At 51.8% G+C, this 57,671-nt stretch carries 49 protein-coding genes and 1 tRNA gene; 27 read left to right on the plus strand and 23 right to left on the minus strand.

The window, feature by feature from the left end:
- Window positions 1-46 precede the first annotated feature (46 nt).
- Window positions 47-1,273, minus strand: coding sequence for an Nramp family divalent metal transporter (locus AEST_RS15455; protein WP_008610163.1), 1,227 nt, complete (start codon window positions 1,271-1,273; stop codon window positions 47-49).
- A gap of 226 nt (window positions 1,274-1,499) precedes the next feature.
- Here AEST_RS15455 and AEST_RS15460 point away from each other — a divergent pair, with 226 nt between their 5' ends.
- From AEST_RS15460 to AEST_RS15500, 8 genes are all read left to right on the plus strand, one after another.
- On the plus strand, window positions 1,500-4,424 hold the full coding sequence (locus tag AEST_RS15460) for an alpha/beta hydrolase family protein (RefSeq protein ID WP_008610164.1): 2,925 nt from the start codon (window positions 1,500-1,502) through the stop codon (window positions 4,422-4,424).
- 379 nt (window positions 4,425-4,803) lie between these two features.
- A complete protein-coding gene (locus tag AEST_RS15465) occupies window positions 4,804-5,628 on the plus strand; it encodes a DODA-type extradiol aromatic ring-opening family dioxygenase (protein ID WP_008610165.1) in 825 nt (274 codons plus the stop codon).
- 357 nt (window positions 5,629-5,985) lie between these two features.
- Window positions 5,986-6,246 carry a helix-turn-helix domain-containing protein gene (locus tag AEST_RS15470; RefSeq protein ID WP_008610166.1) on the plus strand — a complete coding sequence of 87 codons (261 nt, stop codon included), beginning with the start codon at window positions 5,986-5,988 and terminating at the stop codon, window positions 6,244-6,246.
- A gap of 204 nt (window positions 6,247-6,450) precedes the next feature.
- Window positions 6,451-6,714: a tyrosine-type recombinase/integrase gene (locus AEST_RS15480; RefSeq protein WP_008610168.1), complete on the plus strand. Its 264-nt coding sequence runs from the start codon at window positions 6,451-6,453 to the stop codon at window positions 6,712-6,714.
- Window positions 6,715-6,810: 96 nt separating this feature from the next.
- Window positions 6,811-10,344, plus strand: coding sequence for a type I restriction-modification system endonuclease (hsdR, locus tag AEST_RS15485; RefSeq protein ID WP_008610170.1), 3,534 nt, complete (start codon window positions 6,811-6,813; stop codon window positions 10,342-10,344).
- A gap of 91 nt (window positions 10,345-10,435) precedes the next feature.
- A complete protein-coding gene (locus AEST_RS15490; protein WP_008610172.1) occupies window positions 10,436-11,593 on the plus strand; it encodes a Fic family protein in 1,158 nt (385 codons plus the stop codon).
- Between the two features lies 1 nt (window position 11,594).
- On the plus strand, window positions 11,595-13,160 hold the full coding sequence (locus tag AEST_RS15495; protein WP_008610173.1) for a class I SAM-dependent DNA methyltransferase: 1,566 nt from the start codon (window positions 11,595-11,597) through the stop codon (window positions 13,158-13,160).
- The gene (locus tag AEST_RS15500; RefSeq protein ID WP_008610174.1) at window positions 13,160-14,551 is read left to right on the plus strand and encodes a restriction endonuclease subunit S; all 1,392 of its coding nucleotides are present in this window, start codon (window positions 13,160-13,162) and stop codon (window positions 14,549-14,551) included. Before AEST_RS15495 ends, AEST_RS15500 begins: the two co-directional genes overlap by 1 nt.
- A 368-nt stretch (window positions 14,552-14,919) precedes the next feature.
- Here AEST_RS15500 and AEST_RS15505 read toward each other — a convergent pair.
- From AEST_RS15505 to AEST_RS15515, 3 genes are all read right to left on the minus strand, one after another.
- Window positions 14,920-14,996 (minus strand) — tRNA-Val (locus tag AEST_RS15505).
- Window positions 14,997-15,087: 91 nt separating this feature from the next.
- Window positions 15,088-16,101 (minus strand): DUF3080 family protein, encoded by a 1,014-nt coding sequence (locus AEST_RS15510; protein ID WP_008610176.1) that lies wholly within the window; start codon window positions 16,099-16,101, stop codon window positions 15,088-15,090.
- Window positions 16,073-17,446 (minus strand): MATE family efflux transporter, encoded by a 1,374-nt coding sequence (locus AEST_RS15515; RefSeq protein ID WP_008610177.1) that lies wholly within the window; start codon window positions 17,444-17,446, stop codon window positions 16,073-16,075. The genes AEST_RS15510 and AEST_RS15515 overlap by 29 nt, the downstream gene beginning before the upstream one ends.
- Before the next feature lie 62 nt (window positions 17,447-17,508).
- Between AEST_RS15515 and AEST_RS15520 the strand changes: the two genes are divergently transcribed.
- Window positions 17,509-18,132 (plus strand): riboflavin synthase, encoded by a 624-nt coding sequence (locus tag AEST_RS15520; protein WP_008610178.1) that lies wholly within the window; start codon window positions 17,509-17,511, stop codon window positions 18,130-18,132.
- Here AEST_RS15520 and AEST_RS15525 read toward each other — a convergent pair.
- Complete coding sequence (locus AEST_RS15525; protein WP_008610179.1) at window positions 18,129-18,329, minus strand: CPXCG motif-containing cysteine-rich protein; 201 nt, start codon at window positions 18,327-18,329, stop codon at window positions 18,129-18,131. The genes AEST_RS15520 and AEST_RS15525 overlap by 4 nt on opposite strands.
- Before the next feature lie 20 nt (window positions 18,330-18,349).
- The gene (locus tag AEST_RS15530; protein WP_008610181.1) at window positions 18,350-19,210 is read right to left on the minus strand and encodes a fructosamine kinase family protein; all 861 of its coding nucleotides are present in this window, start codon (window positions 19,208-19,210) and stop codon (window positions 18,350-18,352) included.
- A 139-nt stretch (window positions 19,211-19,349) separates the two neighbouring features.
- Between AEST_RS15530 and AEST_RS15535 the strand changes: the two genes are divergently transcribed.
- From AEST_RS15535 to rplT, 6 genes are all read left to right on the plus strand, one after another.
- Window positions 19,350-20,843 carry a methyl-accepting chemotaxis protein gene (locus AEST_RS15535; protein ID WP_008610182.1) on the plus strand — a complete coding sequence of 498 codons (1,494 nt, stop codon included), beginning with the start codon at window positions 19,350-19,352 and terminating at the stop codon, window positions 20,841-20,843.
- An 11-nt stretch (window positions 20,844-20,854) separates the two neighbouring features.
- Window positions 20,855-21,385 carry a DUF6436 domain-containing protein gene (locus AEST_RS15540; RefSeq protein WP_008610184.1) on the plus strand — a complete coding sequence of 177 codons (531 nt, stop codon included), beginning with the start codon at window positions 20,855-20,857 and terminating at the stop codon, window positions 21,383-21,385.
- A 149-nt stretch (window positions 21,386-21,534) separates the two neighbouring features.
- Complete coding sequence (thrS, locus tag AEST_RS15545) at window positions 21,535-23,451, plus strand: threonine--tRNA ligase (RefSeq protein ID WP_008610186.1); 1,917 nt, start codon at window positions 21,535-21,537, stop codon at window positions 23,449-23,451.
- 32 nt (window positions 23,452-23,483) lie between these two features.
- Entirely contained in the window at window positions 23,484-24,026 is a 543-nt protein-coding gene (infC, locus tag AEST_RS15550) for a translation initiation factor IF-3 (RefSeq protein ID WP_083216217.1), read from the plus strand.
- Window positions 24,027-24,117: 91 nt separating this feature from the next.
- Complete coding sequence (gene rpmI, locus AEST_RS17105) at window positions 24,118-24,315, plus strand: 50S ribosomal protein L35 (RefSeq protein WP_083216218.1); 198 nt, start codon at window positions 24,118-24,120, stop codon at window positions 24,313-24,315.
- A 17-nt stretch (window positions 24,316-24,332) separates the two neighbouring features.
- Window positions 24,333-24,689 carry a 50S ribosomal protein L20 gene (rplT, locus tag AEST_RS15555; RefSeq protein ID WP_008610188.1) on the plus strand — a complete coding sequence of 119 codons (357 nt, stop codon included), beginning with the start codon at window positions 24,333-24,335 and terminating at the stop codon, window positions 24,687-24,689.
- Between the two features lie 103 nt (window positions 24,690-24,792).
- On the opposite strand, the gene AEST_RS15560 is transcribed toward rplT, so the two are convergent.
- The 3 genes from AEST_RS15560 to upp are packed head-to-tail and all read right to left on the minus strand — an operon-like array spanning window position 24,793 to window position 27,516.
- Complete coding sequence (locus tag AEST_RS15560; RefSeq protein WP_008610189.1) at window positions 24,793-25,917, minus strand: META domain-containing protein; 1,125 nt, start codon at window positions 25,915-25,917, stop codon at window positions 24,793-24,795.
- A gap of 59 nt (window positions 25,918-25,976) precedes the next feature.
- A complete protein-coding gene (locus AEST_RS15565) occupies window positions 25,977-26,864 on the minus strand; it encodes an alpha/beta fold hydrolase (RefSeq protein ID WP_008610190.1) in 888 nt (295 codons plus the stop codon).
- Window positions 26,865-26,889: 25 nt separating this feature from the next.
- Window positions 26,890-27,516, minus strand: a complete 627-nt coding sequence (gene upp, locus AEST_RS15570; RefSeq protein WP_008610191.1) for a uracil phosphoribosyltransferase — start codon at window positions 27,514-27,516, stop codon at window positions 26,890-26,892.
- Between the two features lie 281 nt (window positions 27,517-27,797).
- Between upp and psrA the strand changes: the two genes are divergently transcribed.
- The 4 genes from psrA (at window position 27,798) to AEST_RS15590 (ending at window position 31,695) form a co-directional block, all read left to right on the plus strand.
- Window positions 27,798-28,457, plus strand: coding sequence for a TetR family transcriptional repressor PsrA (gene psrA, locus AEST_RS15575; RefSeq protein ID WP_008610192.1), 660 nt, complete (start codon window positions 27,798-27,800; stop codon window positions 28,455-28,457).
- Between the two features lie 18 nt (window positions 28,458-28,475).
- The gene (locus AEST_RS15580) at window positions 28,476-30,791 is read left to right on the plus strand and encodes an acyl-CoA dehydrogenase (RefSeq protein WP_008610193.1); all 2,316 of its coding nucleotides are present in this window, start codon (window positions 28,476-28,478) and stop codon (window positions 30,789-30,791) included.
- 139 nt (window positions 30,792-30,930) lie between these two features.
- On the plus strand, window positions 30,931-31,422 hold the full coding sequence (locus tag AEST_RS15585) for a GNAT family N-acetyltransferase (protein ID WP_008610194.1): 492 nt from the start codon (window positions 30,931-30,933) through the stop codon (window positions 31,420-31,422).
- A gap of 45 nt (window positions 31,423-31,467) precedes the next feature.
- Window positions 31,468-31,695, plus strand: coding sequence for a hypothetical protein (locus AEST_RS15590; protein ID WP_008610195.1), 228 nt, complete (start codon window positions 31,468-31,470; stop codon window positions 31,693-31,695).
- 71 nt (window positions 31,696-31,766) lie between these two features.
- Here the strand turns inward: AEST_RS15590 and AEST_RS15595 are convergent, their stop codons facing one another.
- Window positions 31,767-32,810, minus strand: a complete 1,044-nt coding sequence (locus tag AEST_RS15595) for a Leu/Phe/Val dehydrogenase (RefSeq protein ID WP_008610196.1) — start codon at window positions 32,808-32,810, stop codon at window positions 31,767-31,769.
- A 230-nt stretch (window positions 32,811-33,040) separates the two neighbouring features.
- Here AEST_RS15595 and AEST_RS15600 point away from each other — a divergent pair, with 230 nt between their 5' ends.
- On the plus strand, window positions 33,041-33,469 hold the full coding sequence (locus AEST_RS15600) for a DUF4826 family protein (RefSeq protein ID WP_008610202.1): 429 nt from the start codon (window positions 33,041-33,043) through the stop codon (window positions 33,467-33,469).
- Window positions 33,470-33,544: 75 nt separating this feature from the next.
- On the opposite strand, the gene AEST_RS15605 is transcribed toward AEST_RS15600, so the two are convergent.
- The 6 genes from AEST_RS15605 to AEST_RS15630 all read right to left on the minus strand — a co-directional run bounded on the left by AEST_RS15605 (window position 33,545) and on the right by AEST_RS15630 (window position 39,210).
- A complete protein-coding gene (locus AEST_RS15605; protein ID WP_008610203.1) occupies window positions 33,545-34,699 on the minus strand; it encodes a ribosomal protein uL16 3-hydroxylase in 1,155 nt (384 codons plus the stop codon).
- Window positions 34,700-34,862: 163 nt separating this feature from the next.
- A complete protein-coding gene (purB, locus tag AEST_RS15610) occupies window positions 34,863-36,233 on the minus strand; it encodes an adenylosuccinate lyase (RefSeq protein WP_008610204.1) in 1,371 nt (456 codons plus the stop codon).
- A gap of 14 nt (window positions 36,234-36,247) precedes the next feature.
- Complete coding sequence (gene hflD / locus AEST_RS15615) at window positions 36,248-36,880, minus strand: high frequency lysogenization protein HflD (RefSeq protein ID WP_008610205.1); 633 nt, start codon at window positions 36,878-36,880, stop codon at window positions 36,248-36,250.
- A 1-nt stretch (window position 36,881) separates the two neighbouring features.
- The gene (gene mnmA, locus AEST_RS15620) at window positions 36,882-37,985 is read right to left on the minus strand and encodes a tRNA 2-thiouridine(34) synthase MnmA (protein WP_008610206.1); all 1,104 of its coding nucleotides are present in this window, start codon (window positions 37,983-37,985) and stop codon (window positions 36,882-36,884) included.
- A 110-nt stretch (window positions 37,986-38,095) separates the two neighbouring features.
- Window positions 38,096-38,551, minus strand: coding sequence for an NUDIX domain-containing protein (locus AEST_RS15625; RefSeq protein ID WP_008610207.1), 456 nt, complete (start codon window positions 38,549-38,551; stop codon window positions 38,096-38,098).
- A 38-nt stretch (window positions 38,552-38,589) separates the two neighbouring features.
- On the minus strand, window positions 38,590-39,210 hold the full coding sequence (locus AEST_RS15630; RefSeq protein ID WP_008610208.1) for an rRNA large subunit pseudouridine synthase E: 621 nt from the start codon (window positions 39,208-39,210) through the stop codon (window positions 38,590-38,592).
- A gap of 221 nt (window positions 39,211-39,431) precedes the next feature.
- Between AEST_RS15630 and AEST_RS15635 the strand changes: the two genes are divergently transcribed.
- Complete coding sequence (locus AEST_RS15635) at window positions 39,432-41,660, plus strand: NADP-dependent isocitrate dehydrogenase (protein ID WP_008610210.1); 2,229 nt, start codon at window positions 39,432-39,434, stop codon at window positions 41,658-41,660.
- A gap of 136 nt (window positions 41,661-41,796) precedes the next feature.
- Here AEST_RS15635 and cspD read toward each other — a convergent pair whose 3' ends face one another.
- The gene (gene cspD, locus AEST_RS15640) at window positions 41,797-42,012 is read right to left on the minus strand and encodes a cold shock domain-containing protein CspD (protein ID WP_008610211.1); all 216 of its coding nucleotides are present in this window, start codon (window positions 42,010-42,012) and stop codon (window positions 41,797-41,799) included.
- 199 nt (window positions 42,013-42,211) lie between these two features.
- Between cspD and clpS the strand changes: the two genes are divergently transcribed.
- Together clpS and clpA are read left to right on the plus strand one after the other, a co-directional pair.
- Complete coding sequence (gene clpS, locus AEST_RS15645) at window positions 42,212-42,532, plus strand: ATP-dependent Clp protease adapter ClpS (protein ID WP_008610212.1); 321 nt, start codon at window positions 42,212-42,214, stop codon at window positions 42,530-42,532.
- Window positions 42,533-42,596: 64 nt separating this feature from the next.
- On the plus strand, window positions 42,597-44,873 hold the full coding sequence (clpA, locus tag AEST_RS15650) for an ATP-dependent Clp protease ATP-binding subunit ClpA (protein WP_008610213.1): 2,277 nt from the start codon (window positions 42,597-42,599) through the stop codon (window positions 44,871-44,873).
- Between the two features lie 117 nt (window positions 44,874-44,990).
- On the opposite strand, the gene infA is transcribed toward clpA, so the two are convergent.
- The 4 genes from infA to trxB form a co-directional block, all read right to left on the minus strand.
- Complete coding sequence (infA, locus tag AEST_RS15655; RefSeq protein ID WP_008610216.1) at window positions 44,991-45,209, minus strand: translation initiation factor IF-1; 219 nt, start codon at window positions 45,207-45,209, stop codon at window positions 44,991-44,993.
- A gap of 95 nt (window positions 45,210-45,304) precedes the next feature.
- Entirely contained in the window at window positions 45,305-46,027 is a 723-nt protein-coding gene (locus AEST_RS15660; protein ID WP_008610217.1) for an aspartate/glutamate leucyltransferase, read from the minus strand.
- Complete coding sequence (gene aat / locus AEST_RS15665; RefSeq protein WP_008610218.1) at window positions 46,020-46,742, minus strand: leucyl/phenylalanyl-tRNA--protein transferase; 723 nt, start codon at window positions 46,740-46,742, stop codon at window positions 46,020-46,022. Before aat ends, AEST_RS15660 begins: the two co-directional genes overlap by 8 nt.
- Window positions 46,743-46,792: 50 nt before the next feature.
- Entirely contained in the window at window positions 46,793-47,749 is a 957-nt protein-coding gene (gene trxB, locus AEST_RS15670) for a thioredoxin-disulfide reductase (protein WP_008610219.1), read from the minus strand.
- Between the two features lie 258 nt (window positions 47,750-48,007).
- On the opposite strand from trxB, the gene AEST_RS15675 reads away from it, so the two are divergent.
- From AEST_RS15675 to AEST_RS15690, 4 genes are read left to right on the plus strand one after another with little or no spacing between them, the layout of a single operon-like run.
- The gene (locus tag AEST_RS15675) at window positions 48,008-49,132 is read left to right on the plus strand and encodes an ISAs1 family transposase (RefSeq protein ID WP_008606797.1); all 1,125 of its coding nucleotides are present in this window, start codon (window positions 48,008-48,010) and stop codon (window positions 49,130-49,132) included.
- A gap of 48 nt (window positions 49,133-49,180) precedes the next feature.
- Entirely contained in the window at window positions 49,181-50,431 is a 1,251-nt protein-coding gene (locus AEST_RS15680; protein WP_008610220.1) for a glycosyltransferase, read from the plus strand.
- A complete protein-coding gene (locus tag AEST_RS15685; protein ID WP_008610221.1) occupies window positions 50,428-51,186 on the plus strand; it encodes a Nif3-like dinuclear metal center hexameric protein in 759 nt (252 codons plus the stop codon). Before AEST_RS15680 ends, AEST_RS15685 begins: the two co-directional genes overlap by 4 nt.
- 35 nt (window positions 51,187-51,221) lie before the next feature.
- Window positions 51,222-52,001: a methyltransferase domain-containing protein gene (locus AEST_RS15690; protein ID WP_008610222.1), complete on the plus strand. Its 780-nt coding sequence runs from the start codon at window positions 51,222-51,224 to the stop codon at window positions 51,999-52,001.
- A gap of 182 nt (window positions 52,002-52,183) precedes the next feature.
- Here AEST_RS15690 and tamB read toward each other — a convergent pair whose 3' ends face one another.
- On the minus strand, window positions 52,184-55,969 hold the full coding sequence (tamB, locus tag AEST_RS15695) for an autotransporter assembly complex protein TamB (protein ID WP_008610223.1): 3,786 nt from the start codon (window positions 55,967-55,969) through the stop codon (window positions 52,184-52,186).
- The gene (gene tamA, locus AEST_RS15700) at window positions 55,966-57,666 is read right to left on the minus strand and encodes an autotransporter assembly complex protein TamA (RefSeq protein WP_008610226.1); all 1,701 of its coding nucleotides are present in this window, start codon (window positions 57,664-57,666) and stop codon (window positions 55,966-55,968) included. The genes tamB and tamA overlap by 4 nt, the downstream gene beginning before the upstream one ends.
- Window positions 57,667-57,671 lie beyond the last annotated feature (5 nt).

The raw sequence follows: 57,671 nt of genomic DNA on the forward strand, positions 1-57,671 counted from the left end.
AGCCGGAGGTCTGAGCTCTTACCGGTACCGGAGACGTGTGGATAAGTTAGCTAATGGCGAGGTAGAGGGTGCGGCCGCTTAACAGCAGGGTGATAGCCAGCACGCTAAAACCGAGCAGATTTTGCCGTTTGGTATTGCGATAATGCCCCAGCGCTTTGGAATTGACTGCGACTAACAGACAAAGCGTAATGATCGGTAATAAAATGCCATTGGCGACCTGGGCAAACCAGATCACGCTTAAGGGTTTCAGCCCCAGGCTGGATATGGTAATACCCATTACCATCACCAGCAGCCAGGTCATGCGAAACTGCTGCGGATTGAGAGCCAATAAGCCTTGCAGCGCATAGGCCGCGGCCAGTGGTGCCGTTAGTGCCGATGATAAGCCTGCGGCCAGTAAGCCCAGCGCCATCAGATAACGGGCACTGGCACCAAACAGCGGCTCCAGCGACAGAGCCAGCTCACCGGCGTTACTAAGCGTCAGTCCTTTACCAAAAAATGCGCTAGCCGCCGTCGAGACTATTGCCAGAGTAATTAGGCCACCCAGCGGAATAGCGGTACGCAGATCGGCGGCAGACTCCGCCAGCGCCTGGGCTTTGTCGGTAGTTTGCCATTTACGGGCCGCACTGGCGGCATGTAAAAACAGCGAGTAGGGCACAACGGTAGTACCAATCAGTGCAATCACCGTTAACGTTGCGCCCTCCGGTAGTTGCGGTACTAAAAGTCCGCGCAGTATGGCCGACCATGCCGGTTGGGTTAGCAGCATGCTGCTGATAAAGGCCAGACTCATTAATAGCACCAGGCCAATTAACCAGCGCTCAATTAACTGATAGCGGCCTTGCCATAGGATCGCCGCAGCGATGGCGCCTAATAGCAAAGCCCAGGGATTCAGCTTGCTGTGCTCTGCCAGCGCAAGTCGCCAGGCGGTATCTCCCCAAATGGCTTCAGCACCCAGGCTGGCACCCGTCAGATTACCGCCCTGATAGGCACTGTTACCCAGCACAATAGCGGCAATAACCAGCAGATAAAGTAAGACCCGCAGCAGCGGATGTTGCAGTTGCTGGCGCAAATTCTCACCCAGCCCCCGACCGGTTACGATGCCTAATCGTGCCGCCATCTCCTGCAAAATCAGCGTTGCTAACACCGAAAACAGCAAGGCCCACAGCAAAGCATAACCAAAGTTAGCACCGGCCAGTGATGCAGTAACTACGGTACCAGGTCCAATAAAAGCAGCAGTAACCAGGGTGGCGGGGCCAAAGCGGGGGATAAAGCGCATAACTCAATCCAAAGATAATTAGTTGCTTATCATAACCTAAGAATGAAAGGCAAAAGCAATAGTTGAGTTTTTAGTGTGAATAACCGATCACCTGAAAACGACATTCACTAAAATACAGATGTTGCTTTTTATCCTGTCAAATCGCCAGTTGGCAGGATTTTGCTGCTGGCGCAATTCTCCCTGTGCTAGGGTAAGCACTGCAAAATAACCAGAATAAGTGCTTGCTATGAAAAGACTTCAATACTCTGTTAGCCGTGTCGCCCTGGCACTGGCAGTCTCGTTTTCCCTTGTTTCCTGTAGTCAGCTTGGAACGACAACTAACACGGCGCAGCTGCAGCCAAGCGCCGTGACTATTGCGGCCAGTAGCGCCGATGTGACTCATCTTAAACCGTTAAGCCTGAGCGACATTATGCAGTTTCGCGAGATCAAAGAGCGTGCGGTTAGCGGTAATCAGCAGTGGCTACTTTATACGGCTGAGCCGGATTTTGGCGACAGTACCGGCTATGTGCGGCATTTACTCAGCGAGCGCGAGTTTAGTATTGAGCGCGCAGATCGTGGCCAGCTCAATCAAACCGGCAGTTTTGCGCTGTTTCGCCAGCAGGCGCCGCTGTTAGCGCGTGAACAAGCTAAAAACGATAAGGCTAAACGTGATGCCCTAGCGCAGAACGCGGTATTAGTTAATACCACGACTGGCGAGCAGCGGGTATTTACCAATATCGAACGCTTTAGCTTTACCGGTGCCGGTAACTATGCCCTGTTACTGGCGCGCAAAGCCGATAGCAAAGACAGCAGCCAATTGCTCCAACTGCTGGATTTACAAAGCGGTAAAGTGAGCGATTTAGGGCAGGTGACAGAGTTTGCTACCGCCAAAGACTCGGACTTAATCGCCCTGGTCATTGAGCAAGCAGGCGTTGAGCAAGCAGGCATTGAGCAAGCCACCACTAAGCAAACCACAACAGACAAAGCGGCAAAAAACACCAAACCAAGCCAGCAGGTGTTAGTTTATTTCCCTGCCGAGCAGCGCAGCCTGACACTTACTGAAGCTAACGCCGACATCAAACAGCAATTGCGTTTTAGCCCGGATGGCCAGCAACTGGTATTTTTTAGCGCTGCTAAAGCCGAAAAAGGCCAGGAAGTTGCTCAGCAGCTGTGGCATTGGTCGGCTAAAGATTCAACAAACAGTACTAAAAACCCGGCGCGGCCATTAACTGTGGCGCAAGAAGGCTGGCTGTTAAGCGATAAGCAGGCACCTGAGTGGCGTGAGGATAGCCGGGCGGTACTGTTAGGTTTTCGGCCGCTCGTCGCGCCGACAGTAGAAGCGGAGGCACTGGAAAATGACGAGCAGCTGTTTGATTTAGCTCGCCTGGCCGCCGGGCGAAAACTGCAGGTGTGGCATGGTCAGGATCCGCGGATTATCCCGCAGCAAAAAGCGGAATATCAGCAAGCGCAGCGCCGCACAGCTCCGGCCTTGCTCTGGTTGGATAATAGCAGTGTGGATAACAGCAGCCTGGTAAGCAGCGCCACACCACGACTGGTAGCGCTAAGTGCCGATATCGAAGATCGGCTGTATCCATCGCAAAACCCGCAGGCGGCGCTGCTCAGCAATGGCCGACCTTATCTGCAGCAACTGACCTGGCAGGGCCGGTTACATGATATCTGGCATGTTAATTTGCACACCGGACAACGCCAGCAGGTCTTTGCCGGCAACCCGTCTTACGAGCGTGCGCACCTCTCACCCTCTGGCCGTTATGCGTTGTATCAGCAGCAGGGCAAACTCTGGTTATTCGATAGCAGCGATGGCAGCAAACGCCAGCTGGCTGCGGATATTAAGGTGTCCTGGGTTGATGAAATGCACGATCGGCCAGAGCCTGCCGCAGCTTACGGCGTAGCCGGCTGGCTAGCCGATGAATCGGCGGTGCTGGTTTATGATCGCTTTGATATCTGGCAACTGGGCCTGAATGGCGACAACCGTAATCTGACGGTAAATGGCCGCGACACAAATTGGCGTTATCGCTTTGAACAAACCGATGCCAAAGCGCAGGCTATTGCCGTAAATAGCAAGCTGCTATTACGCGGTTTTAACGAGCAGAGCAAACAAAGCGGTTTTTATCAGCTGAACCTGGCAACGGGTGAACGACAAACCCTGATCAGCGGCAATAAGCGCTACGATTTTGTTGAAGCGCTGGAACAGCAGGATGCCTACCTGTTTACCGAGCAGAGCTTTCGCCAGTTTCCGGATCTTAAACTGGCGAAGCCTGATTTTAGCGAGCCAACGCAGCTAACTAATGTTAATCCGCAGCAGCGCCATTTCGTCTGGGGCGACAGCCATCTGATTGACTGGTTTACCGCCGATGGCGAGCGGCTGCAAGGCGTGGTATTAACACCGGATGGGTATGACCCAGCTAAGCGCTATCCGGTGCTGGTGTATTACTACGAGCAATTCTCTGACCGTTTGTTTAGCTATAACCAGATGCGGGTTAATCACCGGCCGAACTTCCCGTTTTACTTAGGGCAGGATTATGTGGTGTTTTTACCGGATATCCGCTTTCGTGAGGGGGCGCCCGGGCCAAGCGCCACCGAATCCTTACTGCCGGCGCTTGACCGCTTAATCGAACTGGGGATTGCCGATCCTAAAGCCATTGGTTTGCATGGCCATAGCTGGTCTGGTTATCAAACGGCTTTTGTGATCACCGAAACCGATCGTTTTGCCGCTGCTGTCGCTGGCGCGCCGGTAGCGAATATGACCAGTGCCTATAGCGGTATTCGCTGGCAAACCGGCCTGGCGCGACAGTTCCAGTATGAAACCGGCCAAAGCCGCATTGGCGAGTCGATGTTCGACAATCTCAAACCTTATATTGATAATTCCCCGGTGTTTTTTGCCGATAGAATTAACACGCCGCTATTGATCCAATTTGGTGATAAAGACGGTGCTGTGCCTTGGGAGCAGGGGATTGAGCTGTATTTAGCATTGCGCCGCTTGGATAAAGATGTGGTAATGCTGCAATACGAGGGCGAAGATCACCATCTGGCGGACTTTGCCAACAAGGTGGATTACAGCATGAAAATGCTGGAGTTTTTTAATCACTACCTAAAAGGCGAACCGGCACCACTGTGGTGGCAGCAAGGGCAGCCGTATCAGCGCAATGACTAAGCACTAGTTAACATCATCAACACCAGGCGCCAACTCTTGTTGGCGCCTGGTATAAACCGTAACAGGCATACAGCTTTCTTAAGTAGTACTAAAGCGCAATACTTGCACGGAATGCTGTAACGTAGAGCCGACAGGCATAAGCAGGAAGGTCGCGCGAATCTGTCACCCTGCCAAGAGCTACTGGCACTGTGAGGTGTCGGGATGGGGCAACAGAAGTCAGCAGAGACCGTAGTCGTGATGTAAAACCGACATCATGAAGGGTTGGACTTGTCACGAGCGGCAAGTCACACGTGCTCTCGTCATTATTAATCGCGGAGCGGACGTTATTCCGGCAGGAATAAGCTACACTGGTGCAACTTTACCACAGGAGCTGTTACTGATGTCTGAAGCAATGCCTGATTCGCCGCTAACGCAGCCGACTTATTTTATCCCACATGGTGCCGGCCCCTGTTTCTTTATGAACTGGAACCCCGCCAATACCTGGCAGCAGATGGCGGCTTTTTTAAGCGGTATCGAGTCTGATTTACCAGCGCCGCCAAAAGCCATTCTGCTAATTTCGGCACACTGGCAGGATGACGCCTTTGCGCTGACCGCCGCGGCCAAACCCGATCTTATTTTCGACTATTTTGGTTTTCCGGAAGCAACTTATCAGCTGACTTATCCGGCACCCGGCGCACCTGAGCTGGCGGCGGCGATTGCCGAACGGATTAGCGCAGCGGGTTTACCCAGCCGGCTGGAGCAGAGTCGCGGTTTTGACCATGGCGTTTTTATCCCGTTAAAACTGATGTTTGCTAAGGCAGAGATCCCGGTAGTGCAGCTGTCACTGCAACGCGGCCTGGATGCCTCAGCGCATCTGCAGCTTGGCACGGCATTGGCGCCGCTGCGCGAGCAGGGCGTACTAATCGTTGGCAGTGGCATGAGCTTTCATAATATGCGGGGCTATGGCGATCCCCGCTATACCGCGCCCTCAGAGATTTTTGATCGCTGGTTAACCGATGCCGTGCAGGCCGAGCCGGCAACACGCTATGCCTTGTTGCAGCAGTGGCAAACGGCGCCCCATGCCATAGATTGCCATCCGCGCGGGGCCGAAGAGCATTTGCTGCCGCTAATGGTTGTTGCCGGAGCCGCCGGCGCGGCAAACGGCCGTAAAGTGTATTCAGAAAATGTGCTGCGCACCCAGTTGTCAGCATTTCGGTTTGGTTAGAATGACGAGCAAAGTTGGCTAGCTCGCAGGCAGTGTTGTCCGTTCAGCCAGATACTGAAGTCGGTGGCGCTGTTGATGGTGGGGGTGCCTGGAGACTATCTTGCTGGCTGCCAATAGAGTTAAAGGCTAAACATTGCAACTAGGGTGTTACTGATCGCGGTTTGGGTATTCGTATCCAAACAGCTTGATTTTGGCAAAGTTGAAATATTTTGATGCTGACTAATTGGGAGGGGGGCAGCTATGAGCGGCGAGTGTTGATATAGCAAGCAGGTATTACGACGAGAAAAGTTTGCTATATGGCAAACATTGTAGAATAGGCCTATAATGTTTGCTAATTGGCGAACACTGGAGGGTGTTATGGCAACCCGAGTAGCAATTGGTAAAACAATACGTGCAAGCAGAACCGCCCTTGGCTATACCCAACAGGCGTTGTCCGGACGAACAGGTATTCATAAATCAACCATCTCCGAGATTGAAAATGGCCGCTTTAGCGGTTCCTTTGATATTTTTGAACGGGTGCTGGATGCGTTGGATCTGACGTTTGAAGTTACCCCTAAACAACACCGTCTGCCGGATTGGGATGAACTGGATACCTTGTTCTCGGAGCATGAACAATGAGCAGTCCCAGCTCCCCGTTGTTGTTACCGGCCCAGATCAACACTATTACTGTGTGTATTGAGGGTAAAGAGGCCGAGGGTTTAGCGCACGATACCATTCAACGGGTATATGGTGCGCTTAAAACAATGCTTAACTATGCAGTGAAAAGAGCTGTGCTATCTAAAAGCTTGGCATATTCAAAACGCTAATCCCATCAGAGGCCTAGTGTTTCCATCACTAGTTACCGGTAAGCGTCTGGATAAAAAAGCCATGCAAAAGCCCTGGGCGAAAATTCGTGAGTTAGCCGGTTTACCGGATAACCTGAACTTGTACACTTTGCGGCTTAACTTTGCTAGCCAGTTAATTGCCAAAGGCGCAGATTTGTTGACGGTATCTAAGTTGATGGCACATACCAATATTCAAACCACCATCAAACACTATGGCCATTTGGTGCAAAATAAAGCTAAAGAGTATTTGGATTTCCTCTAAGAACATGTGTGTTAGATTATTGCCTTAGGTTGCTACAAGTGGTACAAACTTATCTTTAATATTTAAAGATAAATCATCAGCTTGCGATGAGGGATTATGACGCAGCCGGTTGTAACTGCCAACCAGTCTAATTTTGTTTTTCTAAACGAATACGATCCGCTGTTTTTGCAGCTGGCGCAAAGTGCTGAGCGAGCCTTTAGTGCTGACCCCAATACTACTTTAATTAAACTGCGCCAGTTTGCTGAAGCGATAGCGCAGGAAGTAGCTGCACGCTCCGGCGTTGCTTTTGACGCGCAAACCACACAAGCAGACTTACTTTACAAGCTTAATCGCGAGCTGGGGTTTGACCCCAGTGTGCGCGAGCTGTTTCATATTCTGCGTATTGAGGGAAATAAAGCCACCCACCAGTTTAAAACTCAGCACAAAGAGGCCCTAGATGGCTTAAAAGTCGCCCGGGCGTTAGCGGTGTGGTTTCATCAGGCCTTCGGTAAGGCTGGTACGCAGTTTAAAGCCGGGCCTTTTATTGCACCGAACGACCCCAGCAGCCAATTACGGCAACTGCAGCAAGATATAGAAAAGCTAAAAGCCGATTTAAACCAGGCCAATGTGCAGCTGGATAGCAGCCAACAGCTGCATGAGCTGGTTGCAAAAGAAAAGGCGGAGTATGAAGCCTTAGCCTTGGCAATGGATGAAGAAGCCAAGCAGTTGGCGCAGCAAGCGGCGTTGCACGAAGCGGCATTAAAGCAACAGCAGCAAGAATATGAAGCGAAGATCCAGCAGTTGCAGCAGCAAATTGCCACCCAAGCCAGTGACGATGTGGCCAAGCAACAAAGTAGCGTTAAGCAAAAAACGCAGGCGGCCAGCCAGTATATTACCCTTAATGAAGAACTTACTCGTATTCTGATCGATCAGCAGCTACGAGATGCCGGTTGGGATGTTGATACGCAGGAGTTAACCTTTCAAAAAGGTTGTCGGCCAGAGAAAGGCAAAAACAAAGCAATTGCCGAGTGGCCAACCAAATTAAACGGCGAAGGTGGTCGTGCCGATTACGCGCTGTTTTGCGGGTTAACGCCGATAGCGGTAGTCGAAGCGAAAAAAGAAAACGTCAATGTGGCCGGTAAAATCGACCAGGCTGAACGCTATAGCCGGGGTTTTAATGTGGTATCGCCGCTAACCGGTGCCTGGGAGCTGGCAGGCTTAACCGTGGCCTGGCCGGATAGTCACGATGGCCATTACAAAGTGCCCTTTGTCTATTCCTGTAATGGTCGGCCATATGTGCCGCAACTGGCTGAACAATCGGGCACCTGGTTTCGTGATGTACGCGAGCAGAGCAACCTAAAGCGCGCGTTGCAGAGTTTTCACACACCGGAAGGCTTGCTGGATCTGCTAAAACGCAGCAAGGCGCAAGCCGAACAGCAGCTTAAGCAAGAGCCTTTTGGTTACTTAAAAGTAAGGCCGTACCAGCAAAAAGCCATCGAAGCGGTAGAAATGGCACTGTCAGAAAACCGCCGTACTGCGCTGCTGGCGATGGCGACCGGCACTGGTAAAACCCGCACCATCATTGGTTTAATGTATCGCTTTTTAAAAGCAGAGCGCTTTAAGCGTATTTTGTTTTTGGTTGACCGTACCGCTTTGGGCCAGCAAGCATTAGATGCCTTTAACGAAGCAAAGCTAGAGCAAAACCATACCCTCTCTAAGATATACAATATCGCTGATCTGGGCGATATGGCGGCAGAGGCTGAAACCCGCATTCAGGTTGCCACTGTGCAGGCGATGGTAAAACGTATCTTTATGAGCGATAACCCGCCAGCACTGGATCAGTTTGATTGTATTATTGTCGATGAAGCGCACCGCGGTTATACCTTGGATCAAGAGATGACCGAAGGCGAGCTGGCCACTCGTGATGCCAGCCAATATTTGTCGAGTTACCGCCGTGTGCTGGACTACTTCGATGCCTTTAAAGTGGCGCTTACCGCGACTCCAGCCAAGCATACCAGCGAGATCTTTGGTAAACCGGTATATACCTATTCCTACCGTGAAGCCGTAGCTGATGACTGGTTGATTGACCACGAGCCGCCCATCCGTTTTGAAACCTTGCTTAGCCAAAATGGCATTAAGTTTGAAAAGGGCGCCAAGGTCAGTGCCATTAACACCCACACGGGTGAGATTGAATCAGCGGATCTGGAAGACGAACTTAACTTTGATGTTGAAGCCTTTAACCGCCGGGTAATAAACGAGAACTTTAACCGGGTGATTTGCCAGCAGTTAGCCAAAGAGCTGGATCCTTTTGGTGACGAGAAGACCATGATCTTCTGCGCCACCGATTTACACGCTGATATGGTAAAGCGCCTGTTAGATGACGCCTTTAAAGCCATGTACAACGGCGACTATAACCAGGCGGCGGTGGCCAAAATTACCGGCCAAAGTGATAAGGTTGAGCAGCTTATCCGGCAGTACAAGAACGAGCGTTACCCCAGTATCGCTATAACGGTCGACTTACTCACCACCGGTATTGATGTGCCAACCATCTGCAACCTGGTGTTTATGCGCCGGGTTAAATCGCGCATTTTGTACGAGCAAATGATTGGTCGTGCCACCCGCCGTTGTGACGACATTGGTAAAACGGTATTTCGCATTTACGACCCGGTAGATATTTACGCCGCACTGCAAGATGTGAACACCATGAAGCCGCTGGTGAAAGACCCTAACATCACGTTAGAGCAGTTGGTGGACGAGCTGACCACACCGGATAAACTACAACAGGCGTTAGCCAGCCCCGGTGAGCAGCAAGGCGAAAGCTATGCTGATGTGGTGCTTAGCCAGCTAAGCCAAAAAGTGATGCGGGTGCTGCGTAAAGCCGAAAATAAAGCAGAGAGTAAGCCTGCGCTTAAGCAAAAGCTTACCGAGCTGCAAGATTTGTGGGGCGTAGAACCTAAAAGCCTGCATACCCATTTAAAGCAAATGGGGCCCACTCAGGCGGCGCAGTTTATTCAGCAACACAGCGGGCTGTTAAACCAGCTGAATGAAGTAAACAGCCTGGTCGGCTCAGTGTATCAGCCGGTATTGTCGGATCACCATGACGAGCTTAAAGAACGCAAGCAAAGCTATGGTGAATACGAAAAGCCAGAAGATTACTTAGAGAGCTTTAATCAGTTTATTAAAGGCCAGCTTAACCAATCGGCTGCGCTGGCGGTGGTAGTAAATAAGCCGCGTGACTTAAGCCGGGAGCAGTTAAAGGAAGTAAAACTGTTGCTGGATAGCGCCGGTTACTCCGAGGTGAAATTACGAGGTGCGGTACGCAATCAAACCAATCAGGACATCGCAGCCAGCATTATTGGTCATATTCGCCGTGCTGCGCTGGGCGAACCACTGTTGCCATTTGAGCAGCGCGTAGCCCAAGCAATGCAGCGCTTGTATCAGCAGCACAACTTTAACCCTAACCAGCGCAAGTGGTTAGAACGCCTGGCCAAGCAGCTGGTACATGAAGTGGTGGTCGACCGGGATTTCGTTAATAACTGCTTTGCTAACGATGGCGGTGCTAAGCGGCTAAATGCAGTGCTGGATGATCAGTTAGACACGGTGCTGGCAGAATTAAGCGAGGGCATTTGGTTGCAGCAGGGTTTATCGTAACTAAACCAACTTAAATTAAGCAGAGGTCTTATTTTAAGTTGGTAATTAAGTTAAATTAGCGGCCGGTTTTATTTTAACTTCAGGACAAATTATGCAGCGTGGAAGCACAGGGCATTATGTAGCCAGTATTGCCGGCGGGGTTAACTGCCAGGCTTTTGTGCCTGCCCCCTTGCCACCAAAGCCGGCGCTGCAACTCGATAGCAAGCTGCAAGGGCGCATTAATCAGGCTATGCTGGCGCTGGGCAGGCTGGATGCCATCAGCACTTTGCTGCCCGACGCCCGTTTGTTTTTATACAGCTATGTGCGTAAAGAGGCGGTTATGTCTTCGCAAATTGAAGGCACCCAATCGTCACTGAGTGATTTAATGCTGTACGAAATGGAAGGCATGCCCGGCGTGCCGATGGACGATGTGCAGGAAGTGTCTTGCTACGTTAGTGCGCTGGAGCTGGGCGTTACCCGAATAAACGAAGGGCATCCTATTACCTTTCGGCTACTTACCGAATTACACCGGGCGTTAATGACCTCGGGGCGTGGCATAAGCAAAGGCCCGGGAGAGTTTCGCAAAAACCAGGTTTGGATTGGCGGCTACCGTGCCGATGAAGCCACCTTTGTACCCACGCCGGCGCAGGAGTTGGCGCAGTGCTGGGCCGACTTAGAGCGCTTTTTAAATGACATACCAGAACAAACCGACCCGTTAATCAAAGCGGCGCTGGCCCATGTACAGTTTGAAACCATTCACCCCTTTATGGATGGTAATGGCCGGCTGGGGCGGTTACTTATTCCGCTGATTTTGGTGCAGGCTAAGGTATTAAGCCAGCCGCTGTTATACCTGTCGGTGTTTCTTAAAAAGCACCGGCAAACCTATTACGACCGCTTACAACAAGTACGCACCAGCGGTGATTGGGAAAGCTGGCTGCTGTTTTTTGTTGATGCGGTGGCCGCTACCGCAACCCAGGCCGTGCAAATGGCGCAGCAGCTAAATAACTTACGCAGCGAGCACCGTGCCGCACTGTCTAGCTTCGGCCGCATAGCATCATCAGCGCAGCAGGTGCTGGATGTGTTATTTGAATACCCCATTGCCAATATTAATACCCTGGTACAACACAGTGGCTTAACGGCTGCTACGGTGGGTAAGGTGATGGATAAACTGCTACAACCCGAATTAGCCTGGGTGCAAGAGTTAACCGGCCAAAAGCGTAACCGGGTATTTGCATACCGTGCCTATATTGAAATTTTGAATCAGGATTAACATGACCAACAACGACATAGTACAAAAACTCTGGAACCTGTGTGACGTACTGCGTGACGACGGCATTAACTACAGCGATTACGTAACCGAGTTAGTACTGCTGCTGTTTATAAAAATGGTGCATGAAAACACCGAAGCCGGCACCTTAAAAAAACACCCGCTGCCAGAGGGCTGCCGCTGGACGGATTTAAACGGCAAGTCGGGTATAAACCTGCTAAACGATTACAAACGCATTTTATTAAGCCTGTCGACCGGTAAAGATGCACTGGGCAATATCGTTCACCAAGACCCGCTAATCAGCGCCATATACGCCGATGCGCAAACCCGCCTGCGTGAGCCACGCCATTTAGAGCAGATGATTAAAACGCTGGACCAAATCGACTGGTTTAGCGCCGCTAAAGACGGCCTGGGCGATTTATACGAAGGCTTGCTGGAGAAAAACGCCGGTGAAACCAAATCGGGCGCTGGCCAGTACTTTACGCCACGCGCCTTAATTAACAGCATGGTGCGCTGCATTAAACCCAAAGCAGGCGAGGTAGTACAAGACCCCGCCGCGGGGACTGCCGGCTTTTTAATTGCTGCTGACGCGTACATTAAGCAGCATACCGATGATTTGTATGATTTAACCGCCACTGAGCAAAGCTTTCAGCGCAATAACGCCTTTGTTGGTATTGAACTGGTGCCCGGCACCCGCCGCTTAGCGTTAATGAACTGCTTGCTGCACGGTATGGAAGGCGACGCTGAAGGGGTAGTGCATTTAGGCAATGCGCTGGGCGATAGCGGTAAAAGCCTGGCGCGTGCCGATATTATTTTAGCCAACCCACCCTTTGGCACCAGCAAAGGCGGTGAGGCCAGCAATACCCGTGACGATTTAACCTATAAAACCAGCAATAAGCAGCTGGCGTTTTTGCAGCATATTTACCGCAACCTTAAACCCGGCGGCCGCGCCGCTGTGGTATTGCCCGATAACGTGCTGTTTGAAGCGGGCGTGGGCACAGACGTGCGCCGCGATTTAATGCACAAGTGCAACCTGCACACCATCTTGCGCCTGCCCACCGGCATCTTCTATGCACAGGGTGTAAAAACCAATGTGCTGTTTTTTACCAAAGGCAGCGCGAAAGATAAGCACCAGCAGGAAAACTGCACTGAAAATGTGTGGGTGTATGACCTACGCACCAATATGCCCAGCTTTGGTAAGCGCACGCCCTTTGGTGAGCAGCATTTAACGCCGTTTGAAGCTGTTTATGGACAAGATCCTAATGGCCAAAGCCCACGCCAAGAGGGCGAATATAGCTTTAACGCTGAACAGGTTGAAGTGGCTGAAACTGATGAGAACCAGGGCGTAGACAGCAAGTTAGCCCATAGCCGCTGGCGCAAATTCAGCCGTGACTGGATCCGCGAACATAAAGCCGACTCGCTGGATATTAGCTGGTTAAAAGATAAAGACAGCGTCGATGCCGCGAATTTGCCAGAACCCGATGTGCTGGCGCGAGAGGCTAAAGATGAGCTGGAAGCCGCGCTTAGTGAGCTGGATGGGTTGCTTAAGGCGTTGGAAGGGGCGGTGTGATGGTAGTCGGCGATAGTGTAAATGAACAACTTCCTCCCGGGTGGGCCTTAACTAAGTTGGATGAGTTGGTTAGTCTGCTTCGTGGAGTAACATACAACAATAGCCAATCATCAGACACTGCTCATGAAGGCTATTTACCCATAATTCGTGCTAATAATATACAGAAAGACAAACTCATACTCAGGGATTTTGTTTATGTACAAACTGAACTTGTTAAAGAAATACAGAAAATTAGAAAGAACGATATTATCGTAGCGATGTCGTCTGGAAGTAAATCTGTTGTTGGAAAAACTGCAAAATCAGTTAGTGATATTGATGCTGGATTTGGTGCTTTTTGTGGGTTACTGCGACCAACTAAGTTGGTTGTTCCCGAAATTATTAGTTTCTATACAAGGGGATCTTATTACCGAAATAAGGTTTCTGAGTTGTCTGCTGGTGCAAATATCAACAACTTAAAACCAGCTCACTTTAGTGAACTTGATTTTCCGCTCCCCCCATTCGCCGAACAAAAAGTTATCGCCGAAAAACTCGACACCCTGCTGGCACAGGTCGACAACACCAAAGCCCGCCTCGAGCGGATCCCTGAGATCCTAAAACGCTTCCGCCAATCCGTCCTCGCTGCTGCGGTGAGTGGCAAGTTGACGGAAGAGTGGCGAGCAACAGAATCAACTTTAGCTGAAGTGGCTGAGTTTCAAAACGGATTTGCTTTCAAAAGTGAATGGTTTGAAGCGACTGGCCAGTACCAAGTGATAAAGCTAGGCAACATTAGAGATGGGTATTTGGCTTTAGAAAATTCTCCAGCATTTGTCTCTCATTCTATTGCAGAAGAGTTCGCAAAATTTACTCCAAAGCTCGGCGATACACTTTTGAGTATGACCGGTACTCGATTTAAAAAGGATTATGGTTTTGGTTGTCTAGTTAATGATCAAAAAAATCTTTTAATTAATCAACGTGTAGGAAGGTTAATCCCAGATCAAAAATGCGTTTTGCCTGCATATCTAAATATCTTTGTTCGCTCAGATAAGTTTAGAGACCAATTTTTTGCTGGTGAAACAGGTGGCGTAAATCAAGGGAACGTTGGTTCTAAGCATATTATGTCAATTGAGTTATCCCTGCCATCTATAAATATTCAAATTGAAATCGTCCGCCGGGTAGAAGAGATGTTTGCCTTTGCCGACCGAATTGAACAAGCCGCTCAGGCCGCACTTAGCCGGGTAAATAACCTGACCCAATCCATCCTCGCGAAAGCCTTTCGCGGTGAACTCACAGCCGACTGGCGGGCGGCTAACCCTGAGCTGATAAGCGGTGAGCATAGCGCTGAGGCGTTGCTGACGCGGATAAAGGCGGAGCGGGTAAAGCTTAAGCCAACCAAAAAGGTCAAAGCAGGATGATGGCGTGCTATAACCAACATCACAGATCGCGTCTCCGGTACGGCAAGCGTACCGGAGACGGGCGCTTCGAAGTTGGCGGGCGGTTAACCGCGAGCTGATTAGCGGTGAGCATAGTGCTTAGGCATTGCTGGCGCGGATAAAGGCGGTGCGGGATAAGGTTAAGCCAATGAAGAAGCTCAAAGTATAATGGTTGCGTGCTATAGCCAACATCGCAGGTCGCGTCTCCGGTACGGCAAGCATACCGGAGACGGGAGCTTCGTAGTGAGCAGCTTATGTTTGTAAAGTGTTTGCAGGCGCAGCGATGTGATAGTGTGTACCAGCAGTAAAAACAAAAACAGCACCATAAGGTGCTGTTTTTGTTAGGAATTTGGTGCGTCCTAGTGGACTCGAACCACCGACCCCCACCATGTCAAGGTGGTGCTCTAACCAGCTGAGCTAAGGACGCAAATGTTGTCGCTGACAACGGGCGCTATGTTATTGCGCGCCTTGCACTTTGGCAAGTGTTTTTCAGTACCAGCGTTGTGTTTGCCTGAAAATTAGCCGGTCAGTCCTACCGGACACAGTTGGTTTAGTTGTTGGTACCAGCCAACGTGCTGTAGTAGCTGTTGTTGCAGTTCTGTGGCCGGTTGCTGATAGCGTTGCTGCAACACCGGTAACAGGGGGCTGTCCTGGTAAAGCTCGGCGATTAATGGCCAGCTTTGCTGCTGATAGCGGTTAAGCTCAGCGAGGTACGCCTGTGCCTCGCCGATAAAGTATTTACGAAATACCGTGGTTAAAATGGTGAGTTGTTCGCTTTGGCCGCGTGGGCACAGGCTGGCGGGTGCCAGGCTAAGTAGCGGCGGGTTAACCGCATTAAACCAGCTATTGGCGTAGCGCAGACTAAATTGCAGCTGCGGGAAGAAGTCGGAGCGGTACAAGCTGGCCAGCGCGGCTTCGGGATCGATGCGGCTGGCGCTATACCAATCTTCGCGGGCAATAGCTTGTTTTAGCTCCAGTAATTGCTGCAGTGCGCCCAGGCTGGCGGTAAAACCGTTGTCGCTACCCGGTATCAGTGCCTTGTTGCTACCGAGCCAGGTTTTACGCAAAGTATCATCGGTTTGCAGCATATTACTCAGGGCAATACCGATAGTTTGTTGTTTTTGCTGGTAAACCTGCGACAGTTGGCTTTTTAGCGGCTCCTCCCACGCTTCAGTCAGGCAAAGCTCAAGCGTGGCCAGAAAGCGCAGTTCATAATGCAGGCGTTTGCTGGCAGTAAAAACTTTACCCAGGCTGCTGTTACGCTCGGCGATTAGCTGATCCAGGCCGCAGCGGCGGGTGGCAAAGGCATCCAGCAGATTAATCCGCAGATCCGGCAAGGGTTGTTGCAGTGCCGACTTGGCCGGTAATGCAGCCGCAGCCGGCAACTGAGGTTTAGTGCTATCCAGCTCCAGCACCCGGTTTAACCGCTGCTGATAGTCGCGCAGCGTTGCCACGCCGGCACTGTCGCTGCAACCGCTTAACAGCAGCGCTAAAACTAAAAGATTAAGCAGCAGTACCTGTTTTAAAAGCATGCTCTATCCTGTTGATCTGTTTGCGCAGCACTATCGCAAGGGCGATAGCGGCACAGGTAAGGCCAATAATAATGCCGGTCCAGAAGCCAAACACACCCATCGGTTTCACCAGCCAGTTGGTTAAACCTAATACGGCACCCAAACCAAAACCGATTGGCCAGTACGAGATTAAGGTAATAAAAAACACCGGCTTGGTAATTTTCATACCGCGTAGCGCACAGGCCGCAACCACCTGCACCGCATCGGAGAACTGATAGATCGCCGCCAGAATTAACAGCGAACTGGCCAGAGCGATAACCGCCGGATCCGGCGAGTACAACGCCGCAACATAACCTCTGAACAGCAGCGTAAAGATTACCGTCAGCAACGACATGGCTACCGATAACACTATCGCCGTGCTGATGGCCTTTTTCAGCGCCATCACATTTTGTTGTCCGACTAAATGGCCTACCCGGATGGTAGTTGCCAGTCCGAGCGACAACGGTAGCATAAAGACTATAGCACTGTAGTTATGTGCCACCTGATGGCCAGCGACCACGATGGGCCCCAGGTGCACTATCACCAGTGGAATACAGGCAAACAGCGTCACTTCAAAAAAGATGGAGAACGCAATCGGCGTGCCGATGCGGATAATTTGCCATTGATCTTTAACGCTTAGCCACAGCTTTTCCGGCCAGTGGCGGTAGGGGCGGGTGCTGCGACTGGTATAGCCATAAACCAACATAGCAACAAACATTGCCAGGAAAACCAGGCTGGTTGCCACACCACAGCCGGCGCCACCCAATGCCGGCATTCCCAGCTTGCCGTAGATAAAAATATAGTTCGCCGGTACGTTAACCAAAATCCCGACAAAGGCAATCCACATACTGGCTTTGGTATTCCCCAGGCCTTCAAACAGATTGCGCATCACCATATAGCCCGCGGCGGGGAATAAGCCAAAGCTGACATAAAATAAGTAGTCGAGGGTTTTTTCCCGCAGCAGCGGGTCCATATTCAGCCTTGATAGCGGAATATCGGCAAATAACATCAACACGAATAACAGCGCTGCCATGATAAAGGCCAAATACAGTGCCTGTAACGTATAGTGGCTAATCGGTTTGGTTTGTTTACTGCCATAGTACTGCGCCACAATCGGCGTTAAGGCCAGCAATAAGCCCTGCATCGTCAGCACGACCGGCAACCAAAGACCCGATGCCACAGCAATAGCGGCCATATCGGTAGCACTGACCCGGCCGGCCATAACGGTATCAACAAAATACATTAGCGTTTGGGTAAGCTGAGCTAACACTATCGGGCCAGACAGTTTTAAAATGGTTCTGGCTTCAAAGCGGGAAAAAGGTAACATGAGCGCCAATGTCGTATCGAGCGTAAAAATAGGCGCGTAATGTACCACAAACAGAGGTGTGAATGTTTACCGGAATAGTACAAACCCAGGCTGAGATTACCCAAATTCACGATGTAAACGGTATTCGCCGTTTAACAGTGCAGGCGGGGGCTGATTATTTACAGCAGCTAACACGCGGTGCCAGTATTGCGATTAACGGTGTGTGTTTAACTGCCACCGAATTTAATAGCGCGGCCGGCTGGGTCTGTTTTGATGTGATAGCAGAAAGTCTGCAAAAAACTAACCTTGGCACTTTGGTCGTTGGCAGCCGCGTCAATCTAGAGCGCTCACTGCGTTTTGGTGATGAACTGGGTGGTCACATTGTCTCTGGTCATGTCCAGGCTACTGCGACACTGAGCGCGATTAAACGGGATGCTGATAATGTGGGCTTTGAGCTTAGTGTACCCGCCGAGCTGCTGCCTTATATCCAGCCGAAAGGCTTTATTGCGGTGGAGGGCTGCAGTTTAACCGTCGGTGAAGTGACGGCGCAGGGCTTTAGCCTGTATTTAATTCCAGAGACTCTGCAGATCACCAATTTAGGCACTAAGCAGGTTGGCGATAAGCTGAATATCGAATTAGATCAGCAAACGGTCACCATTATCCGCACCGTAGTTCGGCTGTTAGCTGAACGCTTTAACACGCTCTAATAGTACTGCTCGTCGTCGGCATCGACAAAAATCTGCACCTTATGCCGCATCTCATCGACATGCACCCGGATATGCATTGGATTGCAGCAATTGCTGCAATCCTCGGTGTAATCCTGATCTTCATCGGTGGCTTCGACACAGATATCCGTCGGGTGCCCGCAAAATGGGCATTGAATACTATGGAAAATGGGCTGCATCCCAACCTCCGTTTAATCTGTTAATGAAACAGCTGTTTAATCAGTTCCTGTGCCTGCAGCAGATAACTGCCCCGGAATTGATTGGCATGGTTTAGTACATGATACAAATTATAGAGGCTTTTGCGCTGTTGGTAGCCTTCATGCAGCGGATATACCGCCTGATAGCTTTGATAAAAGGCTTCCGGAAAACGGGCAAATAAACCGGTAAAGGCCACATCGGCTTCGCGATCACCAAAATAACAAGCCGGATCAAACACCACCGGGCCTTCGGCGGTAAAGCCAACATTGCCACGCCATAAATCACCATGTAGCAGGCTTGGCAGCGGTTTATGCTGTGCCAGCAGCTGGCGGCTTTGTTCAACCATTTTATCGATATTACCTACGCCAAAACCTTGCTCGGCCAGTAACTGCAATTGCCAGCCTAAGCGCTGCTCTGAGAAAAAACTGCTCCAGTTGCTCTGCCACTGATTTGGTTGTACGGTCAGGCCAATAAAATTATCCCAATCAAAACCGAACATTGCCTGTTCATGCCGCGCATGCAGCGCAGCCAGCTGCTCACCGAGTTGTTGCCAGCCCAGTTCGGTTTCCATTTGTAGTGGCAAATATTCCAGTACTAAAAAGGCTTTATCCAGCGTCTGACCAACACAGATCACTTCTGGTACCCGGATGGCGCCTTGCTGGGCCAGTTTTTGCAGCGACCACTGTTCATTTTCAAATTGCTCCAGCCGTTCGCGTTGGTTCAGTTTGACAAAAAATTGCCGGCCCTGGCCCTGAATATGCCAGGCCAGATTAACCGAGCCACCGTTTAGTGACGCTTTGTCGGTGATCTGAAAATCAATATCCAGCTCAGTGCTGATTTGTTCTGCAATACTTTGCCACATAGGTACCATCCTGTTGTTTGCCTAAACTGAGTATGGCTGATTCTGCGCAAATTTCCTTGATCCCGAATAAGGCAGCAGTCGTAAAAGTAAACTAATATACGTTGTATCCAACAGCGTTCGCTGTGCACTGGAGTCAGTTATGACCACCCTTAACCTGCGTTTCCGGCAACAGGCTTTTAAAATTGTTGCCGCCGTGAATCTATTGCTGTTTTTATTGGCACTGGTGTTTGCAATGTTGTTCGGTAGCTGGCTAAGTGCCTTGCTTATCGGTTTGCCGGCGTTAGTTGTGCCATATTTCTTGTATAAACTACTCGGTGATCACCTATTGGCGCGTGTCGGCTATGGCGTCAGCTTTATGTTGTTTGCGGCGCTACATATTCATCAGTCCTTTGGCTTAACCGAAATTCACTTTGGCATCTTTGTCCTACTGGCGATTTTGTTTGCGTTTCGGGATCAGTGGGTAATTATCGTTGCTGCGGCGGTGATTGCCGTGCATCACTTGCTGTTTATGTGGCTACAACAACAAAACGCCGGCGTGTATTTATTGCCGGAACAGTCCAATACCTTAGGTATCGTATTGATCCATGCCGCCTATGTGATTGTTGAGGCGGCGGTCTTAGTTGTGATGTGCCGGCAGGCGTTACGCGAGGCCAAGGTTGGACAAGCTTTATTTGACGCCACCGATGCGCTGTTAAATACCCAGGGGCAGGTAGTGTTAAATCAACGTGCCATGGAGCTGGATTCAAAGGTCGTTGCGGGTTTTAATAAGGTGCTGACGGTGTTACAGCAAACATTGCAAACCTTTAATCGTTCGGTACAGCAACTGGACACGCAGTCCGATAAGTTGGAGCTGGACGGTAAACAACTGGCAGCCGGGATGCAGCAAAAGTTGCGGGAAGTTGAGCGTATTGCCGCTGCTACGGAGCAAATGTCATACAGTATTGCGGACTTGCACAATATTGCGCAGCAGGTCGCAACGGCGGCAGGTTCTGCCGAGCAGGCCGCCCTGTCAGGTCAGCAGGTAGTCAGTGCGACTATTGGCTCGGTACGGCAACTGGCGGTGCAACTGGCGCAAACCGGTGACAAGGTCAATGATATGGCGCAGGCCAGCACGGATATTCGCAAAGTATTGGATGTGATCCAGGCGATTGCAGAGCAAACTAATCTACTGGCGCTTAATGCCGCTATTGAAGCCGCCCGGGCTGGTGAGCAGGGGCGGGGCTTTGCGGTAGTCGCTGACGAAGTGCGGACATTGGCATCCAGAACTCAGGCATCGACGGTTGAGATTAAGCAGATTATTGAGCGCTTAGTCAGTTACAGTCAGCAGTCGGTTGACGTTGTGCAGCAAAGTGTTGGTCAGTTAAACGATACCCGGCAGCACGCAGAACAAAGTGACACCTTATTAACAGCAATCCTGACTGAAGCCCGTCAGGTTGCACAATCGGCAGTGACGATGTCGTCAGCGCTGCAGCAACAAAACAGTGCCAGTAATGAGGTCGCCGGCAGCGCACAGCAGTTAAAAGTGATGGCGCAGCAACAATCCACCCAAAGCGAAGCCGTTGCCGTATCGGCCAGTCAACTGGCCAAGGTGGCAACACTGCTGCAGCAGGAGACCGGTAAATTTATCGTCTAACTACGTTACTGTTGCCATTATCAGGGCGACAGCGCCTCTGGCTGGCCTGGTCGCTGTTTATCAGTTGGCTGTTATTAAGCAGTATTGCGTTATATCGCTTTGGTAACAGTCACTATGGTGTCTTTGACCCTGAGCTGCGATGGGCGGGGCAGACAGTGCCGCTGAGTTTAGCTGCGTTAAATATCGTCGCAGCCAGCGACCGCCAGCTGGTGCATGTGCTGGACAACCAGTGTGGCTGTTCACGGCTGGCACGTCAGCACCTGCAAGCACTGTCTGCTGAGCTGGAACAAAATGCTGTCGAACAGCATTTTCGCAGTGCAGCTGAGCTTGCCGCCGCCGGTTTTCATTTACCCGCTGTGCCGGCGCTGCTTGTGTTTCAGCACGGCAAGCTGCTTTATGCCGGCCCTTATGCCAGCGGACCACTGTGTAGTCCTGCCAATAGTTTCTTACCAGCACTCTTTTCCGGGCAAAGCCGTTTGCCCGGTACCTGGCTGAATGGCGAAACTAAGGCTTGTCGTTGTCTGGTCAGTCCCGGCACTTAATGATACTATGCCGCTGCGTTTTATTGCTTCAGCGCGCGACGTCGTGCAGATGGCTTTTCGTTTAAGCCATTAACTGCCCGGCAAGGCGCTGAATTTTCTCAACCCCACAAGTGACCCTTGGTATGGGCCACCACTGTTAAGGACTTATCATGCCAGTTATTACTCTGCCAGATGGCAGCCAGCGCGCCTTTGAGCAAGCTGTTTCCGTATTAGATGTGGCCAAAAATATCGGCCCGGGTTTAGCCAAAGCGACCATCGCCGGTAAGGTCAATGGTGAGCTGGTTGATGCGTGCGAGCTGATTAGCCAGGACGCCAACCTAAGTATCGTCACTATCAAAGATCAGGAAGGCCTGGAAATTATGCGCCACTCCTGTGCCCACTTATTAGGCCATGCCATTAAGCAGCTGTGGCCCAATGTGAAGATGGCGATCGGCCCGGTAATTGAAAACGGCTTTTATTATGATGTCGATCTGGATCAGCCAATCAGCAGCGACGATTTAGCGGCGCTGGAAGCGCGGATGCTGGAACTGGCGAAAACTGAATACGATGTGGTAAAGCGTAAAGTCAGCTGGCAGGAAGCCTGGGATACCTTTAATGCCCGCGGCGAAAGCTACAAAATGGAAATTCTGGAGCAGAATATCCCGCGTGATAGCCAGCCGGCACTGTATCACCACGAAGAATATACCGATATGTGTCGTGGCCCGCATGTGCCGAATATGCGCTTTTGCCAACACTTTAAAATTATGAAAGTGGCCGGCGCCTACTGGCGTGGCGACTCGAAGAACAAAATGCTGCAGCGCATTTACGGCACCGCCTGGGCCGATAAGAAGCAGCTGGCGGCCTATTTAACCCAACTGGAAGAGGCTGAGAAGCGCGATCACCGTAAAATCGGTAAGGCGCTCGGTTTATTCCACTGGCAGGAAGAAGCGCCGGGCATGGTGTTCTGGCATAACGATGGCTGGACCATCTTCCGTGAGCTGGAAACCTTCGTCCGCGAAAAGCTGGGTCAGTACGAGTACGATGAAGTAAAAGGCCCCTTTATGATGGACCGGGTGCTGTGGGAGAAATCCGGGCACTGGGAAAAGTATGCCGAAAATATGTTTACTACCCAGTCTGAACACCGTGAGTACGCCATTAAGCCGATGAACTGCCCGGGCCATGTGCAGATCTTTAACCAGGGCTTAAAATCCTACCGTGATTTACCGCTGCGGATGGCAGAGTTTGGTTGCTGTCACCGTAATGAGCCATCAGGTGGCTTACATGGTCTGATGCGGGTGCGCGGCTTTACGCAGGACGATGCCCATATCTTCTGTACCGAAGAGCAGGTGCAGACTGAGGTTACCAAGTGTATCAAGATGGTATTTGATACTTACAGCACCTTTGGCTTTAAAAACATTAAGGTCAAGCTGTCGACCCGGCCAGCCCAGCGTATTGGTTCAGATGAAATCTGGGATCGCGCTGAGCAGGGCCTGATAGATGCGTTAAAAGCCAATGAGATTGCCTACGACCTGCAGCCAGGCGAAGGCGCTTTCTATGGCCCGAAAATCGAATTTACGTTGCATGACTGCTTAAACCGTGCCTGGCAGTGCGGCACTATCCAGCTCGATTTCGCCTTACCAGGCCGTTTAGGTGCCAGCTATGTGGCGGAAAGTGGTGAGCGGCAGGTGCCGGTCATGATCCACCGCGCGATTTTGGGCTCGTTGGAACGTTTTATCGGTATTCTGATTGAAGAATATGCCGGTTTCTTCCCAACCTGGTTAGCGCCAACCCAGGTGGTGGTGATGAATATTACCGATAATCAGGCCGAATATGTGCAACAATTGGTAAAAACTTTCAAATCTCAGGGCATAAGAGCAATAAGTGACTTGAGAAATGAGAAGATAGGCTTTAAAATTCGCGAGCACACGCTTAAGCGCGTCCCGTACCTGGTGGTAGTTGGTGACAAAGAAGTTGAAGCTGGCGATATCGCAGTCAGAACCCGCAAAGCAGAGGATCTGGGTAAGATGTCGGTGGCTGCTTTTGTTGAAAAACTGACCGCTGAAATTAAAAACCGGACCGCGAGCTAAGCAAACAGGAAACTTTTTCGGAGGAACATACTATTAAAGTAGGAAAGAAAACATTACCTTCAAACCGTCCTAACCGGATCAATGAAGAAATTAACGTACCAGAGGTACGCTTAATTGGTGTAGAAGGTGAACAGCTGGGTGTAGTCAGTATTGCTGAAGCCAATCGTCTGGCAGAAGAAAGCGGCGCCGATTTAGTAGAAATCAGCCCGACAGCTGAACCGCCAGTATGTAAGTTGATGGACTACGGTAAGTTCCTGTTCGAAAAAGGCAAAGCTCTGAAAGAGCAAAAGAAGAAGCAAAAACAGATCCAGATTAAGGAAATTAAATTCCGGCCTGGAACTGATGAAGGCGATTACCAGGTAAAACTACGCAACCTGCGTCGCTTCATTGAAGAGGGTGACAAAGCTAAAGTAACGCTGCGCTATCGTGGTCGTGAAATGGCGCATCAGGAAATCGGTATTGAGATGTTGACTCGAATTAAAGAGGATCTGTCTGATATCGCCATCTGCGAATCTTTCCCTTCACGGGTGGAAGGTCGTCAGATGATTATGATGCTGGCCCCAAATAAGAAGTAATAAGTGCCTGCAAGTGTAAAGAGCTGCGGCTTGCCGCAGTTTTTTAACGCCTTATTATTCGTTGTAATTTAACAATGCGAGTTTAAATACTATGCCTAAGATGAAAACCAATAAAGGTGCTGCGAAGCGTTTTAAAAAGACCGCTTCTGGTAGCTTTAAACGTAAGCAATCACACCTTCGCCACATCCTGACGAAGAAGTCTTCTAAGCGTAAGCGTCAGTTAGGTCCAAAAACCTTAGTCGCTAAAGTCGATGTTGCCGGCTTAGTCCGTTGCATGCCGTACGCATAAGTCATTAGGAGACAGAAATGCCAAGAGTTAAACGTGGTGTCACGGCGCACGCGCGCCATAAGAAGGTATTAAAGCAGGCTAAAGGTTACTACGGTGCCCGTAGCCGTGTTTACCGGGTTGCTTTCCAGGCCGTTATCAAAGCCGGCCAATATGCTTACCGTGACCGTCGTCAGCGTAAGCGTCAGTTCCGTCAACTGTGGATCGCGCGTATCAACGCTGCGTCACGGATGAACGGTTTATCTTACAGCCGTTTAATTGCAGGTCTGAAAAAGGCTTCAATTGAAATCGACCGTAAGATCCTGGCCGATATCGCTGTATATGACAAAGCGGCTTTCACTGCTATCGTAGCTAAAGCAAAAGACGCTTTAGTTTAAGATTAGTGTGAAGCATAAAAAAACCACCGTAAGGTGGTTTTTTTATGCCAAGTTTACACAGGTATCTGACCCCGAACGTTGTTCGGGGTCAGATACCCAAGGTTCAGTTAACCGCCGGGATCAGCTCCATAATCACCTGGTTATTGCGGAACAACTGCAGCTTATCGGCATTCACTTCAGCGCGATCGGCTTGTTGCAGCTTTTCGGTAAACTGTTGCTCAATAGTGCTAGCATCGGCACAGAATTTACGGGTACTGGCCAACTGCTGTACGGCAAAGGTATTGGCGCGTTGCTGGTAGCTGGCATTAAAGTTGTTACAACCACTAAAGCCATACAACTTATCTTTTTCAAAGATCAGTCGTACATTCAATGAATGTGGCACATAGCGATCAGCAATTTTTTCTGCCCGCCAGACAATACCCTGTAAATCCTTCATCGCAAACTGATTCGGGCAGGTCGCATTTGGCCAGAACTGCTCAAACTTATCAATAAAGAGCGTATCGGTGCCGTGTTGGTCCGGCCCCTTACGGCCAACCAGACTGGCAATCACCGCTTTATTGCTAAAGCGACTATCCTGCTGATACAGCCGCATCATTGGCAAATGGTTTTGCGTATTGGCCACCGGTAAGCTTTCGCCGGTCTGACATTTGGTAAAGGTGGCCTGATTATTCTGCAGCCGGTATAAGCCGAGCATTGGCTGGCGGGTATCCAGCTTTTTCAGCGCTTCCAGCCGGTTTAACTGATAGGCATCAGAGCGGGTAATAGGTCTGCCAGCCAGATCGGTCATCACTAATTGCCGGTTAGAGCGAAAGTGAAAAGATGGCAGATTAACCTGTTGATTAACCAGATGCAGAGTGCGACGCTCTAATAACCAGGCACCACTGACCAACTCCACCTGACCCCGTTCCAGATATTCCTGCCGCGCTTCAAAGCGGCCATCGCGGTACAGGTTAATATGATAGCTGATCCCCGGGCAGTCGGCACAGGGCAGCACACCTTCAAAGGTCATATCACTGTCGATAAAGATGTGTTCAAAGTCCGTGGCCAGGGCTTCTGTGGTCGCGCTGTTTGCCACTTCATTCACATCTTCTACCTCTGCCGGCAGCGGGATCGCTGGCGTCGCCGGCTTAGTGGGGGCCGACAGCGTGGTGGGCTGATCAGCGCCAAAATGGGGAAGCTGACTACAGCCGGCTAGCAGCACAGCACTGGCAATAACGAGTTTTTTCATAATGACTCTTCGCTAAAAAATTCGGCGTATTATAACGCACCCCAAACCGGGTTGTCTGGCTATTTTACCGCAGCAAACTGCTGTAGCACAGCCCTGACCTGCAGCGCGGTTGACGCCGGTTGCTCCTGCATAAAACAGTGGCCGCCAGGTACCTGGATCGTCTGCACCGCAGCATTCAGCTGGCGCCACTTCGCCAGCGCTTTGACCACAAAAGGAAAGGTCTGTTCACCGTAAATTACAGTGATAGGTTTCGCCGCTTTACGCAGCGCCGGCCATAATCCTTTTGGGTAGGAGCTGAAGATCTCAGCCTCGCGCTCGGGCAAACACTTTAATTGCAGTTCACCATTGCCGGCGCTAAGCGCGTGATCGACATAGGCTGCCAGAGCCTCCGGGTGCCAGCTTTGAAATAAACTGCGACTTTGCAGGTACTGCAAAGCGCTGGGACGATCTGGCCATTGCCGGCGCCGGCGCAGTGCAGCCTTGGCCAAAGGGTTCTTTTTAAACAGCCGCACGCCTTCCAGAGTGCGGGCCAGTAGAATCATCGACGGCGGAAACAGCACCGGATCGAGTAATACCAGTCCCTGAAACAGCCCCGGATGCTCAGCATGCATTAAGGCAGTCAGCACGCCACCAAAGCTGTGTCCAACGCCATAAACCGGCACCTCAGCATATTGGGCGCGATGGGCATTAAAGGCCTGAGCCGCCAGCTCGGCGGCGATATTCCAACCTAAAAAAGGGCCGCCATGGTCACTGTCGCCGTGGCCCTGGGCGTCAGAAAGGAATAAATCGTAGTCGGCAGCCAGCTCAGCTAACAGCGGTTGATAGCTGCGGGCGCAAAAGCCATTGCCGTGCAAAAAGTGCAGCAGCGGCTTACCGCTAACCGGCGTCTGCCAGCCGCGCAGGGTAAAGCCGTAACGGGTATGAAAAGACCAGGGAGTTAACTGCATGATCAACCTTTATTCTAATCAGCCTTTATTTGGTGCCAAAGAGTTTATCGCCGGCATCCCCCAGGCCTGGCAAGATATAGCCATGCTCGTTCAGCCCCTGGTCAATCGCAGCGGTGTAGAGCTCAATATCCGGATGCGCCTGGCGCAGTGCGTGAATCCCCTCGGGCGCCGCGACCAAAACCAGGGCTTTGATGTGGGTACAGCCTTGTCGTTTTAACAAATCAATAGTAGCAATAATCGAGCCGCCGGTGGCCAGCATAGGGTCAATAATAATCGCCAGCCGCTGATCGATTTCCGGTGCCAGTTTTTGAAAGTAGGGCACCGGCTGCAAGGTGCTTTCGTCACGATAAATACCCACCACACTGATACGGGCGCTGGGGATCAGATCCAGTACGCCATCGAGCATACCCAGGCCAGCGCGCAGGATTGGCACCACTGTCACTTTTTTGCCCTGGATTTGCTTGATCTGGCACGGACCGCTCCAGGCCTCGATGGTTACGGTTTCGGTCGGCAAGTCTTTGGTGGCTTCATAGGTCAGCAAGCTGCCGAGCTCGACCGCCAGTTGCCGGAATTGACGGGTATTGATATCCGCGGCCCGCAACAGGCCAATTTTATGCTGTACCAGGGGGTGAGAGACTTCGACGACGCGCATAGGGTTCTCCATGTCCCTTCGAAAGCCCGGATCTGTAGTGGCAGTTTTCAGGTTTGTTCTAACCTTTAAGACTGCGCTTTCGAAGGCGTTACTGTAGCGAAACGGTGTCGCGATAATACGGCAGTGCTGCGTGCTGAGCAAGCTTTCGGCAGCGGCTGTCACTTTGACGGCCAATTATGAAACTTGTCCGACCAGAATTGCTTTTGTTACTTGACAGACCAGTTATTCAAACGTACATTTCAAACAGGTGTTTAAAAGTTTGTTTAACGGCGTAGTGAAGAATGAGCAGTAAAGTGCATACCCAACAACGCATCCTGGATGCTGCGCAAAGCCTGTTTGCCGAAAGTGGCTTTAACGATACCTCGTTACGGCAGATTACTACCAAGGCAGAGGTGAATCTGGCATCAGTGAATTATCACTTCGGCTCGAAGAAAGAGCTGATCCAGGCCGTGCTACAGCGCTATTTGCAGGTACTGATGCCGCGGCTGGATCAGGAGTTTGATCGCTTGTTAGCCAGTCAAAAGCCGAATGATTTAACCCAGATCCTGTCGGTATTTGTAAAGCCTTTGCTCGATCTGAACCAGCTGCAGCGCCGCGGTACCCGAACCTTTTTACAGTTACTGGGGCGTGGTTATACCGATGTACAGGGGCACTTGCGCTGGTTTATTAATCAACATTATGGCCGTACTCTGGATAAGTTTGTGTTGCTGGTACAGCAAAGTTGCCCGCATCTGCCACAAAGCGAAGTGTTCTGGCGGCTGCATTTTTCGCTGGGCTCTATCGTCTTTACGATGGCGTCCAGTGATGCACTGTCTGAAATTGCCCAGGCTGATTTTAACGAAGCGGTGGATATTGAAGGGGTGATCCGCCGTTTAATCCCTTATCTCGGGGCTGCAATTGCCGCGCCGGTATATAGCCAAGACCTCAAAACCGTTGCCTGATGCTGGAAGGAAGCTGATATGGTGTATTTATTGATAATAGTGGCACTGCTGGTAGTGCTGTTTGGCGTGACTTCGGTGCGCCGTAGTGTGATTAGCAAGCCGGTGTTTGGCATCTTTAAGAAAATTTTGCCGCCGTTGTCGGATACCGAGCGTGAAGCCATGGAAGCGGGCGATGTGTGGTGGGACGGTGAACTGTTTAAAGGTAAACCGGACTGGCATAAGTTGCATGCTATTCCGAAAGCTGAACTCTCAGCCGAAGAACAAGCCTTTATGGATAATCAGGTCGAAACCCTGTTGACCATGCTGGACGATTATAAAATTGTGCAGGAAGACCGTGACCTGCCAAAAGCAGTGTGGGATTATATTAAGCGCGAAGGTTTCTTTGCGATGATTATTCCAAAAGCCTATGGCGGTCGTGAGTTTTCGGCTATCGCTAACTCTACCATCGTATCGCGCATCGCGACCCGGAGCTTAACCGCAGCAGTGACCATCATGGTACCTAACTCTTTAGGCCCGGGCGAGCTGCTGATGCACTATGGTACCCAGGAGCAAAAAGATCGCTGGTTGCCGACGCTGGCTAATGGTACTGACGTACCGTGCTTTGCGTTAACCGGCCCGGAAGCCGGTTCGGATGCCGGCGGCATTCCGGACACGGGTGTGGTCTGCAAAGGTCAATTCGAAGGCAAAGAAGTACTAGGCATTCGCCTGAACTGGGATAAGCGTTACATCACGCTGGCACCGGTTGCGACGGTACTGGGTTTGGCCTTTAAGCTGTACGATCCGGAAAAACTATTAGGTGATAAAGAAGAGCTGGGTATTACCTGTGCGCTGATCCCAACCAGCCACACTGGGGTGCAGATTGGTGATCGTCATTTCCCGATGAATATGGCCTTTATGAACGGCACTACTTACGGTAAAGATGTGTTTATTCCACTCGATTGGATTATCGGTGGTCCGGCCTATGCGGGTCGTGGTTGGCGCATGCTGGTAGAGTGTTTATCAGCAGGCCGCGGTATCTCTTTACCAGCACTGGCGACAGCAACCGGCCACCTGGCAGCACGGATGACCGGAGCTTACGGTTATGTGCGTCAGCAGTTCGGCATGTCTATTGGCAAGTTTGAAGGTGTGCAGGAAGGTTTAGCACGTATTGGTGGTTTAACTTACACCCTAGAAGCGATGCGGGTGATGACAGCCGGTGCTATCGATTTGAACCTGAGCCCATCGGTAGTGACGGCGATTGCCAAATACCATATGACTGAGATGTCGCGCACCTTATTAAACGATGCCTTTGATATTCATGCCGGTAAAGCCATTCAGTGTGGCCCGATGAACTATCTGGCACATGGCTATATGGGTGTACCGATTTCGATTACGGTAGAAGGTGCTAATATCCTGACCCGTAACCTGATGATTTTCGGTCAGGGTGCTACCCGTTGCCATCCTTATGTGCTGGCAGAGCTGGAAGCCGCAGCCAATCCAAATGCGGAAGAAGGCCTGGCACAATTCGATAAGCTATTGATGGCACATATTGGCTTTGCGGTTGGCAATACCTTCGCTGCCTTATGGCAGGGTTTAACAGCCGGTGCCTTTAACAGTGCGCCGGTATCAGGCGAAACCGCCCGCTACTACAAGCAATTAAGCCGGATGAGCCGCGCGCTGGCGTTAAGTGCTGATATTTCAATGCTGATGTTAGGCGGTGATTTAAAACGTAAAGAAATGCTGTCAGCCCGCTTAGGTGATGTGTTAAGCCAGCTGTACATTGCCTCTACCGTGCTGAAGTTTTACGAAGATAATGGTCGTCAGCAGGCTGATCTGCCGTTCGTGCACTACAGTGTGCAGCGCTCGCTGTTTGAGATTGGTAAAGCCTTTGATGGCTTCTTTGCCAACTTCCCGAATCGTGTTGTGGCGCGTACCATCCGTACTCTGGTGTTCCCGTTTGGGATCGGTTACAAAATGCCGTCTGATGAGGTGGCACAACAAATTTGTGAGGCCTTATCTAAGCCGAACACATTGCGCGATCGCTTAACCCATCTGTGTTATGTCGGTAAAGCTGAAGATGATGCCACAGGGTTAATGGAAAATGCCTTTGTCGCGATGTACAACGCCCAGCCGCTGCTGAAGAAAATTGCTCAGGCGCAAAAAGCCGGTCAGTTACCGCGTAAACAGCCGCTGCTGGATAGCATTAACCAGGCGTTAGCCGCCAATATCTTAAGCGAGTCCGAGGCGGCCAGCTTACGTAAGATGAACCAGTTGCGCTTTAAGGCCATCAGTGTGGATAGCTTTAAACCCGGCGTATTGGAAGGCATGAGTGTCGGTAAACGTGATGCGGCTTAACTGAGCTGTAGCGAATATCCCCTGACGAAAAACCGGAGCTGACAACTCCGGTTTTTTTATGGCTTTGGCATTGGTTAACGCAGGAAAAACGTTAGAATAGGCTCCGAACAATAATAAGACCCAAAAAAGAGGGAATAAGATGGCGCAGCGTAATATCCGTTTGGCCACCCAGGCTGATGTGCCACTGATTTTAAAGTTTATTCAGGAACTAGCTGAATATGAAAAACTTTCTGATCAAGTGGTGGCCACAGAGCAACAATTAACTACAACCTTATTTTCAGCCCGCCCGGCAGCAGAAGTTGTGATTGCCGAGTGTGACGGTCAGCCTGCGGGCTTTGCCTTGTTCTTTCATAATTACTCGACTTTCCTGGCCAAACCTGGTCTGTATCTCGAAGATCTTTTTGTGTTGCCTCAGTATCGCGCCCTGGGGCTGGGCAAGCTGTTATTGACCTATTTGGCAAAGCTGGCCGTAGACAGAGGTTGTGGCCGTTTTGAATGGTCAGTGCTGGACTGGAATCAACCGGCGATTGATTTTTATCAGGCGCAGGGGGCAACATTGTTGCACGACTGGCGGATCAACCGGGTGACCGGTGACAAATTGCAGGCATTAGCAGCGCAATATTCGGCCTGATGTCGTGGTATTGATTTCCTAAAAGTTGTACAGGTGTAGTAGTCAATGTCAAAGGAACAAGTTAAGGCCGCAGCGGCGGCTGCGCAAAGCACAAAGCCGGCAAAAAGCCCGGTAGCTGAGACCGACAAGGTTCCAGCAGCAAAAGCTCAACCAAAGAAGGTATTAAAACGGCGGCAAAGCGGCGATTTCTGGATTAACCTGAGCGTGGCGCTGTTTATTGGTGTGTGTTTGCTGATTTTAAGTTTTGAAATTTTGCTAAAGTTGTCGCGTTAGTGCGTGCTGTTTAGCAAAACAAAGGGAGGCCTGTGCCTCCCTTTGCGTTTTCTGGTGGCTATAGCCGCGGTTTATGCCTGACCGCGCGCGATAATTTCCTGAGCCATCTGATCAGCAACGGTGCTGGTGGGTTTATTTTCAGCGTCGGCGCGCTCAAAAATCTGCAACAGGGTGTCAAAAATTTGCATGACCTTCGCTGTAGACTCTGCCGCATTATAACCTTGCGGACGCATTTCAAAGGCGACGTTAATAATGCCACCAGCATTGATGACATAGTCCGGCGCATACAGAATACCCAGCTCACGTAGTTTCTGGCCATGCTCAGGGCGCTTTAACTGGTTGTTGGCACAACCGGCTACAATTTTGGCTTTTAGTTGCGGGATGGTGTCATCATTTAAGGTGGCACCCAGCGCACAAGGCGCATAGATATCAGCCGCTACGCCGTAGATATCATTCAGACCGACGGCTGTGGCGCCAAATTGGGCAACCGCACGGTTCACCGCATCCTGGTTAATGTCGGTGACAATAAGCTTAGCGCCTTCTTTATGCAGGTGTTCACACAGATAGAAACCGACGCTACCTAAGCCTTGTACGGCAACCGTTTTGCCTGCCAGATCGGCAGAGCCAAACTGATGCTTAGCGGCGGCTTTAATGCCCTGATAGGTACCCAGCGCCGTAAAAGGACCTGGGTTACCGCTTTTACCCTCTAAGCCAGCAACATAAGGTGTAACCTGATGCACCTGCATAATGTCATGGGTAGTAATGTTCACATCTTCAGCGCTGTAATAGCTACCGCTTAAGCGGTGTACCATGCGGCCAAAGGCTTGAAATAACGCCTCAGATTTAATGGTTTTGGCATTACCGATAATCACCGACTTGCCGCCACCCAGGGGTAAACCGGCCATGGCGTTCTTATAGGTCATACCGCGTGATAAACGCAGCACATCTACCAGCGCATCTTCGTCAGATGCATAGTCCCATAACCGACAACCACCAACCGCAGGCCCCAAACGGGTGCTGTGCACAGCGATAATGGCTTTTAAACCGGTTTCCTGATCACTGCAGAAAACTACTTGCTCATGCTGATCAAATTCTGGGTGATTAAATACGGCCACAACGGACTCCCTTGCAAGAATAGCTATTACAGCTGGATGGTTTACGTTTACGTTAACTGCGACTTTTGTCGTAATGGCGCGGAATGTACCATTTTGCACCACTGAATACCAGTCCTGACGTTAACTGGTGGCTGGTCAGTCCAGTGTTGGTGGTGAGAAGCTCAGTAAAGCTTGATTGTCGCGGATAGCTCACATAAAGTAGCGGCATCTACAACACAGGAAGTCATCTTATGAGTGAGCAGTCAACTCAACAACCCACTGAAATCAGCGAAGCGCAGCGCGCAGAATGGGTCCGGGCACAATTTCAGAAAGCCAATGAATATCTGGCAACCAAGGGGATTATCCCGGATAACGTGGCCGTGAGTGAAAGCCGTTATTTACCGCCTTTGGTCGCAGTATGGAAGCTGAATACCCGTGATGCTAAGTCATTCTGGGTGATCAGTGGCGATCTGCCAACCGATCATATGCCCGTTAGTGCAGCACCCAATGCCCGCGAAGCGATCCGCGCGTTCGCGTTGCACTGGCAGTTAAAGGCCGAACAAATTGCCCAGGCCGGTTTTACCGATAAGACCCAGGTTGAGTTTGCTAATCTGTTAGTAAGCCGGGCAGAGGGTTTATACGATCTGTTTGATAACGAGCCGCTGTGGCAAGGGCAATAAGTCAGCGCCAAGCTGTCAAATTTAGTTGACAAAAAAAGCCGCAATAGCGGCTTTTTTTATGCGCAGCACTGCGGTTTATTCTTCAAAATACCACAAGCCCTGGTTAATCAAGTCCGTCAATAATAACAGGCGTTCTTCCCGCGCGGTAAAATGCAGACATTGCTGTTGGTCGATGCGTTTGCTGTCACAGAGTAATTGCGCTGTAACCAGCTCTTCGGCTGGCAGCACTATAGTGGTGCCGTTGATAAACAGCTGAATATCACTGCTTTCGTTTGCCTGATAGTAGCTGCAACGCAGGCCGCCAAGGCGCGCCAATACCGAGCCTTCTTCCAGGTATTCTGCAATTTCCTCAGCCTGATAATGTGGATCTGGCTCTTGCTGATCCAGCTCATGTTTGGCTTGGGTAATATACTGGCCAAACCATAGCGGTAGTGTGTCGCGGTCACTGACCAGTTGCACCAACAGCTGCTGCACCTGATCCAGATCCTGCTCACTAATGGCGCCGATATTACCGGCCAGGTTGCGCTGTGGATCGCTAAAGCGTTTACCGCTGATATCATTGTCCAGCAGGTAATCAGCTATACCGGTCAGTAAGTCTTTTTGTGCCGGCGCCCGGAAACCGACTGAGTAGTTCAGACTGTTCTCGAGTGAAACCCCCTCGTGTGGGCAGCCAGGCGGAATATATAAAATATCACCCGGCTCCATAATGACATCAATACAGGCGGTAAAGGGCGTGACTTGCAGCAGGCGCGGATGCGGGCAGAATTGCTTTAGTGACGCATCTGGCATGCCAACCCGCCAGTGTCTTTTACCCTCGCCCTGGATAATAAACACATCATATTGATCCAGGTGCGGACCGACACCGCCACCCGGGGTGGAAAAGCTGACCATCAGATCATCAATCCGCCAGTTTGGAATAAAGCGAAATGGCTCAATCAACTCCGCCGCCGGTGGATGCCAGTGGTCAACCGCCTGCACCAGGATAGTCCAGTCCTTGTCGCCATAGCGGTTAAAGTCTTCAAAGGGGCCGGTTTCCAGCTGCCAGTTACCGTCGCGACATTCGACCAACCGTGATTCGACGTCGTCTTCCAACGCCAGACCTGCCAGCTCATCCGCTGACAGCGGATCCTGAAAGTTCTTAAAGCCTTGTTTAATCAACAGCGGCTGCTTTTGCCAGTACTGCTGCATAAAATCGGCCAGGCTTAATTCACCCAGATTTAACTGATACATTTTAGGATCCCAAGTAAAGCAGCTGAATTTACGATTACAGAGCAAGAACCAGATTGCTTACGCCAAGACGCCGTAAATACATCCCTGTAGGCTTCATTCAGGCATCCATGCCTTCAAGACTTGGCTTAAAGCAATCCGGTTCCCTGCTAATAAAGTTACTGGATTAGTCCAGTAACTCTACCAGGCGAATGGCATCACCGATATAGCCGGCAGGAGACAGCTGCTTCATCTCGGCTTTTACCGCATCCGGCAGTGCCAGACCATCGATAAAGACGGCCAGATCGGCGGCGCTGATCCGCTTACCACGGGTCAGTTCTTTTAGCTTCTCGTACGGCTTTTCAATACCATATTTACGCATTACCGTCTGCACCGGCTCGGCCAGTAATTCCCAGTTGGCGTCCAGCTCGGCCAGCAGGTTGGCTTCGTTCACTTCCAGCTTGCTAATCCCTTTTAAGGTGGCCTGATAGGCAATCAGCGTATAGCCAAAGCCGACACCCAGATTACGCAGCACGGTAGAGTCTGTCAGGTCACGCTGCCAGCGTGATACCGGTAACTTGGCGGATAAGTGGTTAAACAGCGCATTGGCGATGCCAAGGTTACCTTCTGAGTTTTCAAAGTCGATCGGGTTAACCTTGTGCGGCATGGTTGAAGAACCAATTTCGCCGGCCACGGTTTTTTGCTTAAAGTGACCCAGTGCAATATAGCCCCAGACATCGCGGTCAAAATCCAGCAGGATGGTATTAAAACGGGCGATGGCATCAAACAGCTCGGCGATATAGTCATGCGGCTCAATTTGTGTCGTATAAGGGTTCCAGCTGATACCCAGCGAGCTGACAAAGCGCTCAGCAAAGGCATGCCAGTCCAACGTCGGGTAGGCTGATAAGTGCGCATTATAGTTACCGACTGCGCCGTTGATTTTACCCAGCAGGCTAACCGCCGCAATTTGCTCACGCTGGCGCTTTAAACGCACATAGACGTTTGCCAGCTCTTTGCCCATCGTCGTTGGGGACGCCGGTTGGCCGTGAGTACGCGCCATCATCGGCACCGCTTTTAACTCCAGTGCCAGCTTTTTAATTGCTGTTAGCAATGCATCACATTCAGGCAGTAACACGCTGTCGCGCGCTTCGCGCAGCATCAGCGCATGCGACAGGTTATTGATATCTTCAGAGGTACAGGCAAAGTGAATAAATTCACTGATGGCAGCAAGTTCGCTGTTGCCGGCGACTTTTTCTTTTAACAGATATTCAACCGCTTTCACGTCGTGGTTAGTGGTGCGCTCAATATCTTTGACCCGCTGTGCATCGGCCAGGCTAAAGTTATCGACGATTTGATTTAACAGCGCATTGGCCTCTGCGGATAACGCCGGCACTTCGCTGATCGCCGGCTCGGCGGCCAGCTGCTGCAACCAACGCACTTCGACCAAAACCCGGTACTTGATTAAACCAAACTCGCTGAAAATCGGGCGCAGCGCGGCAGCTTTGCTACCGTAGCGGCCGTCGACCGGCGAAATGGCAGTAAGGGCATTAAGTTCCATGAAAACTCCTGATCTTATAGTGCGGGAAGACTGGCCAGCGCATTTTGCGCTGCAGCCAGGATTTTCCGTCGTTTAAAAATAAAGTTTAGCCGGCTGCCGCCAGCCTGACGCCAGAGCACAGCAGAGCGGATGGCTGCCAGTAGCAGGGCGCGCACTTTTTGCTGTACACTGCTTTGACTGAGTAATTCTGGTTGGCCGTATATCTGAATGCGGGCACCTAGGCTGCTAATGCAGTCGGTGTAGATATCGGCCAGTTTGCCAATAATAGTCTCATCGGTGACACTAAAATGCTGTAACTGCCGCTCCAGCTGCGAGAGTTGCTTGCCCAGCTCGGCCATATTGTCGCGGTTTTTATTCAGTCGCCGCTCCAGCGCCAGCACGCCGACCAGGTAACGGGTGAGCTCAACGTCTTTTTGTGGCTTATCGCCCAACTGCTCAATAATCAGTTCCAGCCCTTCGCGTAAATTCGTCAGTTCGCCACCATAAATATCCAGCGGCGTAGCGGGGTTCAGATTGATTACGCTACCCAGCATAATTTCCAGTTGCGCTTGTTGCGAATCGGTACTGCGGGCCACTTTTTGCACCAACTTGGCCGCCTGACACAGGCCGGCCAGCGCATAAATTTGAGTTTCTAACGATACTTGCATCTTAGCTTAGTGCCTCATCAATAATACCACCGCCAAGGCAGACTTCATCCAGATAGAAGACTGCCGACTGACCAGGGGTTACCGCTTTTTGTGGGCTATCAAAAGTCACCTGCAGCCGGCCATCAGGCAGCGGCGTTACGGTGCAGGGAATATCATGTTGCCGGTAACGGGTTTTTACCGTTAAGCGGCAAACTTGCTGTGGCCCGGTGCGATCCACCCAGTGCAGTTGACTGGCTATCAACCCGCTGGATAATAACGCCGGGTGATCATGGCCCTGAGCAACCAGTAACCGGTTGAGCGTTAAATCTTTGCCGACCACATACCAGGGATCGTCGCCGCCATCGCGTAAACCGCCAATACCTAAGCCTTTGCGCTGGCCCAGGGTGTGATACATCAGGCCCTCGTGACGGCCGATAATTTTGCCATCATCAATACTGACAATATCGCCCGGCTGAGCCGGTAAATACTGCTGCAGAAAATCTTTAAACTTGCGCTCACCGATAAAGCAGATGCCGGTGGAGTCTTTTTTATCATGGGTGACCAGGCCTTGTTGCTCAGCAATGGCGCGCACGGCCGGCTTTTCCAAATCACCGACCGGAAACAGGGTTTGTGCAATATGTTGCTCAGCCAGGGTATAGAGGAAGTAGCTTTGGTCTTTATTGTGATCCAGACCACGCAGCATTTGCCAGTGACCATCCTGATAACGGCGGCGTACATAATGGCCGGTAGCGATATAGTCAGCGCCCAGCGCTTCAGCGGCAAACTCCAGAAAGGCTTTAAACTTGATTTCTTTATTGCACATAATGTCCGGGTTAGGGGTGCGCCCGGCTTTATATTCGGCTAAGAAATACTCGAACACATTGTCCCAGTATTCGGCGGCAAAGTTGACCTTGTGTAATTTGATACCCAGTTTATCGCATACGGCCTGGGCATCGGCCATATCTTCTGCGGCAGCACAGTATTCGTCGTTGTCGTCTTCTTCCCAGTTTTTCATAAACAGGCCTTCCACCTGATAACCCTGTTGCAACAACAGGTAGGCGGAAACGGACGAATCGACGCCGCCGGACATCCCGACGATTACTTTTTTACTGCTGTTCTCTGACATGACACCGCGCTTAAAGACTGCCTGAATTAAAGGCGCGGATTATAACACCAAAATAGCGGCGGCAAAAATGCTCGCTACCGGAAAAAAGCTGACTAAGCTGCGGTTTACTGTTAGCAAAGCGGTTGGATCAATGACAATGGCAGTCGGGTACCGGCTAAACAGAGATCGATGGCATCCAGCACCAGCTGACTGCGCGGAGGCAGTTTTTGTGCCAGCAGTTCACTTTTATCAAGCCACTGTAGCGCCAGAATATCCGGATCCTGGGGCTGAAATGCTGCTGGCAGCTGGTCGGGCTCAAACAAAAAATTCACCCGCACATAGGTATGGCCGTTGCTGGCCTTTAACTGCGAAATGCCAAGCCAGGCTGAGGGCAGCAGGGTCAGGCCGGTTTCCTCGTAAACCTCTCGGCAGACGGCGCTAAGCAAATCCTCATCTTCTTCCATATGGCCGGCCGGTTGGTTGAGGACTTCGCGGCCACTGAGTTTGTCGCGCTCCTGTACCAGTAAAAACCGGCCCTGATAATAAACCACCGCTGCCACGGTCAGATGGAGTCTGTTCCTGCTCATGCTATTCCTTGTTGTCGTCGCTGCCGCGTCAGTGCGGATTACAAATTGATACTACGATACTGCCCCGGCGCCAGATCGTCCAGTTGCCAGTCGCCAATCCTAACCCGCACTAAACGCAGGGTAGGGAAGCCAACTGCGGCTGTCATTCGCCGCACCTGACGGTTACGACCTTCGTGAATAGTCAGGGCCAGCCAACTGGTCGGAATATTGGCCCGATAGCGAACCGGCGGCTGCCGCGGCCAGAGTTCGGGTTCCGCCAAAAGCTCAGCCTGGGCCGGTAGCGTCATGCCGTCGTTAAGTTGTACACCCTGACGCAGCTGTGCCAGAGCCTGTTCGGTAATTTGCCCCTCGACCTGCACCCAGTAGGTTTTCGGTGCTTTAAAGGCCGGATCGGCGATTTTTTGCTGGGTCTTACCGCAGTTGGTTAACAGCAGCAGGCCTTCACTGTCCCGATCCAGCCGGCCGGCAGCATAGATATCCGGAATGGCTAAAAAATCAGCCAGTGTCTGGCGCGGCGGTGTGCTGTTGTCGGTAAACTGGCTTAATACATCGTAGGGCTTATTAAAGAGTACCAATAGCGGATTTTCTACCTTAGTCCTATTGTTTTTTGCTGAAAAAGCCTTATGTTTTGGCCGGGTCGGCCGTTTCTGAGCATTCACGCCTGATCTCTGCATCTGATGTTGACCGTAATATTTAAACGCCGCGGCGCCAAGCTGCCGTTTAACCGGGTGGTGTGCCGCTGGATGTGCGCTGCCTGTTTTATTCGCCCTGATGCTGATATACTCAGCGGGCTTCGTTTGGCTGCGTTTTAAACAATTTCCACACACGGGTGGCGATGGCCTTGTCATGGCGATCCGGCGCTAACAATACAGGAACTAACATGTCGAAAGAAAGTGCAAAAATTATTTACACCATTACCGATGAAGCGCCAGCGCTGGCGACTCAGTCGTTATTGCCGATTATTGAGGCCTTTTCTGCCGCGGCCGGTGTAGCCGTTGAAACCCGTGATATTTCCCTGTCTGGCCGTATTATTGCGAGCTTTCCGGAGTTTTTAACTGCTGAACAGCGCATCAACGACGATCTGGCTGAGCTGGGCGAGCTGGCGAAACAGCCGGATGCCAACATTATCAAGCTGCCAAATATCAGTGCCTCTATTCCGCAAATGAAAGCGGCGATTAAAGAATTACAGACCCAGGGTTATGCGCTGCCGGATTATCCGGAAGAGCCAAAAACCGAGCAGGAACGCGATGTTAAAGCGCGCTACGACAAAATCAAAGGCTCGGCGGTAAACCCGGTATTACGTGAAGGTAACTCTGATCGTCGCGCACCGGCTTCAGTTAAACAATATGCCCGTAAAAACCCGCACAGCATGGGTGCCTGGAGCAGCAGCTCCAAGTCTCATGTCGCCCATATGACGGCCGGCGATTTTTATGGCTCTGAGCAATCCGCTACCATGGCTGCTGATGATGTGCTGAAAATCAGCCTGCAGCAGGCCGATGGCAGCGTTAAAGTATTAAAAGAAAAAGTCGCGGTGCTGGCGGGTGAAGTGGTCGATGCCACCTTTATGAGCGTTAAAGCGCTGCGTGACTTCTATGCCGCTGAAGTAGAAAGCGCGAAAGCGCAGGGCGTACTGTTCTCGCTGCATTTAAAAGCCACCATGATGAAGGTATCAGATCCCATCATGTTCGGTCATGCGGTAAAAGTGTTCTACAAAGAAATCTTCGCTAAATATGCCGCCACCTTTGACAAGCTGGGCGTGGATGTGAACAACGGTATTGGCGATCTGTATGCCAAGCTGCCGCAACTGCCACAAGCCGAGCAGGAAGCCATAGTGGCTGATATCAAGGCGCTGTATGCCAGCAAGCCTGCGATGGCGATGGTGAACTCCGATAAAGGCATTACCAACCTGCATGTACCAAGCGATGTGATTATCGATGCGTCTATGCCAGCGATGATCCGCAGCTCCGGTCAGATGTGGGGCCCGGATGGTCAGTTACATGATACCAAAGCCGTGATCCCGGATCGTTGCTATGCCGGTGTCTATCAGGAAACGATCGAATTCTGTAAGAAGAACGGTGCTTTCGACCCGCGTACCATGGGCTCAGTACCGAACGTTGGCTTAATGGCGCAAAAAGCCGAAGAATACGGTTCACACGATAAAACCTTCGAAATCCCGACCGCCGGTACCGTAGTGGTGACCAACAGCAAAGGTGAAGTGGTATTTAGCCATCAGGTCGAAGCTGGCGATATCTGGCGCATGTGTCAGGTAAAAGATGCCCCTATCCGTGACTGGGTGAAACTGGCCGTTAACCGCGCCCGTTTAAGCAACACGCCAGCAGTATTCTGGCTGGATAGCGCCCGCGCCCATGATGCTGAGCTGATTAAGAAAGTACAAAGTTACTTAAAAGAGCACGATACCACTGGTCTGGATCTGCAGATTATGTCGCCGGTTGATGCCACCCGTCATACGCTGGCGCGGATGAAGCAAGGTCTGGATACCATCTCTGTAACCGGTAACGTGCTACGCGACTATCTGACTGACCTGTTCCCAATCCTGGAGCTGGGTACCAGCGCCAAGATGTTGTCTATCGTGCCACTGATGAACGGTGGCGGCTTGTTCGAAACTGGCGCCGGTGGTTCAGCACCTAAGCACGTCGAGCAGTTTGTTGATGAAAACCATCTGCGCTGGGATTCACTGGGTGAGTTCCTGGCCTTGGCGGCCTCACTGGAGCATCTGTCTCAGGTTGCCGGTAACAAGGTGGCCCAGATCCTGGCCGATACCCTGGATCAGGCGACAGCCTTATTCCTGGACAACGACAAATCACCACGTCGTAAAGCCGGCGAGCTGGATAACCGTGGTAGCCACTTCTATCTGGCGATGTACTGGGCCCGCGCCATGGCAAAACAACAGGCTGACAGTGCACTGGCAGCACGCTTTGCTAAACTGGCGGATACGCTGGAAGCCAGCGAACAGCAAATCCTGGCGGAGTTAAATGGCGTGCAGGGTAAGGCAGTGGATATCGGCGGTTATTACCGTCCGGATCAGGCCAAAGTGGCTGCAGCGATGCGGCCAAGCGCAACCTTAAACGCGGCGCTGGCAGCACTGTAATAGCGGTGAGCGGCCCGCTATCCGGCTACAGCCGGGGGCGGGCTGCAAAGATATCTTGTGCTGTGTAATAACACAGCAAGCTCAGGACAACAAAAAAGCAGGCGCCGCCTGCTTTTTTGTTTTCAGGTCCGCTGTGCTATTCGTCAACGCCGGGCAGCTTGATATTGACAGCGTGTAAGCCTTTGGGGCCCTCAGACAAGTCGAATACCACGTCCTGGCCCGCTTTCAGCGTGCGGTAGCCATCCATGTTAATGGTTGAATAATGGGCGAAGATATCTTCGTCACGTCCGTCTTCCCGGATAAATCCAAATCCTTTGGCATTATTGAACCATTTCACTTTACCGGTAGCCATACTACTTACTTCCTTCTCTAAGTTAGCTATATTCTGTATGCTAGTGAAGCACTGAGCAGGAGCCGGAACTGGCCCCGTTATTTAATGTAGATAATTTGAGCAAACAGTCAAGGTATTTGCAAAAATAAGCTAAAACCTTTACGCAATTTTAATAACACGCGCCTTTGCTGGATGGCGCTCGGATGGCTATAGTTAACTTATGAGCGGTAAGCAGAATCCCAACGTACATTTCGATGATATCGCAGAACTCACCCGGCAGCGGTTGGCACCGCCACCCATGTATAAGGTGATTTTGCATAATGATGACTATACCCCAATGGACTTTGTCATCGATGTACTGAGCCGGTTCTTTAATATGCAGTATGAAAGAGCCACCGAAATTATGCTGAAAGTACATTATGAAGGCAGCGCGGTTTGTGGGGTTTTTACTGCCGAAATTGCCGAAACCAAGGTGCAGCAAGTGATGACCTATGCCAAGGAGCATCAGCATCCGTTGCTCTGTACCATGGAACGCGCTTAAAACCGTTGGCATCCCGGGGCTGTAGCCAAGGATGTCTCTAACTCAGGTGGATTAGGAGTGATGTATGTTAAATAAAGATCTTGAGTTAACGCTGAATATGGCATTCAGGTTTGCGCGCGAACGCCGGCATGAATTTATGACGGTTGAACATCTGTTATTGGCCTTACTGGATAACCCTTCCGCGGGCGCGGCGCTCAAGTCCTGCGGTGCTAATCTGGATAAGCTGCGCCAGGAGTTGGCCAGCTTTATCGACTCCACCACACCGGTGCTGCCGGAGGGAGAGCTGGAGCGCGATACGCAGCCGACACTGGGCTTTCAGCGCGTGCTACAGCGCGCGGTCTTTCATGTGCAATCCTCAGGTAAGTCGGAAGTCAATGGCGCCAATGTGCTGGTGGCGATCTTCTCTGAGCAGGAATCGCAAGCGGTTTATCTGCTGAAAAAAATCGATATCACCCGGCTGGATGTGGTGAACTACATTTCGCACGGCATTACCAAAACTGAAAAGCTGGAACAGCATGATGATAGCCAGCAGGAAGAGATTGGCGAGCAGAGCGCAGAAGAGCACCGTTACCTGGAAAACTTTACTGCTAACCTGAATGTGCAGGCGAAAAATGGCCTGATCGATCCGCTGATTGGCCGCGATACTGAAGTAGAGCGGGCGGTGCAGGTACTATGCCGGCGGAAGAAAAATAACCCGCTGTTAGTCGGCGAAGCCGGCGTCGGCAAAACGGCCATTGCTGAAGGTCTGGCCTGGCGCATCGTACAGCAGCAAGTGCCGGAAGTGATTGCTGATGCCACCATCTACTCGCTGGATATGGGCGCCTTGCTGGCTGGTACCAAGTACCGTGGCGATTTTGAAAAGCGCTTAAAGTCGCTGTTAAAAGAAATTGAGCGCGAGAAAAATGCCATCCTGTTTATTGATGAGATCCATACCGTGATTGGTGCCGGTGCGGCCTCGGGCGGTGTGATGGACGCCTCGAATCTGATTAAGCCGTTGTTGTCGAGCGGCCGCTTGCGCTGTATGGGGTCGACCACCTATCAGGAATTTAAAAATATCTTCGAAAAAGATACCGCACTGGTACGGCGCTTCCAGAAAATCGATGTGGTAGAGCCCAGTGTCGAAGATACCACCCGCATTCTGCTGGGCTTAAAAGAACGCTATGAGCAGCACCATAATGTGAAATACACGCAGAAAGCACTGCGCGCTGCTGCTGAACTGTCGGCAAAATATATCAGTGAGCGGCATTTACCGGATAAAGCCATCGATGTGATTGATGAGGCCGGTGCTTCACAGCGGCTGTTACCGGCATCGAAGCGCAAAAAAGTAATTAACGTCGCGGAAATTGAGCAGGTGATTGCTAAGATCGCCCGTATTCCGGAGAAGTCAGTCTCCGCTTCGGATAAAGAAGTGCTGGCCAATCTGGATCGTAATCTGAAACTGGTGGTCTTTGGCCAGAATGCACCCATTGAAGCGCTAACGGCGGCGATCCGCTTATCGCGTTCAGGCTTGGGTAACGAGGAAAAACCCATCGGCAGCTTCCTGTTTGCCGGGCCTACCGGGGTTGGGAAAACCGAAGTGACCAAACAGCTGGCCAAGGTGATGGGCGTAGAGCTGCTGCGCTTTGATATGTCGGAATATATGGAGCGGCATGCGGTGAGCCGTTTAATTGGTGCGCCACCGGGCTATGTCGGTTTTGAGCAGGGCGGCTTGCTGACTGATGCGGTCTCCAAGCATCCGTATTCGGTAGTGCTGCTGGATGAAATCGAAAAGGCACACTCGGATATCTACAATATCCTGTTGCAGGTGATGGATCACGGTACCCTGACCGATAATAACGGTCGCAAGATTGATTTCCGAAATGTGATCCTGGTGATGACCACCAATGCCGGGGTGCAGGAAACGGTGCGCAAGTCGATTGGTTTTAAACAGCAGGATCATAGCCATGATGCGCTCAGCGAAATCAATAAAACCTTTAGTCCGGAATTCCGTAACCGGCTGGATGGCATTATCTGGTTTCAACATCTGGATCAGGAGATTATTCTGCAAATCGTTGATAAGTTTATCTGCGAACTGCAGGTACAACTGGATAAGAAACAGGTGTCATTGGAACTCAGTAGTGAAGCCCGGCACTGGCTGGCAGCCAAGGGATATGATCAGGCGATGGGCGCTCGGCCGATGGCAAGAGTGATCCAGGAACAACTGAAAAAGCCTTTGGCTAATGAAATCCTGTTTGGGGTGCTAACTGAGGGTGGCGATGTGCGGGTGGAGCTGGTAGCGGATAAACTGGAATTCCATTATCAGACCAGTAAAACCGCAGCGACCGAGGCGCAGCCGGGTTAATAAGCCACTCACCGGCGAACAGGTGTGGACTAAAACGCAAAAACCCGGCTATGCCGGGTTTGCCTTTAGCTGGCGACGAAAAGCACTAAGTCGGCATTTCGTGCAGACTTAGGCTGCTTAACGCTGGCGGAACACGATCCGGCCCTTGGTCAGATCATAAGGCGTCAGTTCTACGGTAACCTTATCACCGGTTAAAATGCGGATATAGTTTTTACGCATTTTGCCAGAAATATGCGCGATCACTACGTGACCGTTTTCCAGCTCAACTTTGAACATGGTGTTTGGCAGGGTATCCAGGATGGTACCTTGCATTTCAATTACATCTTCTTTCGCCATTCAGCGTACTCGCCTCTAATAAAATGTGGTGCCTTTGGAAAAACAGCGCAGATTGTGCCGAAAAGCCACCGATAAGTAAAGCAGCAAGCGCTTTTTTAAGCAAATGAGTGCCAGCCGCCATCGAAATAGCGCTGATGCGGCAGAAATTCCTGCTTATAGGCCATTTTGCGACAGCCATCGACCTGATAGCCGAGGTAGACATAGTCCAGCTGCTGCTGTGCCGCCAGTTGTAGCAGATACAGGATGGCCAACTTACCGGGAGAGAAAGACTCTGCCTGCCGGGCAAAAAAGGTGTACACCGCTGAATAAGCACCGGCGAGTTCATCCACCACCATCACGGCCTGTAACACCCCGGCCTGATACAACTGCAGCAAGCTGATCGGCTGCCATTTACTGTTTAGCAGGGAGTCCAGTTGTTCCTGCGTTGCCGGATGCATCACCCCATCCGGATGCTTAAAAGCAATATAGTCGGCAAATAACGCAAATAATTGTTGTCGCTCAGCCACTGAATCGGGCACCTTGCTTAGCTGATACTGCCAGCCGCTGCGCGCGGCTTTGCTGAGCAGGCGCCGCTGGCTGCTGCTTGGCGTAAAATCTGGCAGCGGGATCCTCAGTGATTGGCAGGCGTGACAGCTGGGGCAATGTGGCCGGTACAGTTGATCACCGCTGCGGCGGAAATTATGTTTTATCAGCAACTGATATAAACTGGCGTCCATTGGCTGTGGACTGAGCAATACCGCCAGTTGCTCTTGTTGCGAACTCAGGTAGCTACAGGCGGCAGGTGGGGTCAGGCCAAACTGCAAGCTCTGCTCAGTCATGCCCAGGCTCCAGTAGCAGCGGCTGGCTTCGCCAATGCTCTGCCGGTGCAGGTGTCTTGATTAAGGTTGCAATCAGCGGCAGGTAGTCGCGCCGGGACAGGGTAGTGGCGCCAAGTTTCAGTAAGAACGGGTTAGGTAACTGACAGTCAATCCAGCCGGGGGCATAGCGCTGCAAATGTTGTTGCAGCGCTATCAACGCAAACTTAGCGCCATTATCAATGCGGTTAAACATCGATTCACCGCAAAACAGCTGACCCAGCTGCACGCCATATAAGCCACCGACCAGTTGCTTGCCTTGCCAGACCTCGACACTGTGCGCCAGGCCTTGCTGATGCAGCGCCAGATAGGCTTGCTGCATCGGTGGTAGGATCCAGGTTTGCGCCTGACTGGGCCGGGGTTCGGCACACTTGCTGATCACTGCAGCAAATGCCTGATTTAGCGTTACGGTTAAACCGTCGCGGCGTAATTGCTTGCGCAAGGTACGGTTTAAGCTAAGCGTATCGGGCGCAAAGACGGCGCGGATAGCAGGGCTCCACCAGAGTAGTGGATCGCCTTCAGAAAACCATGGAAAGATGCCGCTTTGATAGGCCAGCTGCAGGCGTGAGACCGAGAGATCACCGCCCATCGCCAGCAAACCATCGGGCTCCCGCAGCGCCTGTTGCACGGGCGGGAACCAGAGTTCATCTGCTAACAGCTCCGGCAGATAGATAGGCATCAGACAGGGCGCGGGCAAGCTGAAGCCGCATGTTGCGGCTTCATAGGCTGTTATTTACCCAGGGCGTCCAGATAGCGCTCGGCATCCAGCGCTGCCATACAACCGGAGCCGGCTGAGGTAATGGCCTGACGGTAGATATGGTCTGCCACATCACCGGCAGCGAACACCCCGGCGATGCTGGTCTGAGTGGCATTGCCTTCAGTGCCGCTTTGCACTTTCAAATAACCACCATTCATTTCCAGCTGACCGGCAAAAATATCGGTATTGGGTTTGTGGCCGATGGCGATAAAGACGCCTTGCAGTGCCAGCTCTTTTGCCGCTTCGCCTTGAGTCGATTTTAACCGCACACCGGTCACGCCCATCTCATCACCCAGCACTTCATCCAGCTCGCGGTGGGTATGCAGGATAATATTGCCGCTGGCGACTTTAGCCATTAAGCGGTCAATCAGAATTTTCTCGGCTTTAAAGCTGTCACGGCGGTGCACCAGATGCACTTCGGCCGCGATATTGGATAAATACAGCGCTTCTTCCACCGCAGTATTACCACCACCGACTACCGCAACTTTCTGATTGCGGTAGAAGAAACCGTCACAGGTGGCACAAGCTGACACACCACGGCCGCTATACGCCTGTTCTGATTCTAAGCCCAGATATTTGGCGGAAGCGCCGGTGGCGATAATCAGCGCATCACAGCTGTACTGGCCGTTGTCGCCAGTCAGGATAAAGGGCCGCTGTTGCAGGTTAACGGTATGAATATGGTCAAACACGATTTCGGTATTAAAGGTTTCAGCATGCTCACGCATCCGATCCATCAGCGCCGGGCCAGTTAAACCGTGCGCATCACCGGGCCAGTTTTCAACTTCGGTGGTGGTGGTTAGCTGACCGCCTTGCTGCATCCCGGTTACCAGTACCGGTTGTAAGTTGGCGCGGGCCGCGTAAACGGCGGCAGTGTAACCGGCAGGGCCAGAGCCCAGAATAAGCAGTTTGCTGTGTTTAACCTCTGACATCAGAGCACTCCATTGGAAAATAATGCAAAAAAGATAGCGGGATTCTACGGAAAGCCAGCACAAAGCGAAACCCCGTTGTCGGGAAATGGCGACGGTATAACTGTAAATAAAGGCGCACGCGCAAGGATTTTTCAAAACAAAGCCAGTAGAATGTCCCCCCAGGGCAAGATCACGAACATTTAACGCGCACTTTAACATAACTGATTGACCGCGATCTTCCGTTGTGATCAGATACTGGCTTTTACGCGGAGCCAGTTTATGAACATCGATATTTTTGCAGAGCACTTTTCAGAATTAGAAGACCCAAGGCAAGCATCTAAGGTCGTTTACCCCTTGTTTGACGTGGTATTTTTAACGCTGTGTGCCGTTATCGCAGGCTGTGAGGGCTGGGAAGATATTGAAGATTTCGGTGAAAACCGCTTTGACTGGTTGCAAGAACATGGTTTTTTCAAACTGGGCTTGCCGGTACACGACACTATCGCACGGGTGATGTCATTGCTGGACAGCGAAGCTTTACAGCGTTGCTTTGCCAGTTGGATGCAGGCTTGTACAGAGCTTACTGATGGTCAGGTGGTAGCGATTGACGGCAAAACGTTGCGCAGCTCTTACAACCGCGAAGACCGCTGCTCTTCTATTCATATGGTTAGCGCTTTTGCCAGTGCCAATGGCGTGGTAATGGGCCAGGTTAAAACGGACGAGAAGAGCAACGAAATTACGGCGATACCTCAGCTACTTAACTTGCTGGAGCTTAAAGGATGCTTGGTCAGTTTGGATGCCATGGGATGCCAGAAAGAGATAGCGCAGCAGATAGTAGATAAAGAAGCCGACTACCTGTTGACGGTTAAAGGCAACCAAGGACAGCTGCATGATGCCGTAAAACAAGCCTTTGCGGGTAAAGCGCACAAAGATACTGCCGCGCAGTCACTAGAAAAGAACCGTGGGCGCTTGGAGTACCGTGAATTCCAGGTATGTGATGCCAGTGAATTACCGGAAAAACTCAAAGCTGCGTGGCCAGGGCTGACAACCCTTGGCATGGCAACGACTTACCGGGTGGAAAAGCACAAGCGAGCCGTATTAGAACAGCGTTATTTTATCAGCTCAGCCGTTCTTAGTGCCGAGCGGCTAGCCAGCGCAGTTCGCGAGCATTGGAGTATCGAAAACCAGTTACACTGGGTGCTGGATGTAAGCTTAGGTGAGGATGCTTGCCAGATATATCGTGGTAATGCAGCGACTAATCTTGCCACGATGCGACACTTTGGTTTGAATATGTTACGCGCTGAGAAGCGAAAAATGAGTATCAGAAGAAAGCAGCGTCAGGCATTGATGAATGAGGCTTATTTGGATGCGGTGCTTGAAGCTGGAATGAGTATGGTTATTAAATGACCACTCGTAATCTCACCCTGAATGTCCCCCCTTATAGACGGAGTCTTTATGCCTTTATTAGTAGTTATCGGCTATGTCTGGCCTGAGCCGGCGTCTTCCGCGGCGGGCAGCCGGATGCTGAGTTTAATTCAGCTGTTTCAGCTGCAAGGCTGGCGAGTGTGCTTTGCCAGCGCGGCTGAGCCCGGGCCGCATCGGGTGGATTTACCGGCCATTGGTGTCAGCGAGCAGCGCATTGCTCTAAATTGCGATAGCTTTGACCAGTGGCTGAAAGAAGTGAACCCGCAGGCGGTGTTATTTGACCGTTTTATGCTGGAAGAACAGTTTGGCTGGCGGGTCGCTGCAAGTTGTCCGGATGCCCTGCGCCTACTGGATATGGAAGATTTACATGCGCTCCGTCAGGCAAGGCACGACGCCGTTAAAGCCGGGGACGCGCTGGTGGCGAAAGAGGTAGCGGTGGAGCGGCTAAATAACGAGCTGGCGCTGCGGGAAATTGCTGCCATTTATCGCTGTGACCTGACACTGGTGATTTCCTATTATGAGATGCAGCTGCTGCAGCAACATTACCGGGTACCGGCTGAACTGCTCTGTTACTGCCCGTTCTGGCATGCTGCCGTGGTGCCAGCAGTGCCGGCTTTTGCTGAGCGCACACACTTTATCAGTATCGGTAATTTTCGCCATGCCCCGAACTGGCAGGCAGTACTCTGGCTGAAACAACAACTCTGGCCCCAGATCCGTAAGGCCTTACCGCAGGCCGAGTTACATATTTACGGCGCCTATCCGCCGCCTAAAGCCACGGCATTGCATAATGCCCGCGACGGATTTTTGGTGAAAGGCTGGGCTGCGGACGCGGTAGCGGTGATGCAACAGGCGCGGCTTTGTCTGGCGCCGCTGCAATTTGGCGCCGGGTTAAAAGGTAAATTGCTCGAAGCGATGCAATGCGGCACTCCCAGTGTCACCACTAGCATTGGCGCCGAGGGCATGCAGGCTGGCGCAGGCTGGGGCGGCGCTGTTGCCGATAATGTGGAGGCGTTTTGTCAGGCCGCCGTGGCTCTATATCAGGATGAAACGCCCTGGCTGGCAGCACAGCAGCAGGGCTATCAGATCCTGCAGCAGCGCTTTGGCGCTGAGCAGGCCAGCCGGGTTTGGCAACAATTAGCGCCTTTACTAAATGCCAGTGCCGGACAAACCAGTGCGCGGCGGCAACGCAATTTTACCGGCCTGATGTTACAATCACATGCTTATCGCAGCAGCCATTATATGGGGCTGTGGATCACCGCAAAAAACAGGGTTTCAACATGATTACACGGCAGCAACTCGTCGCTTTTATTGATGAAAAACTCGGCAGTGCCCGCATTAAAGATTATTGCCCAAATGGCTTGCAGGTAGAAGGGCGCGAAAGGATCCGTACGGTAGTGACCGGCGTGACCGCCAGTCAGGCCCTGCTGGAGCAGGCGGTGGCGCTCAACGCCGATGCGGTGCTGGTGCACCATGGCTATTTCTGGAAAAACGAAGCAATGCCGGTGGTGGGGATGAAAAAGCAGCGTCTGGCTACGTTACTGAAACACGATATCAATTTACTGGCCTATCACTTGCCACTGGATGTGCATCCACAGCTGGGTAATAACGCTCAGCTTGGCGCACTGCTGGGGATCTCGGCGCCGCAGCCGGTGTTAACGGCTGAACCTGCCGGCGTGCTGCAAATGGGGCAGTTGCCAGCGCCTGCGTCGTTACAGCAGCTTGCGGCAACGCTTAGCCAGCAGCTGCAACGTGAGGTCTTGCTCGAAGATGCCGGTATTGGCGAGATCCGCACTATTGCCTGGTGTACCGGTGGCGGCCAGGGCTATATTGAACAAGCGGCGGCGGCCGGGGCGCAATTATTTGTTACCGGCGAAGTGTCGGAGCAAACCATTCATGTCGCGCGTGAGCTTGGGATCCATTTTATCGCCGCCGGCCATCATGCCACTGAGCGCTATGGCATTAAAGCGCTGGGCGAATACCTGGCGGCTGAACTTGGCCTCAGCGTCCACTTTATCGATATTCCTAATCCGGCTTAAAGCCGGCCTAACCAGATGCTTTAGCAAACGCCACTATGAGCCAATCTAAGCCATTAAAAGATCGTAATTTTGATAACCTGGCCAGCCGCTTTGCCAGCAATATTTATCAGACTACCAAGGGCAAAATTCGCCAGGCCGTATTGCTGCGTGATTTGCTGGAACTAGCAGAGCTCGCTACGCCAACCGCCATTCTCGATGTCGGCGGTGGCCAGGGCCAGTTGGCACTTAAGTTGGCGGCGCTGGGACATCAACTGCATCTGACTGATATTTCGGCTGAGATGCTGCAACTGGCGGCAGAAGAGGCAAAGAATCAGGGGCTGAGCGCGCAGTTACAGATCAGTCAGAGTTCACTGCAAGACTTACCGCAGCGGCTTGGCGGGCAAGCTTACCCGCTGGTGCTGTGTCATGCAGTGCTGGAATGGCTAGCCGAACCAGAAGCCGCGATTAGCCAGTTACGGCAACTGGTGCAGCCGGGCGGCATAGTATCGCTGATGTTTTATAACCAGGATGCGCATCGTTTAAGTAATATCATTTACGGTAACTTTGCCTATGTGCAGGCCGGGTTAAAAGCAAAAAAGCCGGTACGGCTGAATCCGCAGCAGCCCTTGCCACCACAGCAGGTGTTGCAGTGGTGTCAGCAGGCGGGCTTTGCATTACTGAGTAAAACCGGGGTGCGTTGCTTTCATGATTATTTGCGCGATCGCAGTCAACAGCAGAGTCATTATGCTGAGTTAGAAGCGCTGGAGCTGCAGTATAACCGGCAGGAGCCTTATGCCTCGGTTGGCCGTTATATCCATTTGCTGTTACGGGCCTGAACTGCGTTAAAAAAGACGGCTGCCAGCTGGCAGCCGTAAAGCAAATGTACAGTGCGCGACTGAGCCAGATTGACCTCTCAGTACACGACCTTAGTTTAGCCGCGTACTAAGGACTTGGCACTGTGACAAATTGTCGCACCATATAGCGCTTTGGGGATGGCGCTCCGGGGCATATTGTTGGCTTAGTCAAACTCAAACTTGTATAACAAGTCGACCGCATTATCCAGGCCCGATACCGCTTCCAGATACAGATTACGCAGCAGGCGGTAACGCAGCGTAAACTGACCAATTGGCTGAAAGATACCAATGCCGTATTTTAGCTGCAGATCCCGGGTTAAATAGCCACTTACCGTCACCTGCGAATTATCGCCGGCACCTTCGGTATCCAGCATTAAATCACTGACGCCAAAGGCTTCACCGATTTCGCCAACCAGCTTGCCGCTGGAGGAAATACTCATACCAATCAGACTGGTGGTAACACTGTTAGCATTAAAGCCTGATTCGCTGTCCAAATCCTTGCCCATAATCAGATATGACAAAGCATTGGCCTGGGGTTTGGCGGGTTCCGAGAAAATGGTGACTATGGGTTCATCGGCCGGGCCTGTTACCCGAATGCCGGCAATCACATCATCTTCCATATTGGCCGGATTGCGGATGGCTTCCACGTTTAGAAACGGCTGATCGGCCGGGCCATTAAAGGTCAGTTTGCCCTGACGGATTAGCAGATCCTGGCCGTAAGCACGGAAGGTACCATCAACCAGTGAGACTTCCCCGCGCACACTGGGGTTAAACTGCTGTTGCTGCACCCGTAACTCACCCGCTAAGCGGCTTTTTAAGCCAAAGGCCTCCAGCCTGACTTGTTGCCCTAAGCGCACGCGGATATCGGTTTCCAATGTAAATTGACTACTTTGCTCTTCAGTGATCGGTTGCAGGCGCCGGTCCAGCAGCACATGATCGCTGGATAAGCCAATGGCATTTTGCGGTAAGGTATTGACACTGATATTGGCGCGCGGGATCTGTAAGGTACCGGTGAGTCGACTGCGACCAGGTTCAGCGTTTATCAACAGATTAGGCTGCACGAACAGCTCTGCTTGCGGGATCTGCAGTCGTAGTGGATCGCCGCTGATCCCGAGGTTTGCCTGCCAAGCATCGAGATCACGCCAATCGGCAAAGCCTGCCAGGTCAATTTTGCCCTCGGGCGTCCGCACCAGACCGTTTAACTCAGCGCGTTCACCACGAAAGCTGATCACTAAGTCCGCCTGTTCGATATCAGTTGGCGCCAGCTTGCCCCTTACTTTTAGGCCATCCAGTCGCAGCTCACCACGCAGCTGCGGGTTATCCAGGCTGCCATCCAGACTTAACTGGCTGGACAGGGTACCGGCCAGTTCACTGTATTCGTCAAGTAACGGCTTTAAAAAATCCAGAGTCAAACTGGTGAGTGCAAGTTCGGCGCGCAGGGGCTTTTCTGCTTGATCCAATTCCGTAACTAGGGCTTGCGCTGTCAATTGGCCGCTATCAGCTAATTGTAACGTCAGCTTACTGCGTAACTGGTGTGCGGCCATTTCGGCGCTCAGTTCCAGATCGCGCCAGGGCAGGGTCACTGGCACGTCAAATTGTTGTAGCAACTGGCCACTGACACTTTGTAAACCAAAAGTCAGTTGCGGCGCCTGCCCCTGCTGCCAATTGATATCGAGCTGGGCGGCAAGCTCACCATTAATGCTGCTTTGCAGCGGTAACAGGCTATTCAGATTTTCCAGCGGGTAATCGCTGAGCGCCAGTTTCGCCTGCACCTGCGTAGCTGATAGCGTGGCCGCTTCGCTCAGGCAGAGTCTGGCATCCAACTGCGCCCAGCAATGTGCCGCCAGCATCAGTTGTTGCGCCGGCAGGTCAGCCTTAATAGCGAGTGGCTCGGCGAGTTGCCAGTCACCTAACTGGCTGGCCAGTAAAAACTCGGTTAGCTGCCCCTGCCAGAGCTGACGTTGGCTTAGCGAGCCAGCCGCCTGCAGCTTAACCGCCAGCCCTTCGGCTTTAAGCTGTGCCTTTAGCTGATGGGCATCTTCATCACCTTCTAAGCTTAGCTGTAATTCTTGTAAGCGCTGCTGTTGCCAGCGCGCTTGCGACAGCTGCAGCGTCAGGCTGGTGCGCAATTTATCTGCCAAATCAGTAGTGGCGATAAGTGATGCCTGACGCAGCCGGGCATCCTGATATGCCAGTCGCTCAGCGCTTAGCTCCAGTGTGACTTTTGGCGTCAGCATCGGGCCTGTCACGGCAATACTGCCTTGCAGTGCGCCGCGCAGCTCTGGGTAAGATAAGGCCGCATCCGGCACTGACATTTCAGCCTGCAACTGCCAGTCTTGCTGCAATTGGCCATAGAGCCGTAACTGGTTTTGGCCATGGCTTAACAGCAGATCCGGGCTGTTAAACTGCCAGTCGCTAAAATCTGCATTGCTACTCAGGCTCAAAGAGCCTGCCAGCAGCAGTGGCAGTTGTCGCAGTTCGCCTTGCATCGCCAGCTGCGGCAGTTGCAGCGCTAAACCGCTGTTCGGGTCCAGTTTGCCCGCCATTTGCAACTGACCACTTAATTGCCCCTGATAATCTGGCCAGAAGGCACCGGGTTTAATACCGTCCATCGCCAGTTGTAGTTGCCAGTTAAGTGCCGGCTCTAAGTTAAGCTCGCCTTTGGCCTGCACCTGGCCGTCAAGGGTGGTGAGCTGCAGCTCGCGGATAGCAGCGCGTTGTTGCCAGTTAAACCAGCTGGCGTCCAGACGCAGTCCTGCATCGGGGAGCCCCGTGGCTTGTAACTCTGTGGCAAGGCTTAATTGCAGCTCGGTCAGATTGCCGTCGAGCTCTAGCGCCAGAGCGGACAGCTGATAGCCCGGTTGCTCAAGTGGCCAGTGTAATTCCCGGGCTTGCAATGTCAGTTGCAGCGGTAAGTCGGCGCTGAGCAAGGCCAGCCGTCCTTGTAACGCCAGGTTAAGTGGTCCGCTAGCATTAATCTCAGCAATCAGTTCTGCCAGCGAGCCGCGCAGTTGTCCCTGCAAACGCTGCCCGGCCAGGGCGGTGTCTTGCAGCAGGGCATCGAACTGCGCCGACAATGGGAAGCCTGTTGCTAAATCAAGATTGGCACTAAGCTGAGCTTGTAGCTGTGGATGCGTCAGCTGTAAATCAAGCAGGCGCACTTGCCGTGGCGTTAGTTGGGCACTAAAGGTCAGCAGCGGCAAGCTAAAGTGCTGTTCGCCTTGCTGCAGCTCGCTATGACTAAGCTGAAAATCATCAATAAAAATCGATAACGGTAAGCTAAAGGGGCTAAGCTCTGGTACCGGATAGGCGCTCAGCGGTTCGGCGTCACCGCTACTTTCTGCAAGTGTGATAGCCAAACCGTCCAGTCGTCCTTGCTGTAACTGTAGCCGGTTACCCCAGGCGTTCAGGCCAATGCTAAAATGCTGCCAGGCCAGTTGCTGCTCTGGCAAGTTAAGTTGTAGCCGTTCAATCAGCAGCCGGTCAATTTTTAACGGGATCGGAAACGCCAGGCCGGCCAGCCGTCGTGGCGCATTCGCCTCCGAACGCGTTGTCGGTTCGGTTTGGCTGTCAAGTGCGGCTTCAGCCGCCGCAGTTGCCGCCTGTGCCGATACCTGCTCAGAGGGCTTGCTGGTAAGGGTGACGCCGTTTAGCGCCAGCTCGGGAATACAGAGCCGGAACTGGATCAGGCAGCGTTTTTGTAGCCGCAGTTGTAGCTGCTCCAGCCTGAGCTCCAGCTCAGGGCTTTGATAACTTAGCTGATGGAGGGTTACGCCGCCAAGCCAGCTGCCGGAAGCCTCGGCAACCTTAAGTTCTGGCACGGCCTTCTCTGTCAGGTACAGGCTAAATCGTAAGCCGGACTGGCTGAACAGCAACCAGCACAGTAATAGTAACAATGCCCAGAGCGGCCAGAAAATGCCGCGGTCAAGCCAGGTTAGCAGGCGCTTCATAGCTCAGGCCCCAAAGAAAAATGCAGCTGAAAGGGCTTGCCTTCTGCATCCAAACCCCAGGCAAAATCGATCCGCACGGCACCTATAGGTGAGCCCCAGCGTACGCCAAAGCCCACGCCTTTTTTCCAATCCGGTGTCTTGGTCCAGGCACTGCCATAGTCAGCAAAGGTTGCCAGCCACCAATTACCAGTTACCCGATATTGATATTCCAGCGAGGCGGTTGCCATATAGCGGCCACCAATCAATTCGCCGTCCTGGTTGCGGGGGGAAACGGACTCGTAGGCATAGCCGCGCAGATTATTATCGCCGCCGGCAAAAAAGCGCAGTGACGGCGGTAAATTATCAACCGCTTCCATCAGCACTGCACCACCATCTAACCGGCTGACCAGACGATGCCGGTCACCAAAGCTGTCGATATAACCAGCGCGACCGCGTAAGCGGACAAAGCTGGCGGCAGAGCCCCAGCTCTGATCGGACACTTCGATCCCCAGTAGCAGACGATCCGCCCGGGTCGGCATGCCACTGCCGGTTTGCCGGCTGCGGGAAAAGCTGATCCCCGGCATAATTAAACTGCTGTTATCTTTCTGATCCGCCTGCGTATAGTCCTCATAGAGCCAGCGGATACTGGCGGTACGATACCAGTCATTGCGCAGCAGCCAGTGCCGCTCCAATGCCAGATTCGATTCAATAGAGCGGGTGTCCTGATAATCACGGTTACGTAAGCCGTACTGCAATTGCCAAAAGTCAGTAGCAACGCTTTCCAGCGGCAGCCGGTAAGCGGCCTCAATACTTTGCTCCGCCCGCGACAACGCCAGTTTGCTGTTCAGGCTGTGGCCGCGATCATTTAACCAGGGCTTTAACCAGTTTAGCTTAAGCCGGGCGCCGACATCGTCGGAGTAACCAATACCGGTTTCGATACTGTTGCGTTTGCGTGGCGCCAGTTCAACATCGATCGGTAGCAGCCGCTGGTCGATGGCCTCAGTACTGGCCGTAACCAGAATAGACGAAAACCAGTTGGTATTGGCTAAGGCCTGATTCAGCTCACCCAGCTGGGTTGCCAGATAGGGGGCGTCAGGCTGAAAAGGTACCAGTGAGCTCAGGCGCTCAGGGGCAATTTGTGAGCCACTAAAGCGCACTTCGCCAAAACGGTAACGCTGGCCGCTGTCAAAATGTAAGCGCACAAAAGCCTGACGGCGGGAGGGCGCGACTTCCAGCCGCTGCAGGCTAAAACGGGCGTCAAAATAGCCGCGACGCTGCGCCAGACTATTCAGGGCACTTTTGAAACTGTCATAACGACCATGGTGCACCACCTGACCGACCTGTGGTGCCTGGCGTAATAAATTCTGAAACTCGGGATCCGTGGCCGCATCGCCGAGCAATTGAATATCGGTTTCGGTAATCCGAATGGGCTCGCCGGGTGTGACCTGAATTAATAAGCGGCTGCCATTGTTGCGCGTGCTTTGCAGCGTAATGGTAATCTCGCTATGGTAATAGCCCAGCGCCTGCATCGCTTGCGCAATATCTTGCTCCAGCCGGGCTTGAAAGCGCAGCGAGGTCGAAATTTCACCTGCTGCGTAGCGGTCGAGGAATAACTTAACGTTATCCTCCAATTCGCCTGACAGACCTGTCAGGCGCAAGGTGGTTTGCGCCAGCACAGCAGGGCTTAGCAGTAGCAAGGTGAGTAACAAATAGCGCATTAAAA

The organism is Alishewanella aestuarii B11 (genome assembly GCF_000280055.1).
In the GTDB taxonomy this organism is placed as follows: domain Bacteria; phylum Pseudomonadota; class Gammaproteobacteria; order Enterobacterales; family Alteromonadaceae; genus Alishewanella; species Alishewanella aestuarii.

Coding starts and splice junctions, on each gene's coding strand:
- AEST_RS15560 (WP_008610189.1), bottom strand. CDS start 25,917: ATGAAAAAACTCGTTATTGCCAGTGCTGTGCTGCTAGCCGGCTGTAGT.
- rpmI (WP_083216218.1), top strand. CDS start 24,118: ATGCCTAAGATGAAAACCAATAAAGGTGCTGCGAAGCGTTTTAAAAAG.
- cspD (WP_008610211.1), bottom strand. CDS start 42,012: ATGGCTACCGGTAAAGTGAAATGGTTCAATAATGCCAAAGGATTTGGA.
- AEST_RS15520 (WP_008610178.1), top strand. CDS start 17,509: ATGTTTACCGGAATAGTACAAACCCAGGCTGAGATTACCCAAATTCAC.
- infA (WP_008610216.1), bottom strand. CDS start 45,209: ATGGCGAAAGAAGATGTAATTGAAATGCAAGGTACCATCCTGGATACC.
- AEST_RS15510 (WP_008610176.1), bottom strand. CDS start 16,101: ATGCTTTTAAAACAGGTACTGCTGCTTAATCTTTTAGTTTTAGCGCTG.
- tamB (WP_008610223.1), bottom strand. CDS start 55,969: ATGAAGCGCCTGCTAACCTGGCTTGACCGCGGCATTTTCTGGCCGCTC.
- AEST_RS15490 (WP_008610172.1), top strand. CDS start 10,436: ATGCAGCGTGGAAGCACAGGGCATTATGTAGCCAGTATTGCCGGCGGG.
- clpA (WP_008610213.1), top strand. CDS start 42,597: ATGTTAAATAAAGATCTTGAGTTAACGCTGAATATGGCATTCAGGTTT.
- AEST_RS15525 (WP_008610179.1), bottom strand. CDS start 18,329: ATGCAGCCCATTTTCCATAGTATTCAATGCCCATTTTGCGGGCACCCG.
- hsdR (WP_008610170.1), top strand. CDS start 6,811: ATGACGCAGCCGGTTGTAACTGCCAACCAGTCTAATTTTGTTTTTCTA.
- AEST_RS15460 (WP_008610164.1), top strand. CDS start 1,500: ATGAAAAGACTTCAATACTCTGTTAGCCGTGTCGCCCTGGCACTGGCA.
- AEST_RS15625 (WP_008610207.1), bottom strand. CDS start 38,551: ATGAGCAGGAACAGACTCCATCTGACCGTGGCAGCGGTGGTTTATTAT.
- AEST_RS15685 (WP_008610221.1), top strand. CDS start 50,428: ATGATTACACGGCAGCAACTCGTCGCTTTTATTGATGAAAAACTCGGC.
- mnmA (WP_008610206.1), bottom strand. CDS start 37,985: ATGTCAGAGAACAGCAGTAAAAAAGTAATCGTCGGGATGTCCGGCGGC.
- AEST_RS15455 (WP_008610163.1), bottom strand. CDS start 1,273: ATGCGCTTTATCCCCCGCTTTGGCCCCGCCACCCTGGTTACTGCTGCT.
- AEST_RS15660 (WP_008610217.1), bottom strand. CDS start 46,027: ATGACTGAGCAGAGCTTGCAGTTTGGCCTGACCCCACCTGCCGCCTGT.
- AEST_RS15590 (WP_008610195.1), top strand. CDS start 31,468: ATGTCAAAGGAACAAGTTAAGGCCGCAGCGGCGGCTGCGCAAAGCACA.
- AEST_RS15515 (WP_008610177.1), bottom strand. CDS start 17,446: ATGTTACCTTTTTCCCGCTTTGAAGCCAGAACCATTTTAAAACTGTCT.
- thrS (WP_008610186.1), top strand. CDS start 21,535: ATGCCAGTTATTACTCTGCCAGATGGCAGCCAGCGCGCCTTTGAGCAA.
- aat (WP_008610218.1), bottom strand. CDS start 46,742: ATGCCTATCTATCTGCCGGAGCTGTTAGCAGATGAACTCTGGTTCCCG.
- AEST_RS15600 (WP_008610202.1), top strand. CDS start 33,041: ATGAGTGAGCAGTCAACTCAACAACCCACTGAAATCAGCGAAGCGCAG.
- AEST_RS15465 (WP_008610165.1), top strand. CDS start 4,804: ATGTCTGAAGCAATGCCTGATTCGCCGCTAACGCAGCCGACTTATTTT.
- AEST_RS15580 (WP_008610193.1), top strand. CDS start 28,476: ATGGTGTATTTATTGATAATAGTGGCACTGCTGGTAGTGCTGTTTGGC.
- AEST_RS15495 (WP_008610173.1), top strand. CDS start 11,595: ATGACCAACAACGACATAGTACAAAAACTCTGGAACCTGTGTGACGTA.
- hflD (WP_008610205.1), bottom strand. CDS start 36,880: ATGCAAGTATCGTTAGAAACTCAAATTTATGCGCTGGCCGGCCTGTGT.
- psrA (WP_008610192.1), top strand. CDS start 27,798: ATGAGCAGTAAAGTGCATACCCAACAACGCATCCTGGATGCTGCGCAA.
- AEST_RS15535 (WP_008610182.1), top strand. CDS start 19,350: ATGACCACCCTTAACCTGCGTTTCCGGCAACAGGCTTTTAAAATTGTT.
- AEST_RS15690 (WP_008610222.1), top strand. CDS start 51,222: ATGAGCCAATCTAAGCCATTAAAAGATCGTAATTTTGATAACCTGGCC.
- AEST_RS15470 (WP_008610166.1), top strand. CDS start 5,986: ATGGCAACCCGAGTAGCAATTGGTAAAACAATACGTGCAAGCAGAACC.
- AEST_RS15605 (WP_008610203.1), bottom strand. CDS start 34,699: ATGTATCAGTTAAATCTGGGTGAATTAAGCCTGGCCGATTTTATGCAG.
- AEST_RS15530 (WP_008610181.1), bottom strand. CDS start 19,210: ATGTGGCAAAGTATTGCAGAACAAATCAGCACTGAGCTGGATATTGAT.
- AEST_RS15500 (WP_008610174.1), top strand. CDS start 13,160: ATGGTAGTCGGCGATAGTGTAAATGAACAACTTCCTCCCGGGTGGGCC.
- clpS (WP_008610212.1), top strand. CDS start 42,212: ATGAGCGGTAAGCAGAATCCCAACGTACATTTCGATGATATCGCAGAA.
- AEST_RS15635 (WP_008610210.1), top strand. CDS start 39,432: ATGTCGAAAGAAAGTGCAAAAATTATTTACACCATTACCGATGAAGCG.
- trxB (WP_008610219.1), bottom strand. CDS start 47,749: ATGTCAGAGGTTAAACACAGCAAACTGCTTATTCTGGGCTCTGGCCCT.
- purB (WP_008610204.1), bottom strand. CDS start 36,233: ATGGAACTTAATGCCCTTACTGCCATTTCGCCGGTCGACGGCCGCTAC.
- AEST_RS15680 (WP_008610220.1), top strand. CDS start 49,181: ATGCCTTTATTAGTAGTTATCGGCTATGTCTGGCCTGAGCCGGCGTCT.
- AEST_RS15675 (WP_008606797.1), top strand. CDS start 48,008: ATGAACATCGATATTTTTGCAGAGCACTTTTCAGAATTAGAAGACCCA.
- tamA (WP_008610226.1), bottom strand. CDS start 57,666: ATGCGCTATTTGTTACTCACCTTGCTACTGCTAAGCCCTGCTGTGCTG.
- upp (WP_008610191.1), bottom strand. CDS start 27,516: ATGCGCGTCGTCGAAGTCTCTCACCCCCTGGTACAGCATAAAATTGGC.
- rplT (WP_008610188.1), top strand. CDS start 24,333: ATGCCAAGAGTTAAACGTGGTGTCACGGCGCACGCGCGCCATAAGAAG.
- AEST_RS15585 (WP_008610194.1), top strand. CDS start 30,931: ATGGCGCAGCGTAATATCCGTTTGGCCACCCAGGCTGATGTGCCACTG.
- AEST_RS15565 (WP_008610190.1), bottom strand. CDS start 26,864: ATGCAGTTAACTCCCTGGTCTTTTCATACCCGTTACGGCTTTACCCTG.